Here is a 55,668-nt window from a genome sequence, read left to right as displayed (position 1 = left end):
GTAGGAGCCAGCCGTTTCCGTCCGGGTCGGAGAAGGAGGCGAAAGAACCGTAGCTCGACCGGGAGGGATGTGGTCCTGGCAGCCGCTGGTCGGCGCCCTTGTGATGGAAGACGCCGCCGGCGTCGTGAAAGACGCCGCTCATCTCGGCGCCGCGGGAGGCAAGAGCCGCGTGCGCCATCTCGATGTCGGTAACGACCAAGTGGAGGCCTTGAGCGGAACCGGGTGAGGCGGCCGTCACATTCGATCCGAAAATCGTGGAGCAAGGCGAGCCTGGAGGGGTCACCTGCACGACGCGAAAACCGTCCTTGCCAGAGACGTCGGCGTCGAGCCTCCAGCCAAGGCCAGTGTAGAAGGACTTGGCGCGATCGACGTCGGACACGGGAATGACGACGACTTCGAGCTTCATGTCGATGTGATCCGCGCGCGCGGATTTGGTTGGGGTGGGTTCTTGGATAGCCATCTCGATCTCCCTGTTAATCGCGGTCACTTTCACCGCGATCGGCACGATGCGCCGTCGCTGTCCCCGATGTCCATTGTCCCAAGGTGTCGATGCGTCGAGCACGTCGGTAACCGATCCATTGGTATCGCCAATACCTTCGAACAATATCCTCGGCAGCCCTGCCGGACGATCCCTTAGACGCATTCCAACCATTCAGTTTCAACGGAGGACGTCATGTCAGCAGGAGTAGAAGCGAGAACCGCACTATCGACGACGCGGCGCGAACTGCTTGCAGTCACAGCCGCGACCGCCGCACTCAGCATTCTCCCCAAGCCCGTCAGGGCGGCGACGGAGGGCGATGCTATCCGCCCCTTCAAGTGCGCAATCCCGCAGGAGGAGGTCGATGAGCTGCGCCGCCGTGTCTGTGCGACACGTTGGCCTGGCAAGGAGACGGTTTCCGACCGTTCGCAAGGCGCGCAGCTTCAAAAGCTAAAGCCGCTCGTGGAGTACTGGGGCAAGGAATACGACTGGCGGCGCGGCGAGAAGAAGCTAAACGCGCATACGCAGTTCATGACTAGGATCGATGGCCTCGACATTCACTTCATTCACGTCAAGTCCAAGCACGCGGACGCCCTGCCGCTGATCATGACGCACGGCTGGCCCGGATCGGTGCTCGAACTCGTCAAGACGATCGGGCCGCTCACCGATCCGGCCGCTCACGGCGGCGCCGCGGAGGACGCCTTCCACGTCGTCATACCGTCGATGCCCGGCTACGGCTTCTCGGAAGTCCCAAGCGAAACCGGATGGGGCCCGGACCGCATCGGGTGGGCGTGGCACGTGCTGATGAAGCGGCTCGGCTACGACCGTTATGTGTCGCAGGGCGGGGACTGGGGCGCTGTCGTATCCGACAAGATGGCGGCGCAGGCACCGGACGGACTGCTCGGCATTCACACGAACATGCCGGCGACCGTTCCGCCCGACATTGCGAAGGCGCTCGCCGATGGCGAACCCGCGCCGGCCGGGCTTTCCGAAGACGAGAAGGCCGCCTACGAGCAGATGAACGCGCTGTACACGAAGGGCGCGGCCTACGCTTTGATGATGGTCACGCGGCCGCAGACGCTGGGCTATGCGTTGACCGATTCACCGGTCGGTCTCGCCGCCTGGTACTACGACAAGTTCGCCGACTGGACCTACAGCGGCGGCGACCCGGAGCAGTCGCTGACTAAGGACGAGATGCTCGACGACATCTCCCTCTACTGGTTCACAGGGACCGCGACGTCAGGTGCGCGGCTCTACTGGGAGAACAACGCCAACAACTTCAACGCCGTCGACATCAAGATTCCGGCTGCGATCACGGTGTTCCCCGGCGAGATCTACCAGGCTCCGAGGAGCTGGGCCGAGAAGGCGTACCACAACCTCATCTACTACAACAAAGTCGACAAGGGCGGCCACTTCGCCGCCTGGGAGCAGCCAGACCTTTTCGCATCGGAGCTTCGGGCGGCGTTCAGAACGCTGCGCTGACGCTTTATCCAAAGCACCGCAATAAAGGAGAAATGACAATGACAAACTTTCCAAGAGGCACTGCACTGATCACCGGTGGATCGTCGGGTATCGGCGCGCTCTACGCCGACAGGCTCGCCCGCCGCGGCTACGACCTGATACTGGTGGCGCGCAGCCAGGATGCGCTCGCCAGGATCAGCAAGGACATCGCAAGTTCGACCGGTCGGAAGATAAAGACCGTCCGGGCGGATCTCGGCCAGCGCGACGACCTCTCGAAGGTCGAAGGAATCCTTCGGAGCGACCCGTCGATCACCATGCTCGTCAACAACGCCGGGGTGGGCGCAGTCGAACCGTTGCTCATGTCCGACGTCGAGGCGATGGAAAAAATGATTGCGATCAACGTGACGGCTCTTACTCGTCTCGTCTATGCCGTCGCGCCGTCCTTCGTCGCACGCGAGCACGGCACGATCGTCAACATGGCTTCCGCATTAGGCATCGCTCCCGAGATCCTCAACGGGGTCTACGGCGCAACGAAGGCGTTCGTCATCGCTCTGACGTTCTCTCTGCAGAAGGAACTCGCAGAAAAAAACATCCGAATCCAGGCCGTACTTCCCGGCGCAGTGGAGACGCCGTTCTGGGAAGCGTCAGGCGGCTCGCTTGACCGTCTTCCGGACCAGATCGTCATGAAGGCGGAAGACGCCGTCGATGCGGCGCTCGCCGGTCTCGACATGGGCGAGCTGATCACCCTTCCGTCGGTTCCCGACATCGCCGACTGGAACGCATATGAGGCGGCTCGCCAGAAGCTGATGCCGAACCTTTCTCGCAACGTTCCCGCCCCGCGCTACCGGACGCCGGCACTGGCGTCTTGAAACCGGTGGGACAACACATAAGAAGAGAAGCAGAGATGTCCGACTGGAATCTTTTGAACGGTTTTCCGCGCGTGCGCCTGGTGAACGGACCGACGCCGATCCAGCGGCTGGATCGTCTGGAGCAAGTCCTCGGCGAGCGTCGACGAGGCGTCTCGATCTGGGCGAAGCGAGACGATCTGATGGAACTGGGGGGCGGGGGCAACAAGCTACGCAAGCTCGAATTCCTGATCGGCCAGGCCCTGTCGGAAGGCTGCGACACTCTCGTCGTAACTGGCGGCGTGCAGTCGAACTTCGCTCGTCTGGCCGCGGCCGCCTGCGCCAGAACCGGAATGGCATGCGAGGTCGTTCTGGCTCAAATGGTGCCCCGCGGGACCGAGATCTACCAGACGAACGGCAACGTCTTGTTGGATCGGCTCTTTGGCGCCCGTGTCCACCTCCTCGGCACGGGCGATGATGCGGGCGCATTCGCCAGGAGCCGCGCGTCGGAAATCGCCGCGGCTGGAAGCAAGGCTTTCGTGGGCACGCTTGGTGGTTCAACGCCGGTCGGAGCTTTAGGCTACATTGACTGCGCACTCGAAGTCGAAGTGCAATCGACCGAAATCGGCGTCGCGTTCGACCAGATGATTGTCCCGAATGGCAGCGGCGGCATGCACGCCGGTCTCGCCGCAGGAGCTGTTTTAGCCGGAAAAGATCCGTCGAGGATCAGAGCGTATACCGTTCTCTCGCCAGCGGAGGCGTGCGTCGCCGCGACGGTGGAAAAAGTCAACGCTGTCTTCGACCTTCTCGGGGAGCAATACCGAATTCGAGGGGAGGAGCTGGCGATAGACGGCGCTCAGCTCGGTAGCGGCTACGGCATGCCGACGTCCGAGATGGTCAAAGCAGTCAATCTCGTCGGCCGCACTGAAGGCCTGCTTCTGGATCCCGTCTACGGAGGGAAGGCCTTTGCCGGCCTGCTGTCCGATATCGAAAACGAAGTCATCGCGCCAGGATCGAACGTCCTGTTCGTCATGACGGGAGGTTCTCCTGGGCTCTATGCCTATGCAGACGCCCTGAGCAGCGACTGATCCTCTCCCCGGAGGGTCATTATCATCAACCCGACATAAAACGAGGAATGCCATGCCCACGAAACCTAAGATCGCCATCATCATCGGCTCCACCCGGCCGACCCGTTTCGCCGACAAGCCCGCACAGTGGATACTGAAGCAGGCTCAGGCTCGCGACGACATCGACGTCGAAATCGTCGATCTGCGCGACCATCCGCTGCCGTTCTTCGACGAGGTCGCGTCGAACGCCTACGCACCAAGCCAGAGTGCGGAAGCCGTTCGTTGGCAGCAGACCGTGGCCCGCTACGACGGGTACATCTTCGTCGTCGCGGAATACAATCGCTCGATCACCGGCGTGCTGAAGAACGCCCTCGACCAGTCATACGTGGAATGGGCACGCAAGCCGTTCACCGCGATCGCCTATGGCACGGCGGGCGGGTCGCGCGCACTCGAGCATCTGCGCGGAATCGGCGTCGAGCTGCAGATGGTTTCCACGCATGCGGCCGTTCATATCGGCGGCAGCGACTTCTTCACCGTCTTCTCGATGGGCGGCAACAAGCCGATCGAAGAGATCGAAGCCAACCTGCTGCCGTCGGCGAAGACTGCGCTGGACGAGCTGGTCTGGTGGGCGAAGGCCACGATGGCTGCGAAGGCTTCAGAGGTGTAACCTCTGCGAGACAAGGAGCGGGGGCGTCAGCGCCCCCGCTCCAGTTTATCGTCTACACGCGAGCGGCGGAATTGCTATTCTTGAGTGGAGCTGGAAGCAGGTCTGCCGGGAAGTCCTGGTAGGACACCGGGCGCAGGAAACGGTAGATCGCCAATGTGCCTACCGACGTCGATCTTCCGTCCGACGTCGCCGGATAAGGTCCGCCATGGACCATCGCCGGGGAGACCTCGACGCCCGTCCCGAAGCCGTTGACGAGGAGCCGTCCGGCGAGAAGTTCCAACTGCGGGATCATCTTGGAGGCGGCGACGACGTCTTCGGCATCCACGTGTAGCGCGATGGTCAACTGACCTTCCAAGGATTCGACGACCCTGCGCAGATCGTCGTGGTCACTGCAGCGAACGATCAGTCCCGCCGCGCCGAAAACTTCTTCCTGAAGCTCCGGATTGGCGAGAAAGGAAGCCGCCGTCGTCTGGAAAAGCGCGGCCGAGGCCTGATGAGCCGTTCCGTCCTTCCCGACAGAGACCTGCGATACGGATGGTGACGACGCAAGCCTTGCAACGCCCTTTCGATACGCCTCGCAGATGCCGCCTGTCAGCATGGTCTGAGCCGGCGCTTCCGCCAAGGCCGCCGCCGCGCTATCGACGAAGGCGTCGAGGCCCGCACCCTCGATGGCGATGATCAGCCCAGGATTCGTGCAGAATTGACCGGCGCCGAGGATGAGCGAAGCCGCGAACGATCTTCCGATTTCCGCGCCCCGGCTGAATAGTGCGTTCGGATAGAGGATGACGGGGTTGATGCTGCTCATTTCGGCGTAGACGGGTATGGGCTGCTTCCGCTCCGATGCGATCTTCATCAGCGCTGTCCCGCCACGGCGCGAGCCGGTGAAGCCGACGGCGCGAATACGATGGTCGGCGACAAGGGTCTGGCCGACCTCGAATCCTGCGTCGAACAAAAGCGCGAAAGTCCCCGACGGAAGCCCACATGCCGCGACGGCGTCAACGACGGCCTTGCCAACGAGTGCGGAGGTTCCGGGATGGGCGGAATGCGCCTTGACGATCACCGGACATCCTGCTGCGAGGGCAGAGGCGGTGTCGCCGCCAGCGACAGAAAAGGCTAGGGGGAAGTTCGACGCCCCGAACACTGCGACCGGTCCGAGAGCGATGTTGCGGAGCCGAAGGTCGGGCTTCGCCACCGGCTTGCGGTCGGCGTCGGCGGGATCGAAACGCAAGTCCTGGAAAGCACCGTCTCGGACCTCCTTCGCGAAAAGCCTAAGCTGTCCGACCGTCCGGGCACGCTCTCCTTCGATGCGGCCACGCGGCAGTCCCGTCTCGTCGATCGCTCGCAGGACGAGTTCGTCGCCAAGGGCCAGAATTCCTTCCGCTATCGCTTCCAGGAAGCGGGCCCGATCTTCGAGCGACGTCTCCTTGTAGGCCGGGAAGGCGTCCCAGGCCAACGCTGCGGCCTGCTCGACCTGCTCCTTCGTCGCGCCTGCGAAGTTCGGCTCCATGGTGTTGCCGTTCGCAGGATTGGTCGCGAAGAACGCTGAGGCGGCACCGCGCACGTTTGCGCCGCCGATAAGAAGGTCGCCTGAGAGTGTCATCGTGGATCCTTTCGAAATGATGAGCGGGCCGCCTTCCAACAAAATGGGGGAGTGATGCGAGGCGTCCGCGGCTGGCTGTCGAATTCAAATAAGGTTCGGCGAAGCACGTGCCAACCCCCGAAGCGCAAATAGTATTACTTTTCGATGTCAGAAATCCGGCGTGTGGTAGGACGCGCGCCGGATGGCTGTTGGCAACGGCGTCGACCTTACGCCGTCTGGGTGAGAGCGATCGCCGCCACGGTTTCCTTTGTGTCGACGATGGCACTGGCGTAGCTCGGAAGATTGACCTCCAGGGCTGCGTGCATCATTTCCGGCGAGTAGTCGGCGACCGCGTCCTTGACGACCGTGACGTCGTAGCCGAGCTCGACCGCATAGCGGACGGTCGCCTCGATGCAGGTGTGGGCCACCAACCCGATCACGATAACACGCTGTATGCCGTGCCGTTTCAGCTCGAGATCGAGATCGGTGTTGGCGAAGCCGCTTGAGCACCAGTGTTCCGATGCGACGACCTCGCCGGCCACGGGCACGAATTCGGCACGGAACTCACCGCCCCACGTGCCGAACTCGAAGCTCTTGCGGTGCCAGGCCGCACGCTGGATCGGCGCCACGTACTTCCAGTTCTCGTAGTCTCCGGCCCGGTAGCGATGATGCATCGCGAAGAACACCCGGAGCTTAGCTTCGCGGGCGGCGGTCAGCACTTCAAGCATGTGTGGAACGCAGTTGTTCGCCTCCGCGACCTCCTTGATCCGCGGCCAGATCTTGCCACCCTCAGAAATGAAGTCGTTGTAGGGATCGACCACCAGCAGTCCGGTGTTGCTTCGATCGAAGGATAGGTCAGTCATGATGTTCTCCTTCGCCGGATCAGGCCGCCTTCGTCGCGGAGTTCTTCAGGGCTGCGCGTTCAATGCTCGCAGCGAACAGCGGCGTCTCGCCTTTGTTGTGGGCGATGGACATCGGCTGTCGCTGCGTTCGGAAGAGTTCGAACGGGATGCCCTGGCGATCGAGGAAGGCGATCATCTCGTCCGTTGCAAAGGATTGGACGCGGTTGGTGAATTCGCAGCGGTTCGCATCGAGCTTCTTCACACTCAGTTCCCAGGTGACGTGGATGGTGACCCGGCCGTTGGGCGTAAAGACGTCGGAATCGGAGTCGAGGATGAGATGATCCTTTTCGCCGAGTGTCTCATGGTAATGCTGGACCATCAGGCTGCCGCCGATCGTCTCGACGTTGATCGACATCCGCGTGCCGTCGGCCGCGGTGGTGAAGCCTGCCGCGATGTGGGCCGGCGAGCAGCCTTGATATTCTTTTTCAGGAAGATTGAAGCACCACGTCGGGATGTCGATCTTCTCGATCGGCGCATTGATGATGGCCGAAAAGCTTGAATCGACGATCTGGTGTTCGAGACTGTGCATGGGATATCTCCATTGTCGTTGAGTGCGTTGAAGGATGTCCGATGCCCGCGCGCGACCTGCCGCTCGCCACGCGGGCACCGTCTCGGCCTACTGGTCGGCCAGAGTTTGCGTGTAGTGTCCGAGCTTGGCCTCGATGTCCGGATCCTTCTGCAGGCCCATTTCCATCAGCCGTCCGATGTTCTTCTGCGCCGCCGGACGCTGGACCGACGTGATGAAGGCGTCCCAGCCGGCGGCGATCTCGGGATCGCTCGGAAGGCTCGCGAAATCGACCAGCCGCTTGGTGTCCGCAATGGCCTGTCGGTCGAAGCCGGAGATTCGCGTCGCGAGGGCGTCTACGAACGGATCGAGTTTGTCGTCGTCGAAGGAGCGGTTGACGTAGCCGTACTCCTCAGCGAGATCGCCGTTGATGTCGTCGGATCCGAGAAGAACTTCGAGCGCTCGACCGCGCCCCATCAGTCGCGGTAGTCTTGCCATGGGGCCGCCGCCGGGGACGAGGGCAGCGCCAACCTCCCACTGTGAGAGAATTGCCTTCTGACGGCTGGCGAAGCGCATGTCGCTGGCGAGAGCAAGCTCGCTTCCGACGCCGGTCGCGCGGCCGCGGATCAGCGCGATTGAAACGACCGGCGATTTGCTGATGCGAACCAGCATGTCGGGCAGGGGGTGCAAGCCCGTAGGCCCAGAGGGAAGGCTGGTGGATTCGGCGAGGGGCGGCGTAATGTTGTAGTGGGTGAGGAAGAACCCCGGTACGTCGCTGTCGAAAACGACGACTCTAAGATTGGGATCGCTCTCGATTGCGGCCACCACTTTCTCGAACTGAGGGATCGTCTCCGGTCCGAAGATGTTGAAGGGCGGATTGTCGAAGGTGACACGCCAGTAGGCGGGCGTCCGCTTGTCCACCTTGATCTGCGCATGTTCCTGACCTGCGTGGGCCTTGACGACCGCACCGCGGTCCACCTGTTCGGCGACCTTCGTCTGACCGGATAGGGCGAGCGCCGGAAGCAGCAGTAGCGCCGCGGCGGTAAGGGCTTTCGACGACATCGCGATTGCGCTTGTCCTGGTAGGTTGTCTGACCTTCATGGCTGGCTCCGTTCTTGGGTTTGGGATGCAAACGCTGGCCCGATCTCGAAGACCAGTTCGATCTCGACCGGCATTCCAAGCGGTATGCTGGAAACGCCGAGGACGATGCGGGGAGGGAGCCGGGCGGGACCGAACACGTCGAGCAATAGCTCCGACGCTCCATCGGCGACTTTGGGGTGTTCATGGAAATCGGCAGGGCAGGCGATATAGACGCCCAGCTTGGCGACCGGTCGAATTCTGTCCAGCGTTCCTAGCTGCGACTGCGCGGCGGCTAGACCACTAAGGCAGGCCGCCCGCGCCGCGTCGTAGCCTTCGGCGACGGACAGCTCGCGGCCGACGAGGCCCGTATAGAGTGGCAAATGTCCGGCGACCGGTAGCATGCCGCTTAGGAAAAGCAGCGAGCCGCTTTGGAACGCTTCGACATACGCGCCGAATGGCGTGGGCGCCTTCGGGAGGCATATCGCCAGTTCCTTGATGCGCGCCTCAGCGCTCGCGACTACCATTTGCCCAGATGTGCGCCGTTGTCGACGTGCAGCACCTCCCCGGTGATGTTTGAGGATTCCGTCAGATAGACGACGCCGTCGACGATCTCCTGAACCGCCGTGATAGTCCCCATCGGCGACAAGGATTCGAGGAAGGACCGCGGGTTTTTCGCATGGAGAGGAGTGTCGACCACCCCCGGAGACAAGGCGTTGACGCGGATGTTGTCCTTGGCGAACTCCAGCGCCAGGCTCTTGGTGACGGCGTTGAGGCCGCCCTTGGTAACCATTGGAAGCGACGCGGTCACGCCGGCAATCGGATGGTCCGTCAGCGACGACGTGATCGTCACGACGCTCCCGCCGGACTTCTGGCGCAGCATTTGTCCGATCGCGCGCTGCGTGAAATGGAGGAATCCCTCGACGTTCGTCGCGCACAGCCGCCGGAAATCGTCGATGGTGTATTCGAGGAACGGTTTGGTGAAGAACACTCCGGCATTGTTCACGAGTGCGTCGATCGAGCCGAACTGCTCAATCGCCGCCGCCGCCGCCCGCTCGGCGGTTTTCGGATCCGCGACGTCGCCGCTGATCAGTTCCAATCGCCCCGCACGGTCGAAAAGCGTGCTCTCGCTGATGTTCCGAGAGGTTCCGACGACGTTCCAGCCCTTGTCCAGGAACGTCTTGACGAGTCCGGCTCCGATCCCTTGCGACGCGCCTGTGATGATAACAGTCTTATGCACCTTCATGCCTGCCTCCGTTGTGGCGACGCGGGTACCCTTCGTCCGCCAGGTGGCGGTCGGTCGCTTTGTTCCTCGTGTGATGCGTTGATCCAGCCATCGGCCGGGAGCTTCCCGGCGGTCGCGCCGTCGTCCGCTCTGCCACGACAATCGCGCCGAAAATCGGGACCCGATATTGTACCAAGGTGTTCCCAATACCTTCGGATTGGGTCGCTCTTCAGGACACCAAGGTCCAATAGACGCGGGTCGTGGCCGGAGGTATCAGCGTTGCAACGTCACGCATGACAAGGAGTCCACATGACCCGCTGGCCGGATCGCCGAATTCTCGACCTGTTTGGAATCGAGCTTCCCATCATCCAGGCGCCGATGGCCGGAGCCACGACGGTCGAAATGGTCGTCGCCGCGGCCAAGGCCGGCGGTCTGGGGTCTCTCCCAAGCGCTCAGTTAAACGTCGAGGGGCTGCGTCAGGCCCTCCATGAGATCCGCGGCGCTACCCACGCGCCTGTGAACGTGAACGTCTTCTCACATGTTTCCCCCGCCGAAGATCTGGCAGCGCAGATGCGATGGAGAGCCCTGCTGGCGCCCTACTTCGTAGACGCAGGACTTGACCCCGCCGCGCCGATCGCCACGGCGGGCCGTGCACCATTCGACTCTTCGTTTTGCGAGGTGGTCGAGGAGTTGAAACCGGAGGTCGTGAGCTTTCATTTCGGGCTGCCCGAAAAATCACTGGTGCAGCGTGTGAAGGCGACAGGCGCGAAGATCATATCGTCCGCCACGACCGTGGCTGAGGCCGTCTGGCTCGAAAAAAACGGCGTCGACGCAGTCATCGCCATGGGTTTCGAGGCCGGCGGACATCGCGGGAATTTTTTGAGCCAGGACATGACGACACAGGTTGGAATCATGGCGCTCCTGCCCCAGGTGGTCGACGCGGTGCGGGTGCCGGTCATCGCAGCCGGCGGGATCGCCGACGGGAGAGGTGTCGCCGCCGCCCTGATGCTCGGAGCTTCCGCCGTCCAGGTCGGGACAGCCTACCTGTTCTGCCCTGAGGCGAGGATTCCCGCAGTTCAGGCAGAGGCGCTGGCTTCGGCCCGAGACGACAGCACCGCGATAACGAACGTTTTTACCGGCCGTCCAGCGAGAGGCATCGTAAACCGTCTGATGCGCGATCTAGGTCCAATCTCAGATGCCGTGCCTGCATTTCCAACTGCCGGAGGAGCTCTCGTTCCCATCAGAGCAAAAGCCGAGGCGGAGTCGAGGAATGATTTTACGAACCTCTGGTCGGGGCAGGCCTCCCGTCTTGCTTTGAAAGTTGGTGCCGAGGAATTGACGCGAGAGCTCTACCAATCCGCGTTGGACGTTATCGCACGCCGCAGTCCTACCTGACGGCATCCCGCAGATCCTTGCGGATCCCGGCAGACAGCCTGCCGCAGACTGACGGTTCACGCAGACCTCGACCAATCTACCTGAAGGGGAGCAGCCGTCGCGCGAATTCGTGGCGACATACTCCAATCGAACAAAGGACAGCGTCATGTCTAAACACAGCCCCAGCCCATATGTGGTCGTGCTCGCTGGATCGGCGTCCCTCGCCATCGCCATGGGCGTCGGGCGGTTCGCATTCACTCCAATTCTGCCGATGATGCTACACGACGGCGTCCTTGATCTTTCGCGAGCCGGAGGACTCGCGACTGCCAACTACGTCGGCTACCTGGTCGGTGCATTGGCGGCGATGGCAGTACCCAAGAGGTGGGACCATACCTTCGTCATACGCCTGACACTAGTGGCCACGGTTCTGCTTACGGCTCTGATGTCTGCGCCCTACGCCGAGGCCTGGGTCGCTCTTCGGTTCTTGGCGGGCGTCGCTTCGGCGATCGGATTCGTCTTCACCTCCGGTTGGTGTCTCGCCCAGCTTTCGGGAACCGGCAGCTCGATCGGAAGCGCCATATTCACGGGACCCGGCGCAGGCATCGCCGTGTCCGGGCTGGCCGCCAGCGGGATGACCATTCTCGGGCTGTCCGGCCACACCGCCTGGCTGATATTCGCCGCGATCTCCGTCACGATCAGCGGGATCATCTGGAAGACCTTCGGCGAGAGCGCGAAGCCATCCGACGCCTATTCGGTGGGGGCGCCGACGCGCGCCTCCGGCAAGGTGCCGAAATCGGAAATGCCTCTATTTGCGATCGCATACGGGCTGGCCGGCTTCGGCTACATCGTCACGGCGACCTATCTTCCGGTGATCGCGAAGAACAGCATTCCTGGTTCACCCTTGCTCACCGTCTTCTGGCCGTTTTTCGGGGTCGCGGCAGTCGTCGGATCGCTGCTGGCGGCGCGCGTGGAGCATAGCGCCGACGTGCGGCTCCATCTGATTGCCGCATACCTCGTGCAGGCGGTCGGGGTGGGGCTGTCGGTTATCTGGCAGGACGCTTTCGGTCTTGCACTCAGCAGCGTTCTCGTAGGCCTGCCGTTCACTGCGATCAGCTTCTTCGCCATGAACGAAGTTAGGCGGATCAGATCGAGCCACCACGCGCGTTACATGGGACTACTGACGGCGGTGTTCGCGATCGGACAGATCATGGGGCCGCCTGCCGTAGGAGTGATCATGAGGCATGTGGTGAACGTAGACGCCGGGTTCGATCTCGCGCTTGCCGTCGCCAGCATTGCGCTCGTAGTCGGCGCCGCGATCTATGTTGCGATGATCCTGCTGTTTCCAAGCGAGCGGAATGCGAGGACCGTAGGGCGTTCGGTCCGTCCCACTTGAAAATCACGCGCTTCTATCTTCTCCGATGCGATCGTCGCGTATCTCCAAATTTATGCTCGACACCATCGTACAATAGAAGGGTTGGTATCGATTGCGCATGCTGCCCTGACGTAGAGACGGGTAAACCAAGTTGGCCAGTACGAGGAGAGTTACATGCTTTCCAAGTGCGTCAGCCACCTTTGAGGAAGTACGGAGAAAATCAATGGACCGGCATCTCACAGTTAACGGCGGCGAGACGGCGCAGGACGATGGAAGCGCCTTGGATGCTTTGATACGATTCTATCGAGCCTTCAACGCTGGCGATCTCAAAGGGCTGGAACAGGTCTGGCTCGGCGGCTCGGATCCCAGCATGGACAATCCGATCGGCGGCATCCGCCGCGGTTGGGACCAGATCGCCGACGGGTATTCAAAGCTCTTCAAGGGAAAAACGAAGGTCCAGGTGACCTTCCACGACTTCACGAGTCAGGGCGGCGACGAGTGGCATCTGTTCGTCGGCCGCGAACGCGGAGTATGTCAGACGGCGACAGAGACGCTTGATGTCGCCTTCCGGACGACCCGGTGGTTTGTACGCAAGGACGGCGGTTGGCGACAGCTTCACCATCATGGGTCCGTCGAGGATCCGCAGATGCTGGCTGCCTATCAGAAACTGATCTTCGGCTGAAGAGATGGGGCGCCGGCAAACGTCGGCGCTCCGCGCGACGCGCACCCGCTAGTCGCGAAGCTGTTCCCGCACCAAAGGCGCGACGTCGGTTCCCAGCAGCTCGATCGAACGACGCATCGCTTCCGCGTCGAGCGCGGCGGTGCTCATCTGAAAAGTGATTCGAGCAATTCCTCCCAACGTTCTGTTAACATGGGATATCTTGGCAGCCACCGTCTGCGGGCTGCCGACGAGGAATGCGCCAACCGGCCCGCACATACGCTCGAACTGAGCCTGCGTCGGCGGCGGCCAGCCGCGCTCTCTTCCGGCGTCCGTGAACATTTGGAACCAGCCGGGGAAAAACGCTTTCTTTGCGGCCTCGTCGGTCTCTCCGACAAAGCCAAGAGCGTGGACGCCTATCCGCTGGTTTTCAGCGGGATGCCCGGCGACGAGCCATGCTCGACGATAGAGCTCGACAAGGGGCAGAAAGCGCTCGAAGCTCCCTCCGATGATGGCCACCATCAGCGGGAGGCCGAGAGAGCCTGCGCGGACGAAGGATTCGGGCGTGCCGCCAACGCCAAGCCAGATTGGCAATTTGGGCTGATGCGGACGAGGGAAGACACCCTCGCCATTCATCGCAGGACGAAACCGGCCCTGCCACTTAATGTTGGGCTGCTCCCTGATCTTGAGCAGTAGGTCCAGCTTTTCCGCAAACAGCGCATCGTAGTCCCTCAGGTCGAAGCCGAACAGGGGATATGCCTCCACGGAAGAGCCACGACCGACCACGATCTCCGCTCGTCCGCGGGATATCAGGTCCAGCGTTGCGAACTCCTGGAAAAGCCGGACGGGATCGGAGGCGCTAAGGACGGCGACGGCGCTCGTCAGCCTTATCGACTTGGTGCGCGCCGCCGCTGCGGCAAGTATCACGGCGGGCGCGGAATCAAGCGCGTTTTCCCTTGGTGTTCGCCCATTCCGAAGACGTCCAGACCGACCTGGTCCGCCAGCTCCACCTCGCAAAGTACGCTCTCCATGCGATCGACGGCCGACTGCAGGCGACCCGTGTCAGGGTCGGGCAGGAGCATCGCAAAACTATCGATACCGATTTCCAAAGTTGAATCCTTTCAAGGAGCTCGCACCCGGAGCCACGGCGTTCTGACGCCTGCCCGGCGGAAGCGCTTCCCATCTCAACGACTAGGCGATGCCTCGCCAGTGTGATTTTTCGGATGGAGATCATCGATTTTTTCGATAATTGAGCGCGTCGGGACCCCGGTTGCTCACGCCCAGGAATCGACATCTCTTACCGCCTTGGCGAACGCCTCGGGCGCCTCCTGCGGCAAATTGTGGCCGATCCCGCCCGCGGCGAGACGGTGTTCGTATTTCGCCTTGAACTTTGTGGCGTAGGCGTTGGGATCCGGATGAGGCGCTCCGTTGGCGTCGCCCTCCATCGTGATCGTCGGCACATGGATCTCGGGACCGGCCGCAAGCCTGGTCTCGAATTCGTCGAACCGTTTTTCACCTTCCGTCAGGCCCAGCCGCCAGCGGTAGTTATGAACGACGATCGAGACGTGATCGGGATTGGTAAATGCTTCTGCACTCCGATCGAAGGTCGTGTCGTCGAACTTCCACTGCGGCGAGGCGAGACGCCAGATCAGCTTGGCGAAGTCGTTCGTATATTTTTCATAGCCGTCGCGACCGCGGTCCGTGGCGAAGTAGAACTGATACCACCACTGAACCTCCGCGGCTGGGGGCAGAGGCGCCTTTCCAGCAGCTTGGTTCCCTATGAGATAGCCGCTGACGGATACTAGACCCCTGCATCGTTCTGGCCAGAGCGCTGCGACGATGTCGGCGGTCCGCGCACCCCAGTCGAACCCGGCGACCGTCGCCTTTTCAATCTTCAAGGCGTCCATCAGCTTGATGGCGTCGACAGCAAGCGCCGACTGTTGGCCGTTCCGCATAGTGTCATCGGACAGGAACCTGGTGCTGCCGTATCCGCGCAGATGCGGCACGATCACACGATGACCACGCTCCGCGAGCAAAGGCGCCACCTCGGCGAAGGCGTTGATGTCGTAGGGCCAGCCGTGGAACAGCATAACGGGCGAGCCGTCTTCAGGACCGAGCTCGGCGTATCCGACATTCAGGTCTCCGGCGTCGATACGCTTGTCGGCAACCAGGCCCATACCCTTGTGCCGTACCGGCCTTTTGCTTTGCTCGGCACCTTCGACGCGCCCTGCGAGGATTCCTGCGGCCGTCAGCCCGAGTGCCACTCCGCCAAAGGAGCGGCGTGTCCAGGTCGCGTTGTTTGAGTTGCTCATGGCTGTGTCTCCAAAGATCGCTTGTAGAATGCCTGCCGCACGACAGGCCCTTGCGAGTCCATTTCAGACAGATGGCAGAAATGCGCTACTGTCCAATGGTGTCGGGTCAGCTACGGCTCGTGCTTAAACATGGAGGCGCTGCGGCGCCTCAGAACGCCGAAAGTTCGTTCGCGACGGAGCCTGACGCAGGGCCGAGCCTTGCGGCCATATACAACAGGTCAGGAAGTGTTCTGGCGTTCATCTTTCTCATGAGCCGGCCACGATGAGCTTTGACGGTGATCTCGCTAATGTTCAACTTGAAGGCCACCTGCTTGTTCAGCAAGCCTTCCACCACGAACTTCATGACTTGCCGTTCTCGCGGTGTCAGCGTGAGAAAATAGGCTTCCAAACGGTTCGCCTCGTTGAACGCACGAATAGATGCGTTTACCTCCTCCGCAATTACGGCGGGATCATCCTGCTTGGGGAGGAAGGTCACCCGGAATCTGGTTGTGGCAACAGACGTGGCCGGACTGCCGCTAGGGGTGACGACGATGATTGGGCAGTGCACGGCGTAAGAACAAATCAATCGCGCTAGATCTGAAACCGGCAGATCGGCCATGCTTGCGTCAACAAGGATGCAGTTGAAGCATCCAGATTGGGCACCGCTGAGCAAGTCGTGCGCTGAGGTGAACCGTTGTAGTTGCCGGCCCATGCCCGAAATATGTAGATGCAAATTGGGATCGAGTTCGGTGCCGTTATCCAATACGGCGACCAAAGCATCGCTGCAGAGTGTTGTCGCCATTGTCGAGAGATCAGTCGGTTTTTTTGTGGGGAACATGCCATTCGTCCTCATCGATCGTGCACGCGACGTGCTGCGGCTGGGAGATTGTTATGAATGCTTCACGCTGCCTCGTAATGAAGGTGCTCCGCGATTTTTAAACCAGCACGCATGCGTTCGCGACTTAAGTGGTGTGAGAGATCCTGAAAAAAGCTGAAGTATTCCCTTACCAGTTGTTGAAGTGCCCTTGGCGCAATCTGCCCCTCTGTGATTTTATCGATGCGGTTGAACCAGATAGATTCGGGTCGCTTTGGGACAGATTGAGATAGGCCTCTTCGAGCACTCCGGATGGGAGCTTGATCTCGAAAAGCGAGAGCTGCGTGCGATGGGCGCTCCGGTACCGCTCGGCAGTCGCGCGTTCGAAATCCTCGAAACACTTGCAGTTTCTTCGGGTAGGATCGTCACGAAAGACGAGCTGATGAAGCGCGTCTGGCCTGGAATGGTCGTCGAGGACAACACCCTCCAGGTTCATATCTCTGCAATAAGGCGTGCGCTTGGAAAGGACCGAGACTTGCTGCGTACCGTGTCCGGTCGCGGATATCGACTACTCGGCGAGTGGACGGAACCCGAAAAGCGGTTTGCCGATCCGACGCTCGCCACGCTCGTGCGGTCGAGCGAACGAGAGGATTTTGTTACTAACATCCCCTCGGCGGCGTCCGAGCTCATCGGCCGTCAGGCTGCAATTTCTCATATCGTGACGCTCATGTCGGCCTATCGAATTGTAACCCTGACGGGACCCGGTGGGATCGGGAAAACCGTACTCGCGTCCGAAGTCGCCCGCCGCCTGCAGCCGACGATCGATGGGGATGCATTCTTTGTGGAGCTGGTTTCCCTCTCGGATCCAAATCTTGTTCCCACTACACTTGCACAGGCTCTCGATCTGCGCCTTCAAGGCGACGACGTCTCTGCCGAGCTCGTTGCGCGGGCAATTGGTAACCGGAAAATGTTGCTTCTAATCGACAACTGCGAACATGTTGTCGATGCCGCTGCCGAGATGGTCGAGGCGATGCTGCGCGCCTGCCCGAACGTTTCGGTTCTCGCAACGAGTCGGGAACTTCTCAGGATCGAGGGGGAGTTTACATATCGTGTTCCCCCGCTTGATGTGCCCGCGAACGAAAAGGTTGGTGATGCGTTAACGCACAGTGCGGTTCAGTTGTTTGTCGCCCGAACGAGGGCGTTGCAGTCCGACTTTACGACGAGCGGGGACAGGGTCTCGATTATCGCGGGTATTTGCCGGCATCTGGATGGAATTCCCCTGGCCATAGAGTTCGCCGCCGCCCGTGCTGCCACGTTGGGGCTTCAACAGATCGCCGGCCGATTGGATGACCGTTTCGTTCTTCTGACCGGCGGACGCCGTACTGCCTTGCCTCGACACCGCACGCTTCGGGCCGCGCTCGATTGGAGCTATGAACTATTGCCCGAAGGAGAGCGTCGCCTTCTGCATAGTCTCTCCGTATATCCCGGAGGGTTTACCTTGGAGGCAGCGATGGCCGCCAGCGGGGAGGACGAGGAAGAGACCGCACTAGGGCTCTCGAACCTCGTCACGAAATCGTTGGTGACCTTCGACGGAACGGAGGCAGCCCCGCGGTGGCGTCTTCTGGAGACGGTGAGGGTCTATTCGCGGGAAAAGCTTGGAGGGGGCACCGACTATCGAATGACGATGAGGCGGACCACGGCCTTCTTCCGTTCGTTATTTCAGCCATTTTCGAGTGAAGACTCGCTGCAGTTGGCAATCGATGGTCTGGGGCCGTATCGCCGAGAGATCGATAATCTCCGAGCCGCTTTGACTTGGGCGCTTTCTCCAGAGGGCGATGGAAAGCTCGGAGCAGTCCTCGCCGCAATTGCCTCCGATTTCTGGACCGCGACCTCGCTCGTGTCCGAGTCAGGCGAATGGGCTAAAAAGGCGCTCTCCTGCCTCGAAGGAGAGGAGGGGGGACGTACGGAACTGGTCCTACAGTGCGCCCTGGGCTTCGCGATGATTTATACGCAGGGTATGAGCGAGCAAGGTAGAGCGGTGCTCGCACGCGCCCTAACACTCGCTGAAACGTTGGATGACCAGGACTACCGGCAACGCGTTACTTGCGCCCTCTGGCTTTTTAGCGCTCGATCGGTGGAGTTGGATGATGCGCTTGTTTACGCGCAGGAATACGGGAGAGGCGCTGGCGGAGGCGATGCAAGGTCACGCGCCACGGCAGCTTGGCTGTCGGGCATCCCGCAGACCTATCAGGCTCACCACGTGGAAGCTCATGACCGACTTGATTGGGCGGCGAGGAATTCGCCGCCCAACAATCGTCGTACGGATATGCTCAGGCTCGGGGCGGACATTCGGACGTCCTCAATGGCTCATGACACCGTCAACTTGATCTCGTTGGGTCGATTGGAGGTGGCTTCTCAAGCAGCCGAAGACTCAGTCGATGAAGCCCGTGCAACCAAGCAACCATTCGTATTTTGCGTCGCGTTGGCCTGGGCGTCCGCCTTCGTGTCACTCAGTCTGGACAACGAAGCGCGAGCACGACACTGGGGCGAAGAACTCACTGCACATGCACTGCAGCATGGTCTGAAACCGTTCTACGCAGTTGGCATATGCGTCCGAGGCAGCCTGGCGTCGCGTTCAGGCTCGCCCGCGGAGGGGATCGACGCTCTTCAAGCCGGCATTCGAGACATGCAAGAATCCTCGTATCTACTGTTCTATCCGTTTTTCATGTGTGAACTCGCAGCCGCGTTGCAGGCGGCCGGACGTCTGGACGAGGCGCTCTTGGAGATCGACAGAGCACAGAAATTTTCAGTGGAAAAAAGCTACCGCTGGATAATGCCCGAACTTCTACGAAAGAAAGGCGAGATCATCGCAGCACAAGGTGCGAATGAGAGCTTAGCCGTAGACCTCTTTCGGGAGGCTGGCCTAAGAGCATCCGCTCAAGGCGGTTTGTATTGGGAACTTACAGCGGGCATGAGCTACGCGGAATATCTGGCCAGCCGCGGTGATCTTCGAGCGGCACAAGAAATCCTTCGTCCCGTCTACGAGCGGTTCCGCGAAGGACTGTCTACCCCTCGACTTTTGCAGGCGAAGAGGTTGCTCGGCGCGAAGCAATGAGCTTCGTAGATCTTTGACTGATGCTTCGACGCGGCTTCGAAACTGCACGGCCACGTTGTTGCCCGCTCGTTGACGAAGCCTGGGAATACGAAAGTATTGGCAATACCTATGTGCAACAGCTTCCCTCTCTGCTGGTTGCCATACTGGGCTCCTAGCCAGGCCGTTTGTCGGCGGGTGTCAGGAGAACACTATGTCTCACAGGAACCGCAAGCCGTCGGGCAGTATCTTCCCAGGCGTCGCAATATTATTTGCAATGGCAGCTCTGGTTGGCGCCCTGGTGTCGATACAGCGGCCAGCGGCTCCGATCCGCGTCTGGGTACCTGCCCAGTCCGGTGAATCCCGTTTAGGCGGGGAAAAATCGCTCTCTACGTGCTCACCTGTGTGGGCCGGCTGCAATCCGTCGAATCCTGTATAACCTACAGCATCAAGGGCGCCGATATGATGAAGCTGCATTACAGCATGTGCGGGGCAGTGCTAAGCTCGGAGCACGTGTCCATGATGCGTGGTCTGCTCAAGGAGCATTGCGAGAACCGACAGTACGATAGACAAAGCGCCGAAGCCGAGGATGCGGCGAGGGGCCTTCTTTGGTGGTACCAGAACGGAGTGACCGAGCAAGAGAGGCTCAGGCACCTACTCGCGATCAGCGTGGTTCGCGGGTCTTGAGGCAGACCTGCATGACAAACTTACGCCTCTAGCCGTCTCGGTGTTTGTCAATCTGCGAGTTTCACCCTGACTGGCACTCCCTTGTAGGACGGCGTACCGGACTGGCGATCGAAGTGTCGGAGCGAGATGACGACGTTCATCTCTGGATAGTAGCCCGCGATGGAACCCTTCGGAATGTCGTAGGCTACCGCCGTGAAACCGCTAACGAGATGCTTGTCATCGACCTCGCCAATGAGCCCTCGTACCTCCATGCGATCGCCGTCCTTAAGGCCTCGACCCGCGAGATCTTCCGCATTCATAAAAACCACGTCGCGCCGACCGAATACGCCGCGATAACGATCGTCCAATCCGTAGATAGTGGTGTTATATTGATCGTGACTTCGAATAGTCGTCAGCATCAAGGCGCCTTCGCTCTCGGCGGGCGTATCCTCGGAGAGACCGGGAGACGGGAGGAACTTCGCCTTTCGCTCAGGCGTGTTCCACCGGCGAAATGAAGCAGCGACGTCAAGTCTAAAGCCGCCCGGTTTGCGCACACGAGTATTGAATTCGTGGAAGTCGGGAAACACCTCCTCGATCTTGTCGCGGATGCGATCGTAGTCCGCTACCATACCCTCCCAGTCTATGCCATATCGGTCACCAAGCGTAGCTCTTGCGATCCCTCCGATGATCGCCGGCTCGGATCGGACAAGTTCGCCAGGTGGGTGAAGAAACCCTCGCGAAGCGTGAACCATGGACATCGAATCCTCGACAGTGACCGCTGGGCGGCCGGATGCCTGGATATCGCGGTCCGTCCGTCCGAGACATGGCAGAACGAGAGTGGTTTTCGCCGTCAGCAGATGGGATCGGCTGAGCTTCGTTGCGATATGGACGGCCAGATCAAGGCTCCGCATGCCCGAAAATGTGGCCCCGGAATCGGACATCGCGACCGCGAGGTTCCCGCCAAGACAGATCAGCGCCTTCGCTCGGCCATCGATGGCGGCCTCCACGGCCTCGATGGCGTTGTGACCTTTGTCGCTCGGCGGGCGAAAACCAAAGGCGCGTTCCATGCCATCGAGAAGCGCTTTGTCGGGGATTTCGGTTATTCCTACCGTCCGATCTCCTTGCACATTGGAGTGGCCTCGGATGGGCGCGATTCCCGCACCCTCTCGACCAATGTTTCCTCGCAGCATCAGGAGGTTCGCGATTTGCTGGACGTTGTACGTGCCCTTGGCGTGCTGTGTGATGCCCATGCCATAACAGACAATTACGTTCCTCGCATTCGCGTAGACGTTGGCCGCGCTCTCGATGGCCTGCCGGGTTAGGCCACTGACAGCGACTATCTCTTGCCAAGTGGTAGCATCGATATCCGCACGTAGGATGTCGAATCCTGAGGTGTGTTGATCGATGAACGGCCAATCAAGTATGCCGGCGCCGCCCGCGGCGAGACTTGCTACGTCTCGTTCGAGCACCGCCTTCATTATACCTTTCAAAACGGCCAGATCCCCGCCGACACGGACTTGATGGTAGGCCGAAGCGATCGGCGTTGAGGACATGGTGACCATCTCGACCGGATCTTGAGGTGCGGCGAACCGCTCAAGCGCGCGCTCCTTCAGGGGGTTGAAGACGATGATTGGAACGCCTCGGCGCGCCGCCTCATGCAATGTCGACATCATGCGCGGATGGTTCGTGCCTGGATTGTGCCCAAAGCTGAAGATCGCGTCCGCATGATCGAAGTCTTCGAGCGTGACGGTTCCCTTGCCAACGCCGATGGATTTCGGAAGCCCCACGCTGGTAGCCTCGTGACACATGTTTGACCAATCGGGAAAATTGTTGGTGCCATAGGCGCGAACAAATAGCTGATAGAGGAACGCTGCTTCGTTCGAGGCACGACCGGAGGTGTAGAACTCGGCCTGGTCCGGATCGTCGAGCTTGTTCAACTCGACTGCGATCAGCGCGAATGCGGCGTCCCACGCGATCTGTTCGAAGTGTTCGGTGCCTGGGTCGTACAGCAACGGCAGAGTCAGGCGGCCGGCGTCTTCGAGCTCATGATCCGCCCACGTCCAGAGCTCGGGCACGCTATGCTGCTTGAAGAACTCCGCGTCGGTCCGCTTCGCGGTGGATTCCCACGTAATCGCCTTGGCGCCATTCTCGCAGAATTCGAACGACGACGTGTGCTTGGGGTCGGGCCATGCACAGCCTGGGCAGTCGAATCCCTCCGGCTGGTTGGCCTTTAGTAGAGTTTTGCTGCCTTGCGCGACAATCTGTTGGTGAGCAAGCGTCTTCGCGACGGCCTTAAGCGCGTCCCAGCCGCCGGCCGGGTGGTCGTAACGTTTGATTCCGTCCGGACGTTTGCTCTTCATGATAGTTCCTTCATCGCTGGTGGCATGGTCGGATAGATATTGATCGCCAGATCCCCGCGAACGTGCGCGACGCCTGCCAAGGAAGTGTGACTTCAAAAAAAGGCCGTCTCCGGGCGGGTGGAGACGGCCTTGGCGGACCTTGGCGGATCCGCGCGCTCCGGCAGAGGGGAGGAGTGCTGGAGCGCAGTGCTCTTGAGAGCTTATCGCCCAGGAGGGGTGGGCGATGAGTAAAGCTAACCGGTCCGCGCAGTCCCCATAAGTGCACTTTGGTATTGGGCTTTCGCTGGCCACGGCCACGGTCGTGTATGCTCGAACAGCCTTAGGAAGCGGGCCGCTCTGGCCCGCGTGCTTTTTCGTGCTTGTAAGCAAACCAGCCCGTGGCTTCTCTGTTTCTGACCTTGGTACGAAGGGCCTCTATCGCAAGGTCGAGGTGCCTGCCTCGTTCGTGCAGTTCTCCTGCGGTGCTGAGCGGGCGCTCGGAAGGTTCGGCTACTGTTGTCGTATTTGCCATTTGACTCGCCTGTTCTGGAATGACCGATGGGTTTCGCCGCAGCCTTGGGCGCCTAACGCGACGGAGGCTTATGATGATTTCGTCCGCTCGACGGTGCTACGGTACGATGGTGTCGTACATCCCACCCACGGCGTCCTGCTCGCGCCCAGGCCGGCGATACCTAAGTGTAATGGCGGGCGTGGTGCGAGTTTATAAGCTTGGGCCACGTCGCCACCTTAAGGATCCGTCGGCGATCATTTCAAAGGAGCACTGATATGGATAGCGAACTGAGACCATCCAGCAAGGAAGCGCCGCAGACCATCTCGGGTGTTGCGATGACGCTCGAGCTTGCGGTGATCGCCGTCTCCGACGTCGAGCGAAGCAAACGTTTTTACGCAGCACTCGGATGGCGTTTCGATATTGATTTTCAAGGCGACGACTACCGTATCGTGCAGTTCACTCCGCCTGGATCTGGATGCTCCGTGATGTTCGGGCAGAACATAACCACGGCCCCGGCTGGTTCATCGCGGGGATTGCACCTGGTTGTTTCGGATCTACCGGTAGCACGTGCCGATCTCGCATCCCGAGGCGTCGAAACGAGCGAACCATTCCATGACGTTGGCGGGATTTTTCATCATTCCAACGGCGTGGGCATCACGGCTGGACTGAATCCGGAGCGGAAAAGCTACGCATCGTATTTCATTTTTCATGACCCGGATGGAAACGAGTGGACTGTTCAGGAGATCACGACCCGCCTGCCGGGGCGCAAGGGAGATACCGCATTTACTAAGGAGCTAACTAAGGCGGTGTGGGGATAGCGAACTGGTCCACGACCGCCGACGAGCGCGCTAACGATTATGCCGAAAAACGGTTCAGTGACTGCCGCTGCCTAGCAATTCTCCCGATGAGCGAGAGCATCTAAATCAGTAGCACCGACGCCGAGGGCGTAGGGCGGCCCACACAAGGACCGCTGCAATTGAAAGGATGTAATATCATGAGCAATCAGCAGAAGGTCGCCATCATCACCGGTGCATCGCAGGGCATCGGCGAAGGTCTGGTCCGCGCCTATCGCGAGCGGAACTATCGCGTGGTCGCCACATCGCGTTCGATCAAACAGGGTTCTGATGACGGCGTACATGCCGTGGCGGGCGACATCTCCAATTCCGAGACCGCAGAGCGCGTCGTCCGCGAGGCGATTCAACGCTTCGGCCGGATTGACACGTTGGTCAACAACGCGGGCGTGTTCACTGCAAAGCCTTTCGTCGACTTCACTCAGGAAGACTACGACTTGAACTTCGGCGTGAACGTTTCGGGCTTCTTCCACATCACGCAGCGGGCGGCGAGGGAGATGCTCAAGCAGGGCTCCGGCCACATCGTCAGCATCACCACGAGCCTCGTAAACCAGCCGGTGTCGAGCGTCCCCACGGCTCTCGCTTCGCTCACCAAGGGCGGTCTGAACGCCGTCACGAAGGAACTGGCCATCGAGTTCGCCAAGACGGGCGTCCGGGTGAACGCCGTGTCTCCTGGCATCATCAAGACCCCGATGCACGCTCCCGAGACTCACGAGTTCCTCTCCGCTCTCCATCCGGTCGGCCACATGGGCGAGATAGAAGACATCGTCGAGGCCGTGATCTACCTCGAGAGCGCAAGCTTCGTCACTGGAGAGATCCTACACGTCGACGGTGGCCAGAACGCCGGCCGCTGGTAGGCCTCGACCAGGAAGCGGGCACGTGGCGTGGATATGCCGCGCGCCCGACAAGCGAGTGAAAGGAAAGACAATGGAACTTGTACTAGCCGCCGATCCGATGTGCTCTTGGTGCTATGGATTCGGCAAGCAAATGGGACTGCTGCTTGAGCGACGTCCGGACCTATCCTTGAAGATCATTCTCGGTGGACTGCGCGCGGGCGCGACCGACGTTCTCGACGACGCGGGCAAGCAGTTCAGACTGCACCACTGGGGCATGGTCGAGGAAGCCAGCGGCGTGCCGTTCAACCGGGAAGGCCTTCTCGCCAGAAAAGGCTTTGTCTATGACACGGAACCCGTGTGCCGCGCAGTGGTGACCGCCCGCATCCTCAGGCCGGAAGCCGATCTTCTGAGCGTCTTCCGGGCATTCCAGCATGCCTTCTACGTCGACGCGCTCGACACCACGGACGGCGCCGTACTGGCTGAGACCGGATCTCGCGCACTCGCCGAACTCGGTCATCCCGTCAGCTCGGAGGAATTCCTGGCAGAATGGAATAAGCGTAGCACGATCGAAGAAGCCGCAACGGACTTCGCGACGGTGCGAGCAATGGGTGTTTCAAGCTTCCCGACCTTGTTCTTGAACAAGGCTGGAACTCTCGGCAAGGTCGGCGCTGGGTATGCGGATGTCGACGAACTTGAGAAGCACCTCGCTGCAATGGCCGCCTAGCAGATCGACGAAGTCATCGAACAAGGAGAATAGCAAATGCCCATAGTCACCGTGCAAGTAACCCGTGAAGGCACGACCCCAGACCGCGCGTCGGTAACTCCCGAGGAGAAAGCCGCAATCATCGCGGGCGTCAGCCAGGTCATGCTCGACGTCCTCAACAAGCCGCTGGAGTCGACTTACGTGGTGATCGAGGAAGTCGACTTGGACAACTGGGGCTGGGGCGGCCTTCCAACCGTCCAATACCGGAAGAAGAAGGCTGAAGGCAAAGCCTGACCTCACGGTATTCCAGAGGAAGAATATGCACGCCGCCGGTGATCACCGGCGGCGTGTGCGTTTTTCGCCGCCGGCCGGATCCAACTGAACGCAAGGAGCCGAAGCTCTCAGCTCGGCAAACAGGATGCGGAGCATGCTGTGAGCGAAGTGGGTTCATCCCAGCCAGTCGGCGTGCCTGGTGCTGCGGCAAGGAACCGCTATCGCTTCTCCGTGCCGTCGAGGCGTCGGAAATGCCATCGTGCAATAGCCTTGGCCACCTAGCAGGAGGACAGTTCTCAGCGACACTGTTTTCGGCAATTTTGGAGACACCAATGCCCCTCGTCAAAATCCATATCCTGAAAGGTCGTTCGCCACAGGAGGTCGACGTGCTGCTTGATACCATTCACGACGTCGTCGTGGAGACTTTCGGCGTTCCGCGGAGAGACAGATACCAGATCCTTCAAGAGCACGAGGCGTCGAATATTCGCGCGCTTGACACTGGGCTCGACATCACCCGGACCGAGAAGTTCCTACTGCTCGAAATAACCAGCCGCCCGAGGTCTCGAGATGCCAAGGTGGCCTTCTATTCAAGCCTCACGCGTGCGCTCCAGGCTCGCTGCGACGTGGCGCCATCTGACGTGATGGTCTCTCTGCATATCAACTCGGACGAGGACTGGTCGTTCGGCATGGGCAGCGCGCAGTTCCTGACGGGCGAGCTCTCATAGGCACACACCTCTCGGTCTGGTAGGTCCACCAATACCAAGGTATCGGCGATACTAACGTGCACATGCAAATCCGGCTGATCCAAGACATGCTCCCAGTCGTGCAGCCGATCGGCTGCAAATTCAGAAAAGTGGAAGGAGCTTAGGCATGAAGATCCTTATGGTATTCACCTCGCACGACACCCTCGGAAGCACGGGGCGCAAGACTGGTTTTTGGCTGGAGGAGGGCGCCGCACCGTATTACGTCTTCCGCGATGCAGGCGTCGACTTGACACTCGTGTCCCCCAAAGGCGGTCAACCTCCGATCGACCCGAAGAGCGATCTGCCGGAAAATCAGACGCCCGCCATGACGCGGTTCAAGGCCGACGAGGCCGCGCAGAAGGTTTTTGCGAGCACCAAGAAACTAAGCGAAGCCCGTTCCGAAGATTTCGACGCCGTCTTTTATCCCGGTGGCCATGGTCCCATGTGGGATCTCGTGGACAATCCGGAGTCCATCAAGCTGATCGAGTCCTTTTACAACTCCGGCAAGCCGGTGGCGGCAGTCTGCCACGCGCCGGCCGTGCTTCACCGCGTCACCCATAAAGGCGCTCCGATCGTCAAGGGAAAGCGGGTGACGGGTTTTACCAATGGCGAGGAGGAGGAAGTGCAACTGACGAAGGTCGTTCCTTTCCTCGTTGAGGACGAGCTCAAACGTCTCGGCGGTCTCTATGAGAAGAAGGCGAACTGGGAGAGCTTCGCTATCACCGACGGCAGATTGATCACCGGGCAGAACCCGGCATCTTCCACCGCGGGAGCGCAGGCGCTCATCAAGCTTCTCACCAGTTTGAAAGCTGGCGCCGCCGTCGTCGCCTAGACCGATCAACGGCAAGCGAAAAAGAGGCCGGTAGATCGTGCATCTGCGGCCTCTTTTTGTACTCGTGGAGGATCAAGCCGAACAGCCAATTTCAGGTTCCCGAGAAGATGGCGGCTTTCGTTTCGAGAAATGCGAGGCCTCTTCCGTTGCGCCTGTTGATAGCCAGCGCACGGGTTTGGACGCGCTGTGGAATGGGCTGGCCGAGCATCTGAATCGGCTTCACCCTGCTGGGCGCGCAGAGACGTCGCTCTTTCGTGGCCGAAGCGCCGCCTCGAGGATACCAATGTCCTGGGCGACGGTCCCGCCGCTTATTCCGACGCCACCGACGACCACGCCCTCGTAGACAAGGGGCGCGCCTCCTCCCATGGCGCAGAAGCTGTCTTGCGACATCAAATGGAATAGCTCTTTTCCAGGCTGTACGAGATCAAACAGGTCGGATGTTCGTTGCTGTGTGAGTGCGGCGGTGTAAGCCTTGCGGTGGGAGATCAACATCGAGAAGGCAAGTGCGCCATTTATCCTATGCTGCAGTACCGGATTCCCGTGAACGTCGATGACGGTGACGGTTACCGGCACCTTAGCGGTGAACGCTTCCGCCTCCACGCGATCGGAGATGTCCTTTGCAAGAGCAAGCAAGTCCATTGTACGGTTCCTTAGTCAGGTTAAGTGGCGTTGAATGAGAAAGCTTGTGGCGGAGCCGACCGGGCCGTTACCGAACCTTGGTATCGCAGAGACCAAAGTATGCCGCGCCCGCAGGCGGTAAGAGGTCGGCATCGTGATACAGATCGTGCGGCTGCCAATCCCCTTGAGCGCGATCATCTCCAGCTTTCGCGATGCTGCGGTGCAAATCAGTGATGTCGCGAACGGATATCAGGCGCGGCTCGTCACAAGCCGCAACTGTCGGCCAAGGGTCGTCGCATGGAAGGATTTGGGAGCAGACGATGACGCGAAGCCGCAGCAGAGATCGCCATCACGGGTGCGGACGACAGTTCCTGGAAGTTCGTCGCGAAGGGCTTTAGGAGCAAGGCGGCGTCGGCCGGAACGAGCTGATGCCCAAGTGCTGAGGGGAGCCGGTGCCGTGAAGCCTCGCCCTGCACCTCGATACTCGAGACGGTGTATGTCGAGAACTTGGACGAGGTGCGTTCGGTTCTCTCCGAAGTCACGGAAAGTCCGGAAATCCTCCGCGTACCGCTTTCGAAGCTGGAGGCCACCTATCGAACGCGGCTCCAAGAGACGGGGCTTCTCAGCAGTTGCAAAGGCTGGCCTTCTGCTGCCGCCATTCACGCCTCAATCTATCGCTGCATTCCAAGAAAAGTTCGAGCCGAGCAATCTCTGGACCGCGCGGTATCTACCTGAGAAGCGAAAGCGGATGATGCCTGAAATGTTCCGATCTTTGACGGACGCGGGGATCGCGCCCGTCACTCTTAGCTACAATGGAACAACCACCGTCTGGCGCCGCGAGGAACTGGAAAGCCATTTCGGATCGGATCTCGTGCCATGCATGCGATGAAGCGGCCTTTACCCATGCAGACCAATGTCCCCGCGCGTTCGTCGAGTGCAGGCAGGGCGGCGACGTCTGCGATCAGATGCGGGGGATATCGCTTCATCTCATCGGTAACCTGGGCACGGACCATTTGCAGGCTTATACGTTCTATGATTTCGGAGGCGATAGGGAATTGAAGGAGATCCAGGGCAACATGGCGCGGCTCCTTTCCGAGCAGCCCGGTATGGGTATCAGCGTCGTGTGAGAGATGCGGCTTCTCTATAGAGGTGGGTGAACCGTTGCGAATCAACAACTTGGTGGATTCTCTTTAATGTGGGTTCGTCACTTTGAGCGCGGTCTTCCGTCCCATGACACCCTCAATGACGTGATCAATGCGCTCGACGCGGACGTGTTCAAAGCCTGTTTCACCGCGTGGGTGGAGGCGCTCAGGGACAGCGATCCCGAGGTCATCGCCATCGATGGCAAGACGTCGCACCGCAGCCATGCCCGCGTGACATACTGCTGTGCGCGACAGGCGGGCAGGATATGTGGGGACGACGCGTGGCTTCCTATTTCGATTATTGCGGCCTGCCGGTTGTGGCTGCGCTGTACGTCACGAAAATCGCAGACCGTTGAAGCTGGTTTTGCGAGATTAGGAAAGATCGGGGAGAACGCCAATGCCGCACATACTCATTTTTGTTTTCTACGTAGGCACGTCGCCTACGCCGACCGTCACGATTGTTCAGGAGTTCAACACCGCGAAGGCGTGTCAGAATGCCCAGAACCGATTGAGGCTCGACCTGGTGAACAAGTTTCCCGATGGTGAGGATCACGGAGGTTGTTTCGAGAAGAACCTTTGACCTGCCGCATCACCCGTAGTGAAATTGTTCACGGTTGCGCACTGTTTGAGACCTCTAGATATTCTTCGGCGGTGCGCCAGCTTGCAATGTGCATGGGAAAGTCCAGCGCCTTTCTGTAGCTGAACGTTGCAGATCTGGTTCCCAGACTTTTGGCGTCGCAGCGAGGACAGGCGGAAGAAAGCGTGGTCGGTGCTTTCACTCCGGAGCCACTAAGAGTCGGATTCCAAAAGGGGTCAACGATATCGATATCTTGCGAGGCGTCTTGTGAGCATGCGGATGTGGGCGATTGTGATCCACGCTTCTGCTGATGCGACGGTTTTTTCGAAGTCCTTGGCCAACCTGCGGCATCGACCAAGCCATGCGAAGGTCCGCTCGACGACCCAGCGGCGCGGCAGGATTTCAAAACCCTTGGCCTTGTCGGAACGTTTGATGATTTCGAGTGTCCATTTCCCGATTTTCTCAGCCGCTTTTTCAGCTTGTCGCCCGCATGGCCGCCATCGGCGAAGACATGAAGCAGCCATGGCCATCGGTTCCTGATGGATTTCAGGAGATCGGGAGCGCCGTCGCGATCCTGAATATCGGCACTGTGCACCATGAGGCCGACCATCAGCCCGAGTGTATCGACGATGATGTGGCGCTTGCGACCCTTGATCCTCTTGCCAGCATCAAAGCCTCGGATACCACCGCTTTCCAAAAGTACGTGATGCGCATGGACACGTTGGATGGCGCCCAAACAGAAGCGCGCATCGAGTTCAGGGTGTGCGACGAAGCACTGGATATCCTCGAGGTAAGCACAGGCGCAGCTCACTGATCGGCGCCGCGCAAAGCAAATCCGCCGCCAGTGTTGTGCTGACGGCGGATCGGGGTCGTGAGGTGAATTAGGCTGCTTCGGGCTCGATGGCCGTCCCATCCGATGCGTTTCGTCACGTCCAATATTCAAGGATACGGCCACGCTCACCACAACCTGCTCGTAAACGGTGCCTACGAGAATGGTGTGCGCTGGCGGGGCACGGCGCAAACGCCGGCGGAAATCGGCTTGTCGTGAAACAACTTGCGGCAACATTTATGGATAAAGCTGGGCAGTATCTCTCCAAGATCGGAGAACGGCTGATACTGTTGCAATCGACAGGCTTGGCGGCGGTCGCAATGTTAGTGTCTTACGCTTACGGACGTGCAAATTACACGCCTGCTGGAACCCAATGCGCTCCTTATTCGAAGTTCATGCAATTCGACCCATCGACCTGCCATAAGATACCCGCCGTCATTGTCTACCCGGAGCCTTGGCTCGATATGCTCGTTGCCGCGATCGTAGGAACGGTCATCCTTGGCATGATCGCCGCGACAATGGACCGGTCGGTGTTTGTCAGATACCTCTTCTGCGGCTGGCTCACATTCTGCGCTGTCATCGCAGTTTCAGGATATTTCAACTACTCCGGCATGGGTCAGTTTCCTAGCGCCTATTTCGTGGTCTACCCGGCTACGCCCGTCATCGCGTTCGGTGTTGCAGCAGCGGGTGTCGCTTCAATCGCGAACGTTGTGCTCAGGATAAGAGCCAATTTGTGTTTCGGCGTGCAAAAATTGGATGCCGATAAGGGGTGAATTTTGGACGCCGATTGACACCCGGATTACGATCGCATTCTGGGACTTCCAGATCAGCCGTCCAGCGTGACGGAGTTGGGAAATCAGCACGCGGCGGTGGCACGAGACATTCTGTCCGGTAGCAACTCGGCGCCAACCTTTGCAGACGGCGTCTACCTGCATCGGTTGCTCGATGCGGCCCAAATGTCGGTGACGCAGGCAGGCAGGCGGGTCGAGGCTCCTTACGTCCTGCCTGCGAACATCGGTTCCCTGCGCCAGTTTGAGCGCTTCGTCGAGGAAACGGTGAGAGCGATCGCGTCGGTAGTTTGCAGAATTTGGGGGGAAAGCAGGCTGCTACGCACTCGCGTAGCCTCTGCTGGTACGACCGCCTTTCGACTAGAAGTCGTTGAAGCTCGTGTCCCTTTCCTCATCGGCTCCTTAGGCGGAGCCGATGGCAGCTCAGGGACTTCGTCGACTCAATCTAGCCAACGCTAGATCGAAGATCGCGGACGCCAGAAGACTGGTGATTGGATCTGGCTTGAGAGACAGATATGGACATTGGCCGGGATTACGAGACGAATTTGGACATTCCGGAGCAGGAAGTCGGCAAATGCGAGAACGAATATGCACGTCCGTACAAACGACGCAATTAAACGCCCCCGCTGACCTCTGACTTTTTTAAGAGAGCAATTTGCACCGAATTGTGGGCGCCGCGCTATTTCTGAGGAGCCCACGCACCTGCTGCCATAGCCGAGAAAATCGGCAACTGGACGCCTAGCCGATCTGCATCAGAATCGGGAAGGTCTGCTGAAACCAGATGGCCACGTCGCTGACCCATCCGAACAGGAAGGCAAGGCCGGTCAGCACCAGGAAGACACCCATCACCTTTTCCACCGTGCCGAGATGCCGGCGGAAGCGCGACAGGAAGCGCATGAAGGCGCCGGAAAATCCGGCGGCGATCCAGAAGGGGATTGCCAGGCCGAGGGAATAGACGGCAAGCAGCCCGGCGCCGGAGCCGACCGTCTCGCGCGAGGCGGCGACACCGAGGATCGCGCCGAGCACAGGGCCGATGCAAGGCGTCCAGCCGAAGGCGAAGGCAAGGCCCATGACATAGGCCCCCGTCAGCGTCGCCGGCTTGCCGCCGCCTTGGAAACGCGCCTCGCGGGCAAGGACCCCGATGCGGAAGAGGCCGAGGAAATTCAGCCCCATGACGATGATAATCAGCCCGCCGAGCTTCGATAACAGGTCGAGATGCTGGCGAAGCGCCATGCCGATGCCGGAGGCGCCGGCGCCGAGCGCCACGAAGACCGTGGCAAAGCCGAGCGTGAACAGCAGGGCGGAGAACAACACGCCGCGCCGGACATCGGGCGCGACGGCAACCGCACCGCCGCCACGGAACTGCTCGACCGAAATGCCGGCCATATAGCAGAGATAGGGTGGGACGAGGGGAAGCACGCAGGGCGAAAGAAAGGAAAGCGCCCCGGCAATCAGCGCGCTCCACAGGGAAATATCGGCAATCGACACACATTCTCTCCGGCTGCAATCTGCATGATGTTCCTAGCTTTGCGAGGCCGGGATTGCCAATCACCTTTTTGCGCTTTGCTTAGCCTCGAACCGGTAGAGACGGAGAATGGGCGGATAATGGCCCGTAGATTTCCCAGCGATCGGGAGCGACAGGCCGCGGCCATAGAATGCTATTTCAGCGGCAAAAACAGTTCCGCGACCGCCTCATGCTCCGCCACCTCCGGAAAGAAGCTCAGCCGCTGGCAATAGATCGGGAAGTCGCGTGCTTCCTCGCCGCTCACCGGAAGCCAGTCGCGATAAAGATAGAGCGCGGCGGGCTCCAGATTGTCGGTGTTGCCGACGATGCGCAGCACCGCGCAACGTCCGCCGGGGATTTCGCCGGCCTTGACCTGCGCGCCGTTCGGCTCGATCGGTTGGTCGGTCCCGACACAGAGGTCCACGCTGTAATCGGCAGGCGAGGCAGGGCGCCGCTCGGACCGCCAGACATTGAAGGTCGGATTTGTCTTGGGGTGCAGGCCGGCGGCCTGGCGCCAGGCGATGAACCGCTGGATGGTGGCGCCGAGCGTCGCCGGGTCGCCCCGATGCTCGATAATCGCCACCGGTGTCGGAGGCACATTGCGAATCGTCACGTCGTCAGTGGTAAAAGTCTTCTGCATGCGCTTGCTCCTTGCGTTGTCGAGGGGCCCGAAGGCCGCAAGCCACGGCTCCCAGTCGGGAGATTTCCGGAACGACGAAGGCGATTGCCCGAACCGTTGCCGAAAGGCGCGGGCGAAGGCATCAGGTGCATCGTAACCGGCATCCATCGCTATATCGGTGACACTTTGGGCATCCCTGTAGGCCAGCCGGTGCGAAGCGCGCTTCATCCGGGCAAGCTGGATATAACGATACACGGATAGACCGAAGGTCGCCGTGAACTGCCGGTGGAAATGAAACTTCGAGAACGCCGCAACACCGCTCACCGTTTCCAGGTCCAGATCGTCGTCCAGATGCCGATCTATGTAGTCAAGCACCCGCTGCATCCGGTCATGGTAGTTTTGAAGCGCCGCCTTCATCGTTCCGTCCTCCGTGGCAGCATGAGATAAGCGCATGCCGACATGACGCGCTCGACCGATCTTGCGGTTTTGTCATGGGTCGCAGAACCTTGCCAAGGATTTTGGAGATGATGCTCGCATCCGCCGCCGCGCGCCTTTGAGGCTGCAGCCTGGATATGTGCCTTGCCCCCGCAAGATATTTACCTTGGCCCTTGGCCCCGCAAGATGTGCATTGCTCGCGCAAGAAATGTGCCGACTGCCGGAAAAAGCCGAATTTTTCGGTTGACCGCAATGGGTCGCCTGCCTATGTTCCGCCCACTTCCAGCCGGGGTGCTTCACACCCGCGGAGCGGGAGAGCGTAGCTCAGCTGGTAGAGCAACTGACTTTTAATCAGTAGGTCTCGGGTTCGAACCCCGACGCTCTCACCATTTCTAATCTTCAATATGACTGCCGCTAGCTGAGATCAGCAGTCAAAGGCGTCGCTGCTGTCGCGCACATGCACGTATGGTCTGGAAGGCAATCACAGCCAAACGCAGAATCACGCGACGGTTCAAAAATCAGCTTCGTCACAGGAACCAACTTCCACTGCGGTCCGTTTTCTTCTCACCAACATATAGGAGAAATAGATCATGGATTGGAATCGTGTCGAAGGAAATTGGAAGCAGGCGAAGGGCAAAATCAAGGAGCAGTGGGGCAAACTCACTGACGACGATCTCGACCAGATCGCCGGCAAGCGGGATCAGCTGGAAGGCAAGATCCAGGAGCGCTACGGCATCGAAAAGGACCGTATCAGAAACGATGTCGATGATTGGTATGGCCGCCAGACTTGGTAATTACCTCAACAAAAGCCCGGTGAAAGCCGGGTTTTTGCCGTCGAAGGAGCTGAGGTGGAACCAGCTCCGCGAGGTTCCTTTGGAGCGATCAAGTCGGTCGGATGTTCATGAATATCCCCCAAAAGCCAGGAGAAGTGCGCCGACGGCGATAACGGCCAGAGCTGGCCAGTTCTGGGATATCCCGAGGAACCTGAGGCCTTGGCGCCGTGGTTCCAGCGTGCTGCCGCCTTGCGGCATGTGATGCGGATCGCTCGGTCTTCGACCAAGCGCCGACGAAAACAGAAAAACAAAGCCGCCGATTATGAGAGCGGCACCGATCAGGATTGCCCACATGGTGGCCTCCGCTAGTAACAGGGATTTTGGGTAAACCGGATTCGGACCTGTTCGTTCCGTGAAAGACTGCTGAGCAATCCTGGAGATCCCATGGACAAGACACCGAAAACGGCGATCCGCGGAATGATGTTGTACCTACTCGCTCTTCTCGTCCTGGGCGTTCTGGCCGGCGCCGCCTACACAATCTATGGCCATCCCGCCGATCCGTCTGAGCGACCAGCGGCTGAGACGATTCCGCAAAAAGCCACGGCTCCGCAGTAAAGCACATCACACCAACTATTTATTGATCACCCTTCGAGAAGAAACGGTGACCCGGGAAAGCACTTGCCACATCGGCTTCCCACCCGGTCAGGTCGTGTTGAAGCGCCCGGGTTCCACGGCAAGAAAGCCGCAAGCGGCAAGCAACATCGCTTTGGAAAGCAAGGCAGAAATTCCTGTCGCAAGTCGTTCCAACCAGTAGGGATCTTTATTTATAGGGAGAACAACCTGCGACACGGAATCAGCCTCTGCTGAGCGAAGCCGTTGCGGCATTATGTTGCCCAACGCCGATGGCACATCCAAAGCATGTCGCGCAAAAGTGTGCAGCGGTTTTCCCAGGCAAAGCGCGAAGCGCTTTTGCCGCAACGACATGCGTAAAAACAAAGACCTAAAGCGCGAGGAGCGAATCTGAAAGATCGCGACGCGCTTTAGAGAATTTCAAATACGTCATACTCAACGCCGCCCGGACACCGTCCGCCCTGCGCAACCGCGACGATTTGGTTGAGCCACGCGTGCCGTGGCGCGGCCGTCTCGAAATAGGGCGTTGTCCGCAGATAATATTCGGAGGTGTCGACCGTTTCGCCGAGCGCCAGACGCTCGTCAACGGCCGGGGTGGAGCGCCTGATGCCGCGATAGGTCATCAAGATCAGATCGCCGTCATCGGCGACGAGCAGGAGCCTGGCATCCTGCTGAAACGTGCCGTCTGCACGCGCAAGCAGCAGATCGGAGCCGATCAGCGGCGACACTTCGCCTTTCAGGCGCTCGCCCTCAAAATATCCACCGGAAACGGAAAATATGCGGCGGCCTCCGGCCGGCGTCTGGCCGAGCTCCAGGGCCGGATGAAGTGTCATGAAAAGTCTGAATAAGGGCCGAGATTGCAGGGTCATGTCAGATCGCCTATTGTTGACTTCAACCCTAGCTACAAGCGCTCTGTCCCCAAAACGCGCTTTGCTTGTGAGCATCACAAGAAAAACTCATCAAAAGCGAAGAGATCATGCGGCCGCCGTTGGAGTCCTTGCGAATTCTGGAAGCGTGCGTTTCTGCCGGCAGCTTTGCCCGTGCGGCCGAGCGTTTATGTCTCACCCCAGCGGCAGTCAGCCTGCGTATCCGGTCGTTGGAGACCGAACTTGGTCAGCCGCTGTTCCAGCGTGCCGGGCGCCGCGTTGTCCCGACGGCTGCTGCCGCTGTTCTGGCGGGTCGAATTCGGGCTGCATTGGATGGCATCGCCGGCGCGCTTGATGCGTTCCAGGCGGCCATGCCACCGCTCCGGCTGACGGCGCCTCCGACATTCGCCTCGCGCTGGCTCGCACCGCGGCTGTCCCGCTATCACTCAGTGGGAACATCACCGATCGAGGTCGACGTCTCCGCCGATATTCGCGATCCCAGCGCATTTGACGTCGCCATACGGACGGGGCGTGGCGGATGGGAAGGGCTTGACGAATATCGGCTCGCTCCGGTTGAGGCAACTCCGATGCTGGCGCCCTCACTGCTTGGAACGAGAACCCTGCACGGGCCGGATGAGCTGACGGATTTCGAGCTTTTGCCGCATCCGGATTGGCATGCCTGGTTCCAGGGCGCTCAATGCGAGACGCCGCCGGCTCTGCGGTTTGCGATGGTCGATTATCCCACGCACGAATTGGACGCCAGTGCGGCGGTGGCAGGCGTCGGCGTGGCGCTGTTGTCGCCGTCCATGTTTCGACCGCTTTTGGACAAGGGAGTGCTGATCGCACCCTTCCCATATGTGCTGACCGGGCCGGCCTGGCATTTCGCGTTAATGCGCACCGGCGACTCCCGCCTCGCGCCCAGGCAGCTCTGCGCATGGCTTTGTGAGCGGGCTCACGAGCCAGCCTGATAGGGAACAACCTGCGGCAGGCAAGATCGACAGCAGGCCAGCCCATCAATTTGGCTTCCCGGAAGCAATTGAGCCTCTATATCGCCCTCGGAAGTCGGAACAGAGGAGTTAGCGGACGATGGAGCATGCAGTCGTTATTGCCGGAGGGGGGCCGACCGGCCTGATGCTGGCGGGCGAATTGGCCTTGGCGGGCGTCGATGTCGCGATCATCGAACGCCGGCGGAACCAGGAGATCGTCGGTTCGCGCGCCGGCGGTCTGAGCGCGCGCACGCTCGAGGTTCTCGACCAGCGCGGCATCGTCGAGCGGTTTCTGGCGGAGGGCCAGATCGCCCAGGTCACCGGATTTGCGGTCACGCGGCTGGATATCAGCGATTTTCCGACCCGGCATAATTATGGTCTGGCGCTGCGGCAGAAGCATATTGAGCGCATTCTGGCCGGATGGGTCGGCGAGTTGCCGGTGCCGATCTATCGCGGCCGCGAACTGACGTCCTTTCAGCAGGACGACACCGGCGTCACCATCGAACTCTCCGATGGGGCTTCGTTGAGGGCAGGTTATCTCGTCGGCTGCGATGGCGGCCGCAGTCTGGTTCGCAAGATGGCCGGCATTGAATTTCCAGGATGGGATGCGACGACGAGCAACATTCTCGCCGAGGCCGAGATGGAGGAGGAGCCGCCACTTGGCGTCCATCGCACCGCGCTCGGCATGCATGCCTTCGGCCGGGAGGAATATGAAATTCGCGACGGCAAGGTCGTCTTTGCCAGCGAAGGTCCGATCAATGTCATGGTGACGGAAAAGAATGCCAGCGCCACGAGCGAACCGACGCTCGGCGATCTCAAAGAAGGCCTGATCGCCGCATGCGGAACGGATTACGGAATCCATGGTCTGACCTGGATTTCCAGGTTCACCGACATGTCGCGGCAGGCGTCGGCCTACCGCAAGGGCCGCGTTCTCCTGGCTGGCGATGCCGCGCATGTGCATTCTCCGGTGGGCGGGCAGGGCCTCAATACCGGTGTGCAGGATGCCGTGAATCTGGGCTGGAAGCTGGCCCAGGTGGTGAAGTGCATATCGCCGGAAAGCTTGCTCGACACCTACCACGCCGAGCGCCATCCAGTGGCCGCCCGCGTGTTGCGGACGACGATGGCACAGGTCGCCTTGCAACGGACCGATGACCGAACCGAAGCCCTGCGGGACGTGGTCTTGGAGCTGCTCGCCATGCAGGAGCCGCGCAAAAGGATCGCCGCCGAAATGTCCGGCCTGGCCATCCACTACGACCTTGGCGACGGGCATCCGCTGCTCGGCCGCCGCATGCCCGACCTCGACCTCACCACGCTCGATGGCCCCTTGCGCGTCTATACGCTGCTCCAAAATGCGCGGCCGATGCTCGTGAATCTCGGCACGCCCGGCAGTCTCGACATCACGCCGTGGTCAGACCGCGTCCAGCTGGTTGACGCCGGCTGTGATGGTGCGTGGGAGCTGCCTGGGCTGGGTGCGGTCTCTGCACCGACTGCAATTTTGATCCGACCCGATGGCTATGTCGCGTGGGTCGGTGAGGGGACGCAGGATGGTCTGCGCGAGGCGATGAACACCTGGTTCGGAGCGCCAGGCTGAAAATCGCAAGAAGCTAAAGCATGTCGCGCAAAAGTGTGCAGCGGTTTTCCCAGGCAAAGCGCGAAGCGCTTTTGCCGCAACGACATGCGTAAAAACAAAGACCTAAAGCGCGAGGAGCGAATCTGAAAGATCGCGACGCGCTTTAGGNGCTATGTCGCGTGGGTCGGTGAGGGGACGCAGGATGGTCTGCGCGAGGCGATGAACACCTGGTTCGGAGCGCCAGGCTGAAAATCGCAAGAAGCTAAAGCATGTCGCGCAAAAGTGTGCAGCGGTTTTCCCAGGCAAAGCGCGAAGCGCTTTTGCCGCAACGACATGCGTAAAAACAAAGACCTAAAGCGCGAGGAGCGAATCTGAAAGATCGCGACGCGCTTTAGGCGGCAAGCGAGATCGAGACGCAATCCGATAGCATCTCGGCCTCCGGCATCGGTTTGCCGCGACGCTCCCATGTCCGGCGGCTGATGCCGAAAGCCTCCCAGGGGCGCGCTTGGCTGAAAGAATTGGCGAGATAATCGGCTCTGGGAAGCGCGCCTGCGGCACGGCGTTGCTGCTCTTTCCGGCTTCGGTCCCGCTGCCGCCGCCTTTGTTTTTGAAGTTTTGCTCTTTTCCCTTTCGGCACATCGAAGGCCCCGATCGTGCGGATATCGAGGGCGCAGCGCTCCGAGTAGCTCAAATGCAGAGCGTGGCCGAGCGCGTCGGCCGACAGCGAGGAAAACCGCACCTTCGTTCTCTCGTAGATCACGTCCTCAATGTCGGCTTTCCCAGCCCAAGGCAGCCAGCGTGCCGCCCAGCCGAGAACCACGTCGACAAACGCTTCCTTGAATTCCACGAGGGCGAGGCTGGCGATCACCTCGACATAGATCAATGCGTCATCCGCCTCGGGCACGATGTCGCCATGGCGATGCCTTATCAATTTCTCGATCTCGCGCATCCGGCCGCGGAAGTGGTTCCAGCGGCCGCCCCGCGCGCGGCGCTGCACGGCCTTGTAACCCAGCAGGCAGTCGCCAACTTTGATGGCTGAAACTTCCCGGGCAAACCCATCCGGCTGATCGGATTTTGCAGCCCGCTTCCTGGATTGAGTCGCGTCATCTGCGGCAGTAGGACGATCCATCGATTTCCCTCACGATCGGCTCCGGGAGGCCGAAACGCTTGACTGTAAAGGACGTCGAGGGGGGTGATCCACACATCATTCGGTGGATCGTCAACAAAACGGGCATGAATCCCGGTGCGACCCCGATGCTTCACCATGGTTTTTCGAAGGGCGTGCGAGATTGCTTGTTTGTCGCGAGGAGTTAGTCGCGATCGAATAGCCGCGTTCCGAACTCAGGCGGGCAATTCACGAACCGCCGCCTTCAACCCACCCATCGCGACACGTCGCCAACGCCCGCTGCGGTCCTTTTGTCGGGCAGTAAGCCTAAATCATTCGCCGGATTTCGTTGACAAGAGGTGCCAGCTCGCGGTGGAAGCTTTTGATCATCGCTTGTAGAAACGGCCCAGGGCGTAGTTCGCCTTCATCGACCTCATATCCTGCATTGCGCGCCAGCATCGTGAGGAAGACCAGCTGGATACGTCCATTGCCCTCACGGAATGGATGGATCGCGTTGATTTCCCCCAAAAACCATGCGGAACCTTCGGCAAAGGCGTCCTTTGTTTCGGCCGTTGCGAGATATCCGCGGCTTGCCAATTGAGCAAACAGTCGTTTGGCCTCCGCCTCGATGTATTCGGGAAAACCGAACCAGTTGTCACCCTTGCCTGTGCGGATGGTACGAATATTCCCGGCCCAGCCGTATACATCCTGGAAAAAATGGTAGTGTAGCGCGCCATAATGCGCGAAATCCAAGTTGCCGTTCGGGAGGGATTCCGTGGCACGAGAGTCGAACATGAGCTGCTCGAATTGGTCAAGCTGATCCTGATCTTCGATATCGGCTTTATTGACCAGGACGTGAGTGCCCGGATAACAGAGCGGGTCCTCGACGGCATTGTAGCGGACCACCCGTCAGACTTTCTTGAAAGCTTTGACTATCTCTCGGCGGTAAGCGTCCCCCTTAAGGTCGCCGGACGTCAGTTTCTGCGACAGCGCCTTGGAACCGGCACTCAGCTTCAAACCTTCGACCTCGGCAAATTTCGCCGCCTTCTTTTCACCGATCGGACGTGTGACAAATCGACCGGATTCAGCAGGCCGACCTGATTTCGTTTCTTTTGTCATATCGCATCGTAACATCCAGCCAACCCTCACGCGATCATAATTATCGGAGCCGCGGCCAGATTCGTCCGTCTGTCGCCGCGAGGACAAACCGGTCGAGCCGCCACAACTTCCGTCAGTGACGTCTTACTCAGCGAAAGCCGAAGAAACTCAAAATCGCGAGCACGATAACGACAGCGCCGACAAGCCAGATCAAATTGTTCATTGGGAACCGTTCTCCTGTTTGAATTGAGCCAACCGTGACCCGTTGACCTAACTGCGGGCGGGGCTTGCGGTTCCCTAACCATTCCCGTTGCTGCAGCGCGCCTCACGACGCGGTGATACCGCGGCTGCTCTCCTGGGAAGCGGGGTTCAGCAGCATCTCGCACTTCGGCGGCCCGGCAATCTCAGCGAAGCGCTGAACGAATGTCGGGCGCCAGCGCCATCAATAACTGCACGAGCGCGCGTTACCGGGCCTGAAGCCACCCGCGCATGCCGGGTTTACCGATGTATCCCGTTGATACTGAAAATCTTCGCGATCGTGCTTGCTGGGCGAGGTGCAGGAAGACGTGATCGCAGACACACCGATCAGCATTCCGGCAGCCACCAATGTGAGAAATCGATTCATTGAACGTCTCCTTGCGAGGTTGATCCTGGTCACAATCTACCATGCCGTCACGTTAGCTTGTGGAGCCTTGAAGCTAGATCGCTGATCAATTCACTCAAGATAATCTGATCGAGCTATTCTGTCATTATGGAAGTAGTTGCCGATGGTTTCAGCGAAAAACAGCCGTTTTTGTCTTGAATAAATTATGGTTTTTCAGTAATATTATCCCATAAAAAAGTAATATAAATGGGAGGAATACTATGAATGAAACTCGGTTCGATCCGGTTTTGCTTCATCGTCAGCATTTCATCGCTGAGATCACGTGTCTCGATGAAATCTTCGATATTCTCGGTGAATGGCCGGAGGACAAGCGAGGTCTGGCATATGACACGCTGTTGAAGGCGTGCAGAGACACGGCCAGCGGCCGTTTCCCGCTGAGTGCTGCGCGCGAGAATTTCCGGCGGTTTCTGAAGATGTCGGGTGTGCTGGCCAAGGTCGAGGGCGCCCCCAAATTCGAACAGCTGATGGGCGATCGAAATATCGGCAATGCCTGATGATACTGAGTAGGCAGGGGCGCGCCGTCACATCATGTGCGGCGCGTCTTGCGTTCGATGTCGGCTGCCCCGCCCTCGCCACAAAGCGTCACGTCAAGCATGCCCGCCATTCGCCCATTCGCATCGGAAGACCATCATAGGCTTCGAAAACCCCTTGAGCCGACGGCGCGTGGCGTGGCCGAAGAGATCGGCGGCACCATACTCCCGGAAAATATTCTCCGAGACGAGAATCTGGTCGCTGGCGGCAACCGCACAAAGGCGCGCCGCAAGCTGCACCGTCGATCCGAAGAGGTCATTGCTGTCCTCGACCGGCTCGCCGCAATCAAGCCCGATGCGGATGTGGATCGGCTCGGCGTTTCCGCCGTTGTAACGCTTGAATTCCTGCTGGATCGTCATGGCGCATTCGACGGCGGCTGATGTGGCGGAAAAGGCGGCCATGATGCCGTCGCCGGTGTGTTTCACTTCCCGGCCTGACGTTTGGCCAAGGCATCGGCGCACGATCGCGTCATGGGCTCTCACCATTTCGGTCCCTATGCGGTCGCCGAGCCGCGCCGTCATCTCGGTCGATCCGACGATATCGGTGAAGAGGATTGCCCGGTGGCCGGGATCCACCTGCGCCGAGGATTGGCCAGCCGCCGGCTCGAGGTCATGAATTCGGCCGAGAAAAGCCTCGACCGCAGACAACGCGACCTCGACGATCTCGTTGGCGACGAAACCGTGCGCATCGCGATGCACACATTGGGCGGTCTCCATGTCAGGCGCATCGACGAGACAGAAGACGGTCCCGCGCTGCTGGTCGAACCAATAGGTGAGAAATTTGACGTCGTAGCGATCCTGAATGTCGAGATCCATGCGGTGCGCCCGGGCAACGTCGGCCGCCGACGTTCCCTCGAGAAAGTGCCGGTCCATGAAGATAGGCATCGCGCGTCCTCCCAGAAGGGATGGCATTGTACGATCTGGATGCGGCTGCGTCCACCTTTGGGACAATCAATATCCGATCATTTCGGCCTGTTGCTTCCAGAAATGCCAATGAAATCCTGTCAGTTCTATAGAATACTAGGGAAGAGATTGATTTTAATGAGTAGGTTCGGGAGGGAAAGCCTGATATTTACCATAATCTGTCGTTTGATAACTGATCGCCGGGTTCTCTGCGCCGATCGGGACGGTTCAAAGGTTGCATGTTCTCAAAGCGCCTGGCTGGAGGGACGAGGAGACATAGTTGCCCCGCAGGCGAGCGGCCCGCCAACGGCACGCAAATTGCATTGTTACTGGTACGCTCACCGAAATTGGGAAAAGCTGTAGCAAAGTGAGACAGACGGCACATTTTCGACCGGTCGGCTTGGCCTCAATAGGGCTCGGCCATTATGCCGTTATTAACTCTGTGTGGGATGCCGCGCGCACGCTGCTGCACGATTGGCCAGTAGACGACGGCGAAGAATATTTCGAAGCCGTGAAATCCTGCCTGGATGCGATCATCGGCGATCTCCCGCCGGATGAGGTGCGGGCATCCTTCATCAGGGCTGCGCAGGAAGCCGGCATCGCCGTCATCGAAGCTGCGGACTGAACGCCCGCCGTGTTTCTACCCCAGGCTCCGGCCTGATCCCGTTGAACACCCAAATCCCTCCCGACTTGACTTTTCCGGCCGAGGTTCTATTTTAGAACAAATCAGGAACATCGGAGATGGTCATGACGCATACGGAACAGGTGATCGCCAACGCCCTAGCTCTTGTCGAAGCGTCCCGCGCGGCGCGCGAGCGGGATCAGCTGCGGCGCGCCGCCTGGCAGAGAAAGGTCGAACTCAGCCGGCCGCTGCCGCCCTTGCCACGCCCGGTTCAATTGCCACTGGCGCTAAACTGATGCAGCCGGCAAAGATCTTGCAACCCGAGCCGGCTTGGCCCGATTCAGCGCGGCCCGATCCGGCTTGGCCCGATACAGCTTGGCCAGATCCGGCGTGGGAAGTCGAAGCCGTGCTTGCCTGGCATGACGACAATGCCAAGGCGGCGATCCGCTCGCTGCTCGACGACTGCAAACATCTGCGCCAGCAACTGGCGCTGGCGGAGAGAGCGATCAGCCGGGGAATGACCCGCGGTTGGACGCCGCGATACGAGCGCGACGCCCTCTGAAACATTTGCGCTGCGCGCCATTGGGGATCGGCGATCCGCCTGGCGGCGGGGCGACCGGCAGCCTGGAACGGGATGGTTTCAGGCCGGGTCCGCCTCAAATAGAATTCTGCTCCAAGCGGCTCAGGCATCATGTTCCAAGGCCGACATTTGCCAGATAGGCATCCAGCGCCAAGGCATCAGACGATCCGACGATGGCGCCGACATACCCGTCCGGGCGCACGAGCGCCCAGTCACCTGGGGTCAGAGCGTAGGCGTCACGGAAGTGCCCGGCTTTATCAAGGATATCGCCGCGCCGGCCGATCCTGTGGATGTGCAATCCGCTGCGCGGCGGCACAGTGACTTGCTCGACCTCGTAGCCGAGCAGCGTCCAGTGCGCGCCGCTGAACAGTTCGAACAGCCGTCTCGGCTGGCCGGCCGCACCCGTGAGCGGCGCATCCGGCGCGCGGTCGCCCGCCAGCAGGCCGCCGCGGCGCTCCGGCTTTTCCAGCGCGATGGAGGATTCGGGATAGCCGATATCCAACTGATGGACCTCGCGGCCGCGCCGCATCTCGCCCCGCTTGAGTTGGTCGAGAAGATCTGTGGCAAGACCCAACATCGCCGCGGCGACCGGGCGACGCTCTTCCTCATAGCTGTCGAGCAGTGCATCAGGGCCGCCGGCGACGACTGCAGCCAGCTTCCATCCGAGATTATAGGCGTCCTGAACGCTGGTATTGAGGCCCTGTCCGCCGGTCGGCGGATGCGTATGGGCAGCATCGCCGACCAGGAACACGCGGCCGAGCCGGTAGCGATCGGCAAGCCGGGCGTTCATGGTGAAGGCCGAAGCCCAGGAGACCGAGTGGACGTGAATATCGTCGCGGCCGGTGCGCTCCGCGACCAAGGCGGTCAACCATGAAGCGGAAAGGTCGATCTCGCCTTCGAGCGGAATGGGTCCCTGGATCTGGAACAGTTCCGTTCCCGCGAGCGGGCAAAGTGCGATCTGTCGCCGCATGTCGCCTTCGCCGAAGCGATGCCAGGCGTCGCGCTCCAACCCCGTCAGCATGACATCGGCGACGATGGCGCGCACGCCGAGCGTCTTGCCGGGAAAACCGATATCAAGCGCGTGGCGTACGAAGCTGCGCCCGCCATCCGCGCCGATGAGCCATCGCGCCTGAATAGTCTCTTCGCCAAATGGTCCCGTGAGCCGCGCCGTCACGCTTGCCTCGTGCTGTTCGAAGCCGATGAGTTCGCATCCGAACTCCGGCTGGTGCCCCAGTTCGAGCAGGCGATCGCGCATCACGCCTTCGGTCAGGAACTGCGGCACCATCAGCGGAAGATGGTAGGGCTCGGCGGGCGTCGGCTCCCCACGCAGCACGGCTTCGGATTCGCTGAAGATTCCGTCGTCGCGATATTCTCGCTGCAGGGGATAGGCGCCGCCGAGCGCGACGATCTGGTCGAGAATGCCGAGATCCTCGAAGACCTCCTGCGCTCTTGGCTGAATTCCCTTGCCGCGGGAGCCGCGGAACGGGTCGTTCAATTTCTCGATCAGGCGGAAGGATACGCCGCGCCGCGCCAGCTCGATCGCCAGCGTCAGCCCGGCCGCGCCGGCGCCTGATATCAGCACGTCGACTGAAGAATTCTGTGTCATTGCGATCTCCATATGTGTATTATGCACATAATAGGAGAATGGATATGGCGTCAACAAAAAACGTGCAAAATACACATATGTCCGAAAGGTTGCGCGAGTTGCATAGGGCATTGATCGAGATCGTCAGCGTCATGAACCGGCCCCAGCGCGATGAGCAGATGGTCCGCGAGGCCGGTATTTCGCTCGATCGCGCCCTGTTTCCGCTGCTGGTCACGGTGGAACGGCTTGGTCCGATCGGGGTGGTCGAACTTGCCGATCGCGCCGGGCGTGACTACACCACCGTCAGCCGCCAGGTCGCCAAGCTTGAAAGTCTTGATCTGGTGGAGCGCCGCGGCAGTACTGCGGATCGTCGCGTGCGCGAGGCGGTGATAAGCCCGAAGGGCAAGGCGATGACCGATCGCATCGACGCCGCGCGCGAGCGCATGGGCCGCGCCATCTTCGAGCGCTGGGACGAGCACGACTTCAATGAACTGGTGCGGCTGATGCGGAAGTTCGCCCGTGATATTAGTGGCGATATCGGCAATGGCGCCGAGGAGCCGCAGACAGAAGGCGGCTGACCGGCGGACGACCCGAGAGGCCATGTCAAAGCACTTTGGCGGCCGTGACTTCGACTTCCACGAGGAATTCGGGGCGGGTGAAGCCGCTGATGATGATCAGCGTCGAGGCCGGCTTCGGATCGAGTGTATAGCGATCGCGCATGGCCATATAGGCAGGGAAATCCTCACGCTTCGTCACGAAGCCTGAGATGCGGATGACGTCGGCAAAACTCATTTCCGCCTCGGCGAGAATTGCTTTGATGGCCTCGAAGCAAAGTTCTGCCTGTGCGCCGATATCTTCCGGCACTTTCTCGTCGAGACCGATCCCGAGCTGCCCCGAGGTCACGAGCAGCGAGGCCCCGGCCGGCACCAGCAGCCCGTGATTGTAATTTCCGAATGGACGACGGACAGACGCCGGATTGAAAATCTTCTTCATGGGCATTCCTTGCTTCAATGAGGATGCTACCACGACCAACCACCCGGTCGGGTCTTAAAACCGCTCCATCGCCATCTTTACCTTCTCCAAAAACCTGGCCCGGGTTTCCGGCGTGCAGTTGTTCATGTCGTAATGGGCAAGAAAGGTGACCGGCCGCAGCGGATTGATCTGCGCCCTCAGCACACGCTTGACGATCTTCTTCGGCGGGTTGCCGGCGGCGAAGGCGCGAAACGGCGTCGCGCCGTATGTCAGCACGGCCGCGAGTTTCCTGATGTGGCGCAGCCGCGATTCCACCTTGCCGTCGACCAACTCGAAGGAGACGCCAGGAAGCCAGACGCGGTCAAAATAACCCTTCAGGATCGCCGGAAAACCGAAATTCCAGATCGGCGTCACCAGCACCAGCGCTTCGGCCTGCTTCAGCCGCTCGACATAGGATTTCACCAGCGCGGTATTGCCGGGATAATCGTGATAGGCGAGCCGGTCGTGGCGGGAGAGCACCGGATCGAAATTCTCGGCATAGAGATCGCACGCATCCACCTCGTGACCGGCCTCTCGCAGGCTTTCCAGCGTCTGTTTGTAGAGCGCCTTGCCGTAGCTTTCCTCGACCGGATGCGAATGAAGCACGAGAACTCTCATTAGGCCTCCATGACGCTCGCAAGCCCGGGGAAGAGATAATTCTTGCCGGCATTGAAATCGAAATCGGGATTCTCCCAGGCGATCATCTTGCCGGGGTTCAATAGCCCTCTCGGGTCCGTTTCCTGCTTGAAGGCGAGCTGTACTTTGTCGGTGCGCTTCATGCCGCCTTCCTCTAGCGTATAGCGATGCGGATTGAAGATCGGGCAGCCGTGATCCTGGTGGATCTTGATGATCTCCTCGAGGCGCTCCTCCGTGGTATAGCGCACCAGCGGCAGGCCGGAGCATTGGATCTGCCCGTCGAACCTGATGAATTCGAGATGTCCAGGCACTTCGTCGCCGAAGATCTCGACCATCTTGGCAACCTTGGCGACGTGATCCGGGCCTGGATACTGAACCTGCAGATAGGTGAAGCCGGGATCGACCTTCAGCGCACGCAGCGTCGTGTGGTTCCAGGCAAGCTCATAGGCATGCGGAATACCTTTCATGCTTTCGACCGTGTCGGAGCGGAAGATGATCTCGCCCTTGTTGGCGGCGGCAAAGGCGAGGAAAGCGTCCATCGAATGCGGCGCGATCATCAGCACCACCACTGACTGGCCCTTGCTGATATAGGGCCTGTGGCGGGTGAAATAGTCGTGCGGGATCGGTGCCGCGATCGGCGCGATTTCCTTGACGAGGATGCCGTTGCATTTGGCCAGCGCATCCGAGAAGCGCACCGATGCCATGAAGTCGTCATAGCCGACAAGCACGTCGACCCAATCATAGGCAGGGGCGAGCGGCATTTCGATTTCGGTGATGATCCCGTTGGTGCCGTAGGCATGGCTGACCTTCTGCAGGTCCCAGCCAGTCAGGTCGAGCACGCGCGGCTCGGCCTCCATGGTGACGACGCGCAGACGCAGGATATTGCCGAGATCGCGCAGACCGCCCCAGGTGATCGACCCGACGCCGCCGGAGCCGCCGGCGATAAAGCCGCCGACCGTCGCCGTCTGCGCCGTCGACGGGTGGAAGCGCAGCTCCTGGCCGGAATGCGCTTTGGTCTGCTTGTCGAGCTGGGCAATGACGATGCCCGGTTCGCAGACAACCCGGCCGGGATGGATTTCCTTGATTTTGTCCATGGCGGCAAGGTTGAGCACAATGCCGCCGGAAAGTGGCATGGCCTGGCCGTAATTGCCGGTGCCGGCACCGCGCGGCGTTACCGGCACGCCGTGCGCGAAAGCGACCTTCAGCGCCCGGATGACCTCTTCTTCGTTTTTCGGCGTGACGACGAGATCGGCCGTGACATTGTCGAGCTGCGCCTTCAGGATCGGCGAATACCAGTAGAAATCGCGGCTTTTCTGACGCACCAGCGCCGGATTGTCCTCGACGGCGATGCCTTCGAGTTGCTTTTTGATCGTCTGATAATCCGGCATGTCAGGCTCCAACGACGCTGTCGAGTTCACGGTAGTCCGGCAGGCTGCGGTCGATCACCTTGCCGCGGCGAAGCACGACGCGGTCAGACTGCGGACGGGAAAGAAATTCGCTCCAGCGCCGGGCGCTGAAGAGCACGAGATCGGCCAAGGCGCCAGCGGCGATGCGCCCCTTGTCGGGCCGGCCGAGAATATCCGCAGGCGAGGTGGTGACGACGCGCGCGGCCGTGTCTAGCGGATGATCGAGATGCAGAATGCGCACCGCCTCGCGCAACACCTCGACCGGGTCGAGATCACCATACGCATAGAAGGGATCACGCGTATTGTCGGAGGCCACTGCCGTCGCAACGCCGGCCGCCGCCAGTTCCTTGAACAGGGTGACGCCGCGCCAGCGAGGCGTCCGGCCGGGGTAGCGGTCCTGCAGATAGAGGTTGCACATCGGCAGCGAGACGATGGAAAGGCCGGCTTTTGCGACGAGCTCGACCGTGCGTTTTGCCGTCTCCTCGTCCTGCCTGGCGAGCGAGCAGCAATGGCCTGATGTCACCTTGCCGTCGAACCGATTGCGCAGCACGGCTTGTGCGATCGCCTTCAGCGTCTCGGCGGCAGGATCGTCGCTCTCGTCGACATGAAGATCGACGTCGAGGCCGTTATCGGCGGCAGCCCTGAAAAGCACATCGAGTTGGCTGTCGAGATCGGCGGTCATCCGGGTGACGCCGCCGATCAGCCCGCCTTTTTCGCGGACGACGGTGACCAGGTCGGCGAAATAGGTCGCGTCCACCATATTTTCCAGCGGGAAGAGCGCCACCGCCTGCAGCGTAATCCTGTCTTTCCAGGCCTCGCGCATCTCGGCAAAAACCTCGAAGGAAATACGGTGCTGCGGCGCCAGCGAATCGAGATGCGTGCGGATCAGGCTGGTGCCGTGCGCATAGGCCGAACGCAGCGAGAATTCCATGCGCTTGCTGACATCAGCCGCCGACCAGTGCGCCTCCCGGTCCGTCCGCACCGCGTCCAGGGCGCCGATGAAGGTGCCGTCGGGATTGGCGTTGCGCGGCCAGATATGCCCCTTGTCGAGATGGGTGTGCATGTCGGTGAAGCAGGGCCAGACCATGCCGTACTTCAGATCGGATCGTGGAAATTCCACCGGCGCTGCGCCCGCCGGCAGCAGCGCGGAGATGACGCCATCGGCGATGACGATATCCGCCTTGACCAGCCCGTCGATCGCCGGCGCGTCAAATCCCTCGACGGCGACGGCAGGCAGCGTCGCATTGCTCAGCACGAAGCGGCCGGCATTGGGCGGCGAAAGGAAGGAATAGGTCATCAGTTTTCTCGTTTCAGGCTGCTCTCATGCCAACGGTGCAGGGCGAGCCAGGAAATGAAGGAGGTGACGGCGAAGATCGCCACGCCAAGCAGGGAGAGCATCAGCAGCGCGGCGAAGAGGCGCGGAATGTTGAGCCGATATTGTGCTTCGAGCAGCCGGAAGGCGAGGCCGGAGCCGGCGCCAGCCGAGCCTGCCGCGAATTCTGCGACGACGGCGGCGATCAGCGCCAGACCGCCGCCGATCCTGAGGCCCGTCATGAAATAGGGTTGGGCGGCGGGCAGTTTCAGAAAGAGCAGCGTCTGCCAGCGCGAGGCGCCGTAAAGCTCGAAGAGGTTGATGAGATTGTGGTCGACGCTCTTCAGCCCCTGGACCATGTTCGAAAGGATCGGGAAGAAGGCGACGAGGAAGGCGCAGATCAGCAGCGCCACCTGGGTCGACGGCGCATAGATCAGGATCAGCGGCGAGATCGCCACGACAGGCGTCACCTGCAGGATGACGGCAAGCGGATAGAAGGCAAGCTCGATCCAGCGCGACTGCACCAGGAAGATCGCAAAGCCGACGCCGCCGACAAGGGCCAGCATCAGCGACAGGAAGGTGATCTTGGTGGTCACCCAGAGGGCAGGGGCAAGCGTACCCCAGTCCGTCACGAAAGCGTTTGCCACTGCGGCCGGACCCGGCAGGATATAGGGCGGCACGCCCGAGAGCTTCACATAGGCGTACCAGATCAGGATCAGCAGGCCGATAACGAGGAAGGGGATGGTGATGCGCAGGGCGAGATCGCGGCGCCTTGCGCCTGCGACATGGGGAATGGCATTTGCAGCAAGGTGAGGGAGCTGCGGCGGCGTATCAGTTTGGTCACGCATCAATGCTCTCCCGCCGCGTTGATTGCCCCGATCAGCGAAAGGGAGACCGTCTCACACGCCTTCCGGTATTCTTCCGAGGTGCGGTAATGCTCGTCGCGTTCCAGGCTGGTGGTCAGAGGAACATCGGCATGCACGCGTCCGGGCCTTGCCTTCATCACAACAATGCGGTTCGAGAGATAGGCGGACTCGAAGACCGAATGGGTGACGAAGATGACGGTGATGCCGGTCGCCTTCCAGAGCCGCAGCACGTCGTCGTTCAGCCTCTGCCGAGTGATTTCGTCAAGCGCCGCGAAGGGCTCGTCCATCAAAAGCAGCTTCGGTTTCGTAACCAGCGCGCGGGCGATAGAGACGCGCATCTTCATGCCGCCGGAAAGTTCGCGTGGATAGGCTTTGGCGAAATCCTGGAGGCCGACGGTGGTCAGCACCTGCATGATTTCTGCATGCGCTGACGCCTTCGAAATCCGCCTCAACCTCAGCGGCAGGTGGACATTGTCGAACACGTTCTTCCACGGCATCAGCGTCGGCTCCTGGAAGACGAAGCCGATATCGCCCTCCGGCAGGCCCTTCGAATTGATGCGCGAACTCGGCCAGCCGATCGTTCCCGACGTCACGTCGCCAAGGCCGGCGATGATGCGCAGCGCCGTCGACTTACCGCAGCCGGAAGGGCCGAGCAGGCTGACGAACTCGCCGCTTTCGACAGTGAGCGACATGTCGGAAAGGGCAACGGTGCCGCTGGAAAAGACCTTCGAGACCGACTGCATCGCGACCAGCGGCCGCTTGCGCGTCTCTTGCGGGGATCGGGCCTGGGCTTCTGCTAAGGGCATGCCTGTCTCATTAGGGGAGGATGGGGTCCGCCACCTCAGGCGGACCACCGGCCGACGTCGGAGGGCTTACTTCTTCATCGCCATTCCGGTGCTCTTGCAGACGAATTTCGTCGTGAAGGCCTTGGTGTAGTCGGTCTCCGGCTTGAACACCTTGATCGCCACCATCTCGTCGAAGAACGCCTTGTAATGCGCGTCGGTGATGCAGCCGATGCCCTTGTCCAGGCTGTCACCGGATTCGATGATGCCGTATTCCTTCATTTTGGCGATGGAGTAGGCGATCTGGCCATCCGTCATTTCAGGATTGTCCTTCTTGATCAGCTCGTTCGCCTTGCTGTTGTCGCCGTAGAGGTAGTTGTACCAGCCCTCGATCGAGGCATCGACGAAACGCTGGACGACATCCGGTTTGCTGTCGACCATCGTCTGCGTGGTGGTGATCATCGTCGAATAGGGCGAATAGCCGTTATCGGCGAGCAGGAAGACCTTCGGTTCGAAGCCGGCCTGCTTCTGGATCTCGTAGGGCTCGGAGGTGAGGTAACCCTGCTGGGCGGATTCCTTGTCGGCAAGGAATGGCGCGGGGCTGAAATTGTAGGGCTTGTACTGCTCGTCCTTGAAGCCCTTGTAGTTCGCCTTCATCCATTCGAAATAGGTGAGGTAACCGTCCTTGCCGAGAAACAAGGTCTTGAGCTTGGCGAGGTCCGCGAATTTGTCGATACCCATGTCCGGATGGGCGATCAGGACCTGCGGATCCTTCTGGAAGATCGCTGCGACGTCGACCAGCGGGATGCCCTGTTCGACAGCCGATATCTCGCCCTGCGGCCCACCCATGTAGAAATCGATCTTGCCGGAGATCAGCAGCGCGCTGTTGGCCGCGTTCGGGCCACCCTGGACGATGGTGACGTCGAGGCCGTGTTTCGCATAGGTGCCGTCGGCGACCGCCTGGTAGAAGCCGCCGTGCTCGGCCTGCGCCAGCCAGTTCGTGCCGTAGCTTACCTTATCGGCCGCATGCGCCGAGACAGCAGCGGCGAGCGCGCCGCCAAAGCCGATGAGCGCGGAAAAGACCGTATTCTTCAGTGCATTGGGCATGATCAGCGTTCCCCTTCTGAGTTCGGAACGCCCATTGCGACGCCCGATTTTCTTCATTGGAGCGATTGCTTTGCTCTTTGAAAAGCATCAAATTTCGTGCGCAATGATGCCTTTTCGGCATCTCATCAGAAGCCTGTGCCTAATTTGTGCTGTCTGCTTTAATTTTATGCAACGAGGTTGCGATGCTGCACTCCAGAAAGCTTATCTACATCAATGAGATCGCGCGCTCCGGCTCGATCCGCAAAGCCGCAGCGCGGCTGAACGTGGCGTCATCGGCGATCAACCGGCAGATTCTGGCGCTGGAGGAGGAAATGGGCGCTCCGCTCTTCGAGCGCCTGCCGCGCGGCCTGCGCCTGACGGCGGCCGGTGAACTCTGCATCGAACATATTCGCGAGGTGCTGAAGAATTACGAGCGGCTGGAGGGGCGCATCCGCAGCCTGAAGATGCAGCAGGCGGGCAAGATCCGCCTGGTCACCACGGTCGGCCTTGCCGCTGGGCCGCTGCCGGAGATCATCGCCCGGTTCCAGTCGGAACATCCGCGCGTCTTCATGCAACTGCGCAATGATGCCGGCACGACAACGGTCAATCCGGTGCTGTCGGGCGAGGTGGATATCGGCCTCGGCTTCAATATCCCGGCGACACCCGGCATTCGAACGCTCGGCAGTTTCGATATTCCGATCGGCGTGGTGCTGCCGCCCGGCCATCACCTGATCGGTTCGGGTCCGATCAACCTAGCCGATATCGTCCAGGAACGCCTGGTGCTGGCCCAGCAGGGCACCAGCCTGCGTGAAGTGATCAACCTGGCGCTGGCGCGTCTCGATGTGCATGTCGAGCCGGTGCTTGAAACCAATGCGTCGGAGATGCTGAAGAAGCTGGTCAAGTCAGGGGCGGGGCTGACGATGCTGAACCCGCTCGACGTCATTACCGAATGCCGGCAGGGCGAGCTCGTCTTCCGGGCGATTGCTGAACCGCACGCGCGCCAGCAGCCGATGAAGCTTTTTGCCCGCGCCCGTGCGCCGCTCGATTCCGCCACCAGCCTGTTCGTTGAATATCTGCTGGCCGAACTTGCCGGCCTCGTGCAGGAACTGCAGGCCAAGGGCCATATCGCGATGGAAAAGCCGATCACCCAGTAGGTCGCCCTGGCCGGCGCTATTGTGAATAAAGGTTGGAAAGCGGATAGCGCGTCAGGTCGTAAAGCAACTCGATGAAGCCCCTGACTTGATGGCGGCAGATCGCTTCGCCTTTTTTGACGGTTCCGAGCGAGGCGTCGCCGACGACGCCGTTCGGATTGAGGTCGTGGGCGATCCAGGCGAGCGAATGGGGCGGCAGCGGCTGGATGTATTTCGATTGCTCGCGCATCCATTCGGCCTTGGACGCAAAATTCTGCGCCTTGTCCATCCGCACCAGATCGGGGCGGAAATGGAGCATCAGCGAGGTCTCGACCTCGCCGCCATGGATGCCGTATTTCAACTCGTGCTCGCTGATCATGCCTTCGGGATGGCCGAAGCGGCCCCATTGCGTCGAGATGACGGCCATCTGGTAGCGGACGCGCAGCTCGCGCGCGACGATACTCATGATGTCGACATTGCCGCCATGCGAATTGACGATGACCATCTTGCGGATGCCGGCTTCGGCAACCTTGGCGCCGATCGCCGTCCAGACTGGAATGAGCAGCTCAGCGCCGAGCGACAGCGTTCCCGGTCCGTAGATATGTTCGTTCGCCTTGCCGATCTCTTGCGTCGGCAGAACCAGGAAATCGAGATCGTCAGGCTTCTGCTTTCGCAGTTCGGCCAGCATGCCGTTGGCGATCGCCACATCGGTCGCGATCGGCAGGTGCGGGCCGTGCTGTTCCGTCGAGGCGATCGGCAGGATGGCAATGGTCGTATTGGCCGAAAGTCCGGCGAAATCGGAGCTGTTCAGTTCGTTCCAGTAAAATGGCATTGCCATCGCCGCGCCTCTCATTGCCGTTTCGACAGTGAGTAGGAAATATCGCTGCACGCGAAAAGCATCAATTTGCGCCCGCACCGATGCCTTTTTGCGGATGATACAGCAACGAGGGCCGCGCAGAGGGCAGAGAGCGGGGGCAGGCGGTAACCATTGCATAAGCCCTGGATGCGGCTGGGAACTCACTGGAGCCATTGCGCCGGCGCGCCTGCAATGGTTTTCTAGCGCCTCTGCAATTCAACGCTCTCCGGTGATTCCCAATGTTCGATATTCTGTGGCGCGGCCTGGCGATCGGTGCTGGCGCAACCATCCTCATGGACCTCTGGGCGATCGTGCTCACCAAGGTTTTCGGCCAGACGGCGCCCAATTGGGCCCCGGTCGGCCGCTGGTTCTGGCACCTTCGCCGCGGCAAGGTCTTTCACGACAGCATCGCCGATGCCGAGCCCTATACGCATGAACTGGCGCTCGGCTGGATCAGCCACTACGCCGTCGGCATTCTCTATGGCTTGATCTTTGCGCTCATCATGGGGCAGGCGTGGCTGGCGGCACCGACATTTCTCCCCGCCTGGATCTTCGGTATTCTCACCGTCGGAGCAGGGTGGTTCCTGCTGCAGCCCGGCCTCGGCATCGGCTGGGCCGCATCGAAACATCCGACGCCGAACAAGGTGCGGTGCTTCAATTTGCTCGCGCATACGGTTTTTGCGCTCGGGCTCTACGGCACGGCGCTGATCATTCGCTGAGACTGAGGCCTGCCCCTCACCCAGCCAACCGGGGTCGAGCCACTCGTCTCGACCCGTCCTTCGGACCGCCGTAAAAAACGGGGAGAGGGGACGTGCCGTGCGAGAGCTAGCGGGGAACGGAGAGGTCGCGGCTTGTCCCCTTCGCCCCGTTTACGGGGAGAGCGACTGTCTTATTTGTCAAGCGTTTTGCCATGGTCGTCCGTCCCTGATGATGGCATTGAGGATGGTGAGCAGCTTGCGCATAGTTGCGACGGTTGCGACGATCTTGGGCTTGCCGGCC

Annotated in this window: 54 protein-coding genes, 1 tRNA gene and 4 pseudogenes (1 of these 59 only partly in view); 28 read left to right on the top strand and 31 right to left on the bottom strand. The window is 60.3% G+C overall.

Annotated elements, in window-relative coordinates; all coding sequences use genetic code 11:
• On the bottom strand, positions 1-460 hold the 5' portion of the coding sequence (locus tag HJB89_RS31100) for a VOC family protein (RefSeq protein WP_207584024.1). The gene continues 209 nt to the left of window position 1, outside the view; only the first 460 of its 669 coding nucleotides appear in the window; the start codon lies at positions 458-460; the stop codon falls past the left edge of the window.
• A gap of 213 nt (positions 461-673) precedes the next feature.
• Between HJB89_RS31100 and HJB89_RS31095 the strand changes: the two genes are divergently transcribed.
• The 4 genes from HJB89_RS31095 to HJB89_RS31080 are packed head-to-tail and all read left to right on the top strand — an operon-like array spanning position 674 to position 4,518.
• Entirely contained in the window at positions 674-1,960 is a 1,287-nt protein-coding gene (locus tag HJB89_RS31095; RefSeq protein WP_207584025.1) for an epoxide hydrolase family protein, read from the top strand.
• A gap of 38 nt (positions 1,961-1,998) precedes the next feature.
• Entirely contained in the window at positions 1,999-2,808 is an 810-nt protein-coding gene (locus HJB89_RS31090; protein ID WP_207584026.1) for an SDR family oxidoreductase, read from the top strand.
• Between the two features lie 35 nt (positions 2,809-2,843).
• A complete protein-coding gene (locus HJB89_RS31085) occupies positions 2,844-3,872 on the top strand; it encodes a D-cysteine desulfhydrase family protein (RefSeq protein ID WP_207584027.1) in 1,029 nt (342 codons plus the stop codon).
• Positions 3,873-3,924: 52 nt separating this feature from the next.
• Positions 3,925-4,518: an NADPH-dependent FMN reductase gene (locus HJB89_RS31080; protein WP_077988599.1), complete on the top strand. Its 594-nt coding sequence runs from the start codon at positions 3,925-3,927 to the stop codon at positions 4,516-4,518.
• Between the two features lie 52 nt (positions 4,519-4,570).
• Here the strand turns inward: HJB89_RS31080 and HJB89_RS31075 are convergent, their stop codons facing one another.
• The 6 genes from HJB89_RS31075 to HJB89_RS31050 all read right to left on the bottom strand — a co-directional run bounded on the left by HJB89_RS31075 (position 4,571) and on the right by HJB89_RS31050 (position 9,827).
• On the bottom strand, positions 4,571-6,118 hold the full coding sequence (locus HJB89_RS31075) for an aldehyde dehydrogenase (NADP(+)) (RefSeq protein ID WP_207584028.1): 1,548 nt from the start codon (positions 6,116-6,118) through the stop codon (positions 4,571-4,573).
• 206 nt (positions 6,119-6,324) lie between these two features.
• Positions 6,325-6,960 (bottom strand): isochorismatase family cysteine hydrolase, encoded by a 636-nt coding sequence (locus HJB89_RS31070; RefSeq protein WP_207584029.1) that lies wholly within the window; start codon positions 6,958-6,960, stop codon positions 6,325-6,327.
• A 19-nt stretch (positions 6,961-6,979) separates the two neighbouring features.
• Positions 6,980-7,528: a hypothetical protein gene (locus tag HJB89_RS31065; protein ID WP_207584030.1), complete on the bottom strand. Its 549-nt coding sequence runs from the start codon at positions 7,526-7,528 to the stop codon at positions 6,980-6,982.
• An 87-nt stretch (positions 7,529-7,615) separates the two neighbouring features.
• Positions 7,616-8,605: an enoyl-CoA hydratase/isomerase family protein gene (locus HJB89_RS31060; RefSeq protein WP_221150925.1), complete on the bottom strand. Its 990-nt coding sequence runs from the start codon at positions 8,603-8,605 to the stop codon at positions 7,616-7,618.
• The gene (locus HJB89_RS31055; RefSeq protein ID WP_221150924.1) at positions 8,602-9,108 is read right to left on the bottom strand and encodes a RidA family protein; all 507 of its coding nucleotides are present in this window, start codon (positions 9,106-9,108) and stop codon (positions 8,602-8,604) included. The genes HJB89_RS31060 and HJB89_RS31055 overlap by 4 nt, the downstream gene beginning before the upstream one ends.
• Positions 9,102-9,827 (bottom strand): SDR family NAD(P)-dependent oxidoreductase, encoded by a 726-nt coding sequence (locus tag HJB89_RS31050; RefSeq protein WP_221115927.1) that lies wholly within the window; start codon positions 9,825-9,827, stop codon positions 9,102-9,104. Before HJB89_RS31050 ends, HJB89_RS31055 begins: the two co-directional genes overlap by 7 nt.
• 288 nt (positions 9,828-10,115) lie before the next feature.
• Here HJB89_RS31050 and HJB89_RS31045 point away from each other — a divergent pair, with 288 nt between their 5' ends.
• The 3 genes from HJB89_RS31045 to HJB89_RS31035 all read left to right on the top strand — a co-directional run bounded on the left by HJB89_RS31045 (position 10,116) and on the right by HJB89_RS31035 (position 13,234).
• On the top strand, positions 10,116-11,201 hold the full coding sequence (locus tag HJB89_RS31045) for a nitronate monooxygenase family protein (protein WP_221115928.1): 1,086 nt from the start codon (positions 10,116-10,118) through the stop codon (positions 11,199-11,201).
• 145 nt (positions 11,202-11,346) lie between these two features.
• A complete protein-coding gene (locus HJB89_RS31040; protein ID WP_207584035.1) occupies positions 11,347-12,573 on the top strand; it encodes a YbfB/YjiJ family MFS transporter in 1,227 nt (408 codons plus the stop codon).
• Between the two features lie 202 nt (positions 12,574-12,775).
• Entirely contained in the window at positions 12,776-13,234 is a 459-nt protein-coding gene (locus tag HJB89_RS31035; RefSeq protein WP_207584036.1) for a nuclear transport factor 2 family protein, read from the top strand.
• A 48-nt stretch (positions 13,235-13,282) separates the two neighbouring features.
• On the opposite strand, the pseudogene HJB89_RS31030 reads toward HJB89_RS31035, so the two are convergent.
• The 3 genes and pseudogenes from HJB89_RS31030 to HJB89_RS31020 all read right to left on the bottom strand — a co-directional run bounded on the left by HJB89_RS31030 (position 13,283) and on the right by HJB89_RS31020 (position 16,339).
• Positions 13,283-14,319 (bottom strand): annotated as a pseudogene (locus tag HJB89_RS31030) (LLM class flavin-dependent oxidoreductase).
• A gap of 165 nt (positions 14,320-14,484) precedes the next feature.
• Positions 14,485-15,522 (bottom strand): alpha/beta fold hydrolase, encoded by a 1,038-nt coding sequence (locus HJB89_RS31025; RefSeq protein ID WP_207584038.1) that lies wholly within the window; start codon positions 15,520-15,522, stop codon positions 14,485-14,487.
• 148 nt (positions 15,523-15,670) lie between these two features.
• Positions 15,671-16,339: a response regulator transcription factor gene (locus HJB89_RS31020; RefSeq protein ID WP_221115930.1), complete on the bottom strand. Its 669-nt coding sequence runs from the start codon at positions 16,337-16,339 to the stop codon at positions 15,671-15,673.
• 250 nt (positions 16,340-16,589) lie between these two features.
• On the opposite strand from HJB89_RS31020, the gene HJB89_RS31015 reads away from it, so the two are divergent.
• Positions 16,590-19,430 (top strand): winged helix-turn-helix domain-containing protein, encoded by a 2,841-nt coding sequence (locus tag HJB89_RS31015; protein ID WP_221150923.1) that lies wholly within the window; start codon positions 16,590-16,592, stop codon positions 19,428-19,430.
• 710 nt (positions 19,431-20,140) lie between these two features.
• Here HJB89_RS31015 and HJB89_RS31010 read toward each other — a convergent pair.
• Positions 20,141-22,432, bottom strand: a complete 2,292-nt coding sequence (locus HJB89_RS31010) for an FdhF/YdeP family oxidoreductase (RefSeq protein WP_221150922.1) — start codon at positions 22,430-22,432, stop codon at positions 20,141-20,143.
• A gap of 765 nt (positions 22,433-23,197) precedes the next feature.
• Between HJB89_RS31010 and HJB89_RS31005 the strand changes: the two genes are divergently transcribed.
• The 6 genes from HJB89_RS31005 to HJB89_RS30980 all read left to right on the top strand — a co-directional run bounded on the left by HJB89_RS31005 (position 23,198) and on the right by HJB89_RS30980 (position 27,160).
• The gene (locus tag HJB89_RS31005) at positions 23,198-23,740 is read left to right on the top strand and encodes a VOC family protein (protein WP_221150921.1); all 543 of its coding nucleotides are present in this window, start codon (positions 23,198-23,200) and stop codon (positions 23,738-23,740) included.
• 176 nt (positions 23,741-23,916) lie between these two features.
• Positions 23,917-24,630 (top strand): SDR family NAD(P)-dependent oxidoreductase, encoded by a 714-nt coding sequence (locus HJB89_RS31000; RefSeq protein WP_221115931.1) that lies wholly within the window; start codon positions 23,917-23,919, stop codon positions 24,628-24,630.
• Positions 24,631-24,700: 70 nt separating this feature from the next.
• Complete coding sequence (locus tag HJB89_RS30995) at positions 24,701-25,333, top strand: DsbA family protein (RefSeq protein WP_221115932.1); 633 nt, start codon at positions 24,701-24,703, stop codon at positions 25,331-25,333.
• A gap of 36 nt (positions 25,334-25,369) precedes the next feature.
• On the top strand, positions 25,370-25,606 hold the full coding sequence (locus HJB89_RS30990; protein WP_012763342.1) for a 4-oxalocrotonate tautomerase family protein: 237 nt from the start codon (positions 25,370-25,372) through the stop codon (positions 25,604-25,606).
• 311 nt (positions 25,607-25,917) lie between these two features.
• Positions 25,918-26,310 carry a tautomerase family protein gene (locus tag HJB89_RS30985; RefSeq protein ID WP_221150920.1) on the top strand — a complete coding sequence of 131 codons (393 nt, stop codon included), beginning with the start codon at positions 25,918-25,920 and terminating at the stop codon, positions 26,308-26,310.
• Positions 26,311-26,455: 145 nt separating this feature from the next.
• Positions 26,456-27,160 carry a type 1 glutamine amidotransferase domain-containing protein gene (locus HJB89_RS30980; protein WP_221132264.1) on the top strand — a complete coding sequence of 235 codons (705 nt, stop codon included), beginning with the start codon at positions 26,456-26,458 and terminating at the stop codon, positions 27,158-27,160.
• A gap of 219 nt (positions 27,161-27,379) precedes the next feature.
• On the opposite strand, the gene HJB89_RS30975 is transcribed toward HJB89_RS30980, so the two are convergent.
• Entirely contained in the window at positions 27,380-27,799 is a 420-nt protein-coding gene (locus HJB89_RS30975) for a heme-binding protein (protein ID WP_221115934.1), read from the bottom strand.
• Positions 27,800-28,986: 1,187 nt separating this feature from the next.
• Here HJB89_RS30975 and HJB89_RS33515 point away from each other — a divergent pair.
• Positions 28,987-29,151, top strand: a pseudogene (locus tag HJB89_RS33515) (ISAs1 family transposase); the annotation flags it as partial.
• Between the two features lie 582 nt (positions 29,152-29,733).
• On the opposite strand, the pseudogene HJB89_RS30965 reads toward HJB89_RS33515, so the two are convergent.
• Positions 29,734-30,410 (bottom strand): annotated as a pseudogene (locus tag HJB89_RS30965) (IS5 family transposase).
• Positions 30,411-30,541: 131 nt separating this feature from the next.
• On the opposite strand from HJB89_RS30965, the gene HJB89_RS30960 reads away from it, so the two are divergent.
• The gene (locus tag HJB89_RS30960; RefSeq protein ID WP_221150918.1) at positions 30,542-31,099 is read left to right on the top strand and encodes a hypothetical protein; all 558 of its coding nucleotides are present in this window, start codon (positions 30,542-30,544) and stop codon (positions 31,097-31,099) included.
• A 753-nt stretch (positions 31,100-31,852) separates the two neighbouring features.
• Here the strand turns inward: HJB89_RS30960 and HJB89_RS30955 are convergent.
• Positions 31,853-32,602 carry a cytochrome c biogenesis CcdA family protein gene (locus tag HJB89_RS30955; RefSeq protein WP_207584142.1) on the bottom strand — a complete coding sequence of 250 codons (750 nt, stop codon included), beginning with the start codon at positions 32,600-32,602 and terminating at the stop codon, positions 31,853-31,855.
• Positions 32,603-32,772: 170 nt separating this feature from the next.
• Positions 32,773-33,654, bottom strand: coding sequence for a GyrI-like domain-containing protein (locus HJB89_RS30950; RefSeq protein WP_207584143.1), 882 nt, complete (start codon positions 33,652-33,654; stop codon positions 32,773-32,775).
• A 331-nt stretch (positions 33,655-33,985) separates the two neighbouring features.
• On the opposite strand from HJB89_RS30950, the gene HJB89_RS30945 reads away from it, so the two are divergent.
• Together HJB89_RS30945 and HJB89_RS30940 are read left to right on the top strand one after the other, a co-directional pair.
• Positions 33,986-34,061, top strand: a tRNA-Lys gene (locus tag HJB89_RS30945).
• 201 nt (positions 34,062-34,262) lie between these two features.
• Positions 34,263-34,466, top strand: coding sequence for a CsbD family protein (locus HJB89_RS30940; RefSeq protein WP_207584144.1), 204 nt, complete (start codon positions 34,263-34,265; stop codon positions 34,464-34,466).
• A gap of 105 nt (positions 34,467-34,571) precedes the next feature.
• On the opposite strand, the gene HJB89_RS30935 is transcribed toward HJB89_RS30940, so the two are convergent.
• Positions 34,572-34,799 carry a hypothetical protein gene (locus HJB89_RS30935; RefSeq protein ID WP_207584145.1) on the bottom strand — a complete coding sequence of 76 codons (228 nt, stop codon included), beginning with the start codon at positions 34,797-34,799 and terminating at the stop codon, positions 34,572-34,574.
• A 90-nt stretch (positions 34,800-34,889) separates the two neighbouring features.
• Here HJB89_RS30935 and HJB89_RS30930 point away from each other — a divergent pair, with 90 nt between their 5' ends.
• The gene (locus tag HJB89_RS30930) at positions 34,890-35,060 is read left to right on the top strand and encodes a hypothetical protein (protein WP_207584146.1); all 171 of its coding nucleotides are present in this window, start codon (positions 34,890-34,892) and stop codon (positions 35,058-35,060) included.
• A gap of 425 nt (positions 35,061-35,485) precedes the next feature.
• Here the strand turns inward: HJB89_RS30930 and HJB89_RS30925 are convergent, their stop codons facing one another.
• Entirely contained in the window at positions 35,486-35,944 is a 459-nt protein-coding gene (locus tag HJB89_RS30925; RefSeq protein WP_221150941.1) for a DUF3237 domain-containing protein, read from the bottom strand.
• 107 nt (positions 35,945-36,051) lie between these two features.
• Here HJB89_RS30925 and HJB89_RS30920 point away from each other — a divergent pair, with 107 nt between their 5' ends.
• Both HJB89_RS30920 and HJB89_RS30915 read left to right on the top strand, forming a co-directional pair.
• Complete coding sequence (locus tag HJB89_RS30920; RefSeq protein WP_221150917.1) at positions 36,052-36,909, top strand: LysR family transcriptional regulator; 858 nt, start codon at positions 36,052-36,054, stop codon at positions 36,907-36,909.
• 118 nt (positions 36,910-37,027) lie between these two features.
• On the top strand, positions 37,028-38,518 hold the full coding sequence (locus HJB89_RS30915) for an FAD-dependent monooxygenase (protein WP_221150916.1): 1,491 nt from the start codon (positions 37,028-37,030) through the stop codon (positions 38,516-38,518).
• A 370-nt stretch (positions 38,519-38,888) separates the two neighbouring features.
• Here HJB89_RS30915 and HJB89_RS30910 read toward each other — a convergent pair whose 3' ends face one another.
• From HJB89_RS30910 to HJB89_RS30900, 3 genes are all read right to left on the bottom strand, one after another.
• Positions 38,889-39,626, bottom strand: a complete 738-nt coding sequence (locus HJB89_RS30910) for a hypothetical protein (protein ID WP_207584150.1) — start codon at positions 39,624-39,626, stop codon at positions 38,889-38,891.
• Positions 39,627-39,929: 303 nt separating this feature from the next.
• The gene (locus HJB89_RS30905) at positions 39,930-40,508 is read right to left on the bottom strand and encodes a Fic family protein (RefSeq protein WP_207584151.1); all 579 of its coding nucleotides are present in this window, start codon (positions 40,506-40,508) and stop codon (positions 39,930-39,932) included.
• A 3-nt stretch (positions 40,509-40,511) separates the two neighbouring features.
• Positions 40,512-40,721, bottom strand: coding sequence for a hypothetical protein (locus HJB89_RS30900; RefSeq protein ID WP_207584152.1), 210 nt, complete (start codon positions 40,719-40,721; stop codon positions 40,512-40,514).
• Positions 40,722-41,564: 843 nt separating this feature from the next.
• Between HJB89_RS30900 and HJB89_RS30895 the strand changes: the two genes are divergently transcribed.
• Positions 41,565-41,858 (top strand): DUF982 domain-containing protein, encoded by a 294-nt coding sequence (locus HJB89_RS30895; RefSeq protein ID WP_207584153.1) that lies wholly within the window; start codon positions 41,565-41,567, stop codon positions 41,856-41,858.
• A 93-nt stretch (positions 41,859-41,951) separates the two neighbouring features.
• Here the strand turns inward: HJB89_RS30895 and HJB89_RS30890 are convergent, their stop codons facing one another.
• Positions 41,952-42,779: a nickel-binding protein gene (locus HJB89_RS30890; RefSeq protein WP_207584154.1), complete on the bottom strand. Its 828-nt coding sequence runs from the start codon at positions 42,777-42,779 to the stop codon at positions 41,952-41,954.
• Positions 42,780-43,164: 385 nt separating this feature from the next.
• Here HJB89_RS30890 and HJB89_RS30885 point away from each other — a divergent pair, with 385 nt between their 5' ends.
• From HJB89_RS30885 to HJB89_RS30875, 3 genes are all read left to right on the top strand, one after another.
• Positions 43,165-43,422: a DUF982 domain-containing protein gene (locus HJB89_RS30885; RefSeq protein WP_207584309.1), complete on the top strand. Its 258-nt coding sequence runs from the start codon at positions 43,165-43,167 to the stop codon at positions 43,420-43,422.
• A 122-nt stretch (positions 43,423-43,544) separates the two neighbouring features.
• Positions 43,545-43,715 carry a hypothetical protein gene (locus HJB89_RS30880; RefSeq protein ID WP_010069037.1) on the top strand — a complete coding sequence of 57 codons (171 nt, stop codon included), beginning with the start codon at positions 43,545-43,547 and terminating at the stop codon, positions 43,713-43,715.
• Positions 43,715-43,981: a hypothetical protein gene (locus HJB89_RS30875; RefSeq protein WP_207584155.1), complete on the top strand. Its 267-nt coding sequence runs from the start codon at positions 43,715-43,717 to the stop codon at positions 43,979-43,981. Before HJB89_RS30880 ends, HJB89_RS30875 begins: the two co-directional genes overlap by 1 nt.
• A gap of 127 nt (positions 43,982-44,108) precedes the next feature.
• Here HJB89_RS30875 and HJB89_RS30870 read toward each other — a convergent pair whose 3' ends face one another.
• The gene (locus HJB89_RS30870) at positions 44,109-45,605 is read right to left on the bottom strand and encodes an FAD-dependent oxidoreductase (protein ID WP_221150915.1); all 1,497 of its coding nucleotides are present in this window, start codon (positions 45,603-45,605) and stop codon (positions 44,109-44,111) included.
• Positions 45,606-45,649: 44 nt separating this feature from the next.
• On the opposite strand from HJB89_RS30870, the gene HJB89_RS30865 reads away from it, so the two are divergent.
• The gene (locus tag HJB89_RS30865) at positions 45,650-46,162 is read left to right on the top strand and encodes a MarR family winged helix-turn-helix transcriptional regulator (RefSeq protein WP_207584157.1); all 513 of its coding nucleotides are present in this window, start codon (positions 45,650-45,652) and stop codon (positions 46,160-46,162) included.
• Between the two features lie 25 nt (positions 46,163-46,187).
• Here HJB89_RS30865 and HJB89_RS30860 read toward each other — a convergent pair whose 3' ends face one another.
• From HJB89_RS30860 to HJB89_RS30830, 7 genes are all read right to left on the bottom strand, one after another.
• Positions 46,188-46,577, bottom strand: coding sequence for a RidA family protein (locus tag HJB89_RS30860; RefSeq protein WP_221115941.1), 390 nt, complete (start codon positions 46,575-46,577; stop codon positions 46,188-46,190).
• Between the two features lie 54 nt (positions 46,578-46,631).
• On the bottom strand, positions 46,632-47,213 hold the full coding sequence (locus HJB89_RS30855; RefSeq protein ID WP_207584159.1) for an NAD(P)H-dependent oxidoreductase: 582 nt from the start codon (positions 47,211-47,213) through the stop codon (positions 46,632-46,634).
• Positions 47,213-48,619, bottom strand: coding sequence for an FAD-binding oxidoreductase (locus HJB89_RS30850; protein WP_207584160.1), 1,407 nt, complete (start codon positions 48,617-48,619; stop codon positions 47,213-47,215). Before HJB89_RS30850 ends, HJB89_RS30855 begins: the two co-directional genes overlap by 1 nt.
• Before the next feature lies 1 nt (position 48,620).
• Positions 48,621-49,934, bottom strand: a complete 1,314-nt coding sequence (locus HJB89_RS30845) for a cytosine deaminase (protein WP_221150914.1) — start codon at positions 49,932-49,934, stop codon at positions 48,621-48,623.
• Positions 49,934-50,797: an ABC transporter permease gene (locus HJB89_RS30840; RefSeq protein ID WP_259669482.1), complete on the bottom strand. Its 864-nt coding sequence runs from the start codon at positions 50,795-50,797 to the stop codon at positions 49,934-49,936. Before HJB89_RS30840 ends, HJB89_RS30845 begins: the two co-directional genes overlap by 1 nt.
• Positions 50,797-51,621 (bottom strand): ABC transporter ATP-binding protein, encoded by an 825-nt coding sequence (locus HJB89_RS30835; protein ID WP_207584162.1) that lies wholly within the window; start codon positions 51,619-51,621, stop codon positions 50,797-50,799. Before HJB89_RS30835 ends, HJB89_RS30840 begins: the two co-directional genes overlap by 1 nt.
• 66 nt (positions 51,622-51,687) lie before the next feature.
• Complete coding sequence (locus tag HJB89_RS30830; protein WP_221150913.1) at positions 51,688-52,704, bottom strand: ABC transporter substrate-binding protein; 1,017 nt, start codon at positions 52,702-52,704, stop codon at positions 51,688-51,690.
• Positions 52,705-52,886: 182 nt separating this feature from the next.
• Here HJB89_RS30830 and HJB89_RS30825 point away from each other — a divergent pair, with 182 nt between their 5' ends.
• Positions 52,887-53,837, top strand: a complete 951-nt coding sequence (locus tag HJB89_RS30825; RefSeq protein WP_207584164.1) for a LysR family transcriptional regulator — start codon at positions 52,887-52,889, stop codon at positions 53,835-53,837.
• 16 nt (positions 53,838-53,853) lie between these two features.
• Here the strand turns inward: HJB89_RS30825 and HJB89_RS30820 are convergent, their stop codons facing one another.
• Positions 53,854-54,651, bottom strand: coding sequence for a creatininase family protein (locus HJB89_RS30820; RefSeq protein WP_207584165.1), 798 nt, complete (start codon positions 54,649-54,651; stop codon positions 53,854-53,856).
• Between the two features lie 257 nt (positions 54,652-54,908).
• Between HJB89_RS30820 and HJB89_RS30815 the strand changes: the two genes are divergently transcribed.
• Positions 54,909-55,388 (top strand): DUF2938 domain-containing protein, encoded by a 480-nt coding sequence (locus HJB89_RS30815; protein ID WP_207584166.1) that lies wholly within the window; start codon positions 54,909-54,911, stop codon positions 55,386-55,388.
• A gap of 177 nt (positions 55,389-55,565) precedes the next feature.
• Here the strand turns inward: HJB89_RS30815 and HJB89_RS30810 are convergent.
• Positions 55,566-55,668: pseudogene (locus HJB89_RS30810) on the bottom strand (IS110 family transposase); the annotation flags it as partial.

This window comes from Rhizobium sp. NZLR8, from assembly GCF_019685025.1.
Classification (GTDB): domain Bacteria; phylum Pseudomonadota; class Alphaproteobacteria; order Rhizobiales; family Rhizobiaceae; genus Rhizobium.
This window is presented reverse-complemented; position numbering and strand designations above follow the sequence as displayed.

Coding starts and splice junctions, on each gene's coding strand:
- HJB89_RS31095 (WP_207584025.1), top strand. CDS start 674: ATGTCAGCAGGAGTAGAAGCGAGAACCGCACTATCGACGACGCGGCGC.
- HJB89_RS31090 (WP_207584026.1), top strand. CDS start 1,999: ATGACAAACTTTCCAAGAGGCACTGCACTGATCACCGGTGGATCGTCG.
- HJB89_RS31085 (WP_207584027.1), top strand. CDS start 2,844: ATGTCCGACTGGAATCTTTTGAACGGTTTTCCGCGCGTGCGCCTGGTG.
- HJB89_RS31080 (WP_077988599.1), top strand. CDS start 3,925: ATGCCCACGAAACCTAAGATCGCCATCATCATCGGCTCCACCCGGCCG.
- HJB89_RS31075 (WP_207584028.1), bottom strand. CDS start 6,118: ATGACACTCTCAGGCGACCTTCTTATCGGCGGCGCAAACGTGCGCGGT.
- HJB89_RS31070 (WP_207584029.1), bottom strand. CDS start 6,960: ATGACTGACCTATCCTTCGATCGAAGCAACACCGGACTGCTGGTGGTC.
- HJB89_RS31065 (WP_207584030.1), bottom strand. CDS start 7,528: ATGCACAGTCTCGAACACCAGATCGTCGATTCAAGCTTTTCGGCCATC.
- HJB89_RS31060 (WP_221150925.1), bottom strand. CDS start 8,605: ATGAAGGTCAGACAACCTACCAGGACAAGCGCAATCGCGATGTCGTCG.
- HJB89_RS31055 (WP_221150924.1), bottom strand. CDS start 9,108: ATGGTAGTCGCGAGCGCTGAGGCGCGCATCAAGGAACTGGCGATATGC.
- HJB89_RS31050 (WP_221115927.1), bottom strand. CDS start 9,827: ATGAAGGTGCATAAGACTGTTATCATCACAGGCGCGTCGCAAGGGATC.
- HJB89_RS31045 (WP_221115928.1), top strand. CDS start 10,116: ATGACCCGCTGGCCGGATCGCCGAATTCTCGACCTGTTTGGAATCGAG.
- HJB89_RS31040 (WP_207584035.1), top strand. CDS start 11,347: ATGTCTAAACACAGCCCCAGCCCATATGTGGTCGTGCTCGCTGGATCG.
- HJB89_RS31035 (WP_207584036.1), top strand. CDS start 12,776: ATGGACCGGCATCTCACAGTTAACGGCGGCGAGACGGCGCAGGACGAT.
- HJB89_RS31025 (WP_207584038.1), bottom strand. CDS start 15,522: ATGAGCAACTCAAACAACGCGACCTGGACACGCCGCTCCTTTGGCGGA.
- HJB89_RS31020 (WP_221115930.1), bottom strand. CDS start 16,339: ATGTTCCCCACAAAAAAACCGACTGATCTCTCGACAATGGCGACAACA.
- HJB89_RS31010 (WP_221150922.1), bottom strand. CDS start 22,432: ATGAAGAGCAAACGTCCGGACGGAATCAAACGTTACGACCACCCGGCC.
- HJB89_RS31005 (WP_221150921.1), top strand. CDS start 23,198: ATGGATAGCGAACTGAGACCATCCAGCAAGGAAGCGCCGCAGACCATC.
- HJB89_RS31000 (WP_221115931.1), top strand. CDS start 23,917: ATGAGCAATCAGCAGAAGGTCGCCATCATCACCGGTGCATCGCAGGGC.
- HJB89_RS30995 (WP_221115932.1), top strand. CDS start 24,701: ATGGAACTTGTACTAGCCGCCGATCCGATGTGCTCTTGGTGCTATGGA.
- HJB89_RS30990 (WP_012763342.1), top strand. CDS start 25,370: ATGCCCATAGTCACCGTGCAAGTAACCCGTGAAGGCACGACCCCAGAC.
- HJB89_RS30985 (WP_221150920.1), top strand. CDS start 25,918: ATGCCCCTCGTCAAAATCCATATCCTGAAAGGTCGTTCGCCACAGGAG.
- HJB89_RS30980 (WP_221132264.1), top strand. CDS start 26,456: ATGAAGATCCTTATGGTATTCACCTCGCACGACACCCTCGGAAGCACG.
- HJB89_RS30975 (WP_221115934.1), bottom strand. CDS start 27,799: ATGGACTTGCTTGCTCTTGCAAAGGACATCTCCGATCGCGTGGAGGCG.
- HJB89_RS30950 (WP_207584143.1), bottom strand. CDS start 33,654: ATGAAGGCGGCGCTTCAAAACTACCATGACCGGATGCAGCGGGTGCTT.
- HJB89_RS30940 (WP_207584144.1), top strand. CDS start 34,263: ATGGATTGGAATCGTGTCGAAGGAAATTGGAAGCAGGCGAAGGGCAAA.
- HJB89_RS30935 (WP_207584145.1), bottom strand. CDS start 34,799: ATGTGGGCAATCCTGATCGGTGCCGCTCTCATAATCGGCGGCTTTGTT.
- HJB89_RS30930 (WP_207584146.1), top strand. CDS start 34,890: ATGGACAAGACACCGAAAACGGCGATCCGCGGAATGATGTTGTACCTA.
- HJB89_RS30925 (WP_221150941.1), bottom strand. CDS start 35,944: ATGACCCTGCAATCTCGGCCCTTATTCAGACTTTTCATGACACTTCAT.
- HJB89_RS30920 (WP_221150917.1), top strand. CDS start 36,052: ATGCGGCCGCCGTTGGAGTCCTTGCGAATTCTGGAAGCGTGCGTTTCT.
- HJB89_RS30915 (WP_221150916.1), top strand. CDS start 37,028: ATGGAGCATGCAGTCGTTATTGCCGGAGGGGGGCCGACCGGCCTGATG.
- HJB89_RS30910 (WP_207584150.1), bottom strand. CDS start 39,626: ATGGATCGTCCTACTGCCGCAGATGACGCGACTCAATCCAGGAAGCGG.
- HJB89_RS30900 (WP_207584152.1), bottom strand. CDS start 40,721: ATGACAAAAGAAACGAAATCAGGTCGGCCTGCTGAATCCGGTCGATTT.
- HJB89_RS30895 (WP_207584153.1), top strand. CDS start 41,565: ATGAATGAAACTCGGTTCGATCCGGTTTTGCTTCATCGTCAGCATTTC.
- HJB89_RS30890 (WP_207584154.1), bottom strand. CDS start 42,779: ATGCCTATCTTCATGGACCGGCACTTTCTCGAGGGAACGTCGGCGGCC.
- HJB89_RS30880 (WP_010069037.1), top strand. CDS start 43,545: ATGACGCATACGGAACAGGTGATCGCCAACGCCCTAGCTCTTGTCGAA.
- HJB89_RS30875 (WP_207584155.1), top strand. CDS start 43,715: ATGCAGCCGGCAAAGATCTTGCAACCCGAGCCGGCTTGGCCCGATTCA.
- HJB89_RS30870 (WP_221150915.1), bottom strand. CDS start 45,605: ATGACACAGAATTCTTCAGTCGACGTGCTGATATCAGGCGCCGGCGCG.
- HJB89_RS30865 (WP_207584157.1), top strand. CDS start 45,650: ATGGCGTCAACAAAAAACGTGCAAAATACACATATGTCCGAAAGGTTG.
- HJB89_RS30860 (WP_221115941.1), bottom strand. CDS start 46,577: ATGAAGAAGATTTTCAATCCGGCGTCTGTCCGTCGTCCATTCGGAAAT.
- HJB89_RS30855 (WP_207584159.1), bottom strand. CDS start 47,213: ATGAGAGTTCTCGTGCTTCATTCGCATCCGGTCGAGGAAAGCTACGGC.
- HJB89_RS30850 (WP_207584160.1), bottom strand. CDS start 48,619: ATGCCGGATTATCAGACGATCAAAAAGCAACTCGAAGGCATCGCCGTC.
- HJB89_RS30845 (WP_221150914.1), bottom strand. CDS start 49,934: ATGACCTATTCCTTCCTTTCGCCGCCCAATGCCGGCCGCTTCGTGCTG.
- HJB89_RS30840 (WP_259669482.1), bottom strand. CDS start 50,797: ATGCGTGACCAAACTGATACGCCGCCGCAGCTCCCTCACCTTGCTGCA.
- HJB89_RS30835 (WP_207584162.1), bottom strand. CDS start 51,621: ATGCCCTTAGCAGAAGCCCAGGCCCGATCCCCGCAAGAGACGCGCAAG.
- HJB89_RS30830 (WP_221150913.1), bottom strand. CDS start 52,704: ATGCCCAATGCACTGAAGAATACGGTCTTTTCCGCGCTCATCGGCTTT.
- HJB89_RS30825 (WP_207584164.1), top strand. CDS start 52,887: ATGCTGCACTCCAGAAAGCTTATCTACATCAATGAGATCGCGCGCTCC.
- HJB89_RS30820 (WP_207584165.1), bottom strand. CDS start 54,651: ATGGCAATGCCATTTTACTGGAACGAACTGAACAGCTCCGATTTCGCC.
- HJB89_RS30815 (WP_207584166.1), top strand. CDS start 54,909: ATGTTCGATATTCTGTGGCGCGGCCTGGCGATCGGTGCTGGCGCAACC.